The sequence below is a fragment of the Streptomyces diastatochromogenes genome (assembly GCF_002242805.1).
GTDB classification, from domain to species: Bacteria; Actinomycetota; Actinomycetes; order Streptomycetales; family Streptomycetaceae; genus Streptomyces; species Streptomyces diastatochromogenes.
The window spans coordinates 1-55,487 of record NZ_MCGQ01000017.1; the positions used below are offsets into that span (position 1 = coordinate 1).

A 55,487-nucleotide genomic window follows, 5' to 3' on the forward strand; every position below is an offset into this window, starting at 1 on the left:
CCTTTCCGGCGGTTCCGACTCTATCAGATCCTTTCGGCGTCCGATTCCCGGTCGGCGGGATTGTCTTCGCGACTGTTGGGCCGTTCCGACGAGTGAGACTTTAGCGGATTCCCGGCTCCCGAGCTAATCGGGGGCTGCGTCCTTTCGAACGCGGATTCCTCATTTCGCAAATACGCGCGCCAAAGCACACGACGACGGGTCGCCGATTGCTGGCAGGTACTTGCGGAATGGCTGTCCGGGGACCGACCGGAGTCGGCGCTCACGTCGGACAACTCGGAGAACCTTACGGATCGGGCCGGGGTGTGTCAACTCGCTGCGGGAGGGCCCCTGCGGGCGTACGCTGGCCGACGTGATGACGACGCGTACGTGTACCCAGCTTTGGTGGGCCGCCTGACGGCGGCCGCACTCACGTATGCACTCAACGGCCGCCGCTTCGGCGGCCGTTCTCGTATCTCCCTCCAGGACTCCGGGAGCCGGCCGACCGGAGCGGCGGTCTCGACCAGGAGATGGAGTAGAGATGACGCGGGTCTTCAGTGGGGTCAAGCCGACCGGGCATCTGACGCTGGGGAACTACCTGGGGGCCATGCGGCAGTGGGCCGCGGTGGACCAGCACCGGGCGGACTCGCTGTTCTGCATCGTCGATCTGCACGCGCTGACCGTGGACCACGATCCGGCGCGGGTACGCAGGCTCAGTCGTCAGGCGGCGACGTTGTTGCTGGCCTCCGGGCTCGACCCTGAGCTGTGCACCGTGTTCCTGCAGAGCCACGTCGACGAGCACACGCGGCTGTCGTACCTGCTGGAGTGCGTGGCGACGGACGGCGAGATGCGGCGGATGATCCAGTACAAGGAGAAGTCCGCGCAGGAGCGTGAGCGCGGTGGGAGTGTGCGGCTGTCGCTGCTGACGTATCCGGTGCTGATGGCGGCGGACATCCTGGCGTACGGGGCGGACGAGGTGCCGGTCGGGGACGACCAGACGCAGCACGTCGAGCTGACGCGGGATCTGGCGGTGCGGTTCAACCAGCGGTACGGGCACACGTTCGTGGTGCCGAAGGCCACTCCGCCGAAGGTGGCCGCACGGGTGATGAACCTGCAGGACCCGACGTCGAAGATGGGGAAGTCGGACGACTCTGGGCCGGGGATCGTCTATCTGCTGGACGAGCCGGACGTGGTGCGCAAGAAGGTCATGCGGGCCGTGACCGACAGCGGGCGGGTTGTGGAGTACGACCGGGAGGCCCGTCCGGGTGTCGCGAATCTGCTGGAGATTCTCGCAGCGTGCACGGGCGGGAACCCTGAGTCACTGGCGGCCGTTTACGACTCGTACGGTGCTTTGAAGAAGGACACCGCGGAGGCCGTGGTGGAGGTTCTCAGGCCCGTGCAGGCCAGGCACAGGGAGCTGTGCGCGGATCCTGCCTATGTGGAGGGGGTGCTGCGGGATGGTGCGGAGAAGGCTCGGGCGATGGCCCGGCCGATCGTCGATACCGCTTATCGGGCCATCGGGTTGCTGCCGCCCGTGTCGGAGCCCTCGCTGAGCGCCGCTCGCTAGCCGTGCGGCGGCGGGGTGACCCGCCGCCTTCGCGGTGTCGTGAGCGTCAGTCCTTCTTGCCGGAGGCGAGTTCGCGGCTGCGGTCGCGGGCGGCCTCGAGTGCGGCGATGAGTGCGGCGCGGACTCCGTGGTTCTCGAGTTCGCGGATGGCGTTGATCGTCGTACCGGCCGGGGAGGTGACGTTCTCGCGGAGCTTGACCGGGTGCTCGCCGCTGTCACGGAGCATCACGGCGGCGCCGATGGCGGACTGGACGATGAGGTCGTGGGCCTTGTCGCGGGGCAGGCCGAGCAGGATGCCGGCATCGGTCATGGCTTCGACCAGGTAGAAGAAGTACGCGGGGCCGGAGCCGGACAGGGCGGTGCAGGCGTCCTGCTGGGACTCGGGGACGCGGAGGGTCTTGCCGACGGCACCGAAGATCTCCTCGGCGTGGGCGAGGTGTTCGGCGGTGGCGTGGCTGCCGGCGGAGATGACGGACATGGCCTCGTCGACGAGGGCGGGGGTGTTCGTCATGACGCGGACGACCGGGGTGCCTGCGGCGAGGCGCTCCTCGAAGAAGGAGGTGGGGATTCCGGCGGCTCCGCTGATGATCAGGCGGTCGGCGGGGATGTGCGGGGCCAGTTCGTCCAGGAGGGTGCCCATGTCCTGCGGCTTGACCGTGAGGATCAGGGTGTCGGCGGTCTTCGCGGCCTCGGGGTTGGTGACCGGGGTGACTCCGTAGCGGGCGCGGAGTTCTTCGGCGCGTTCGGGACGGCGGGCCGTGACCAGGAGGTCGGCGGGGGCCCAGCCGGCCCGGATCATTCCGCTGAGCAGGGCTTCGCCGATCTTGCCGGTGCCGAGGACTGCGACTTTCTGGCTCATGCGGTTCAGTTTGGCACCGCTGAGGAGGGGTGCGGGCGAGTTGTCCGGTGGACGGACTCGCCGTGCCGGCCGGCTTGGGGGCTCACGCGGTACGGCGTCGTAGCGTCGCGGCTCCCAGGGCCAGTACCAGCACCGCGCAGCCCGCCACGATCAGGACGTCCCGTACGAAGGTCGCCGTCATGTCCGTGTGGTGGAGGACCTCGTTCATGCCGTCGACGGCGTAGGACATCGGGAGGACGTCGGAGATGGCCTCCAGGGCGGGGTGCATGTCGGAGCGGGGAGTGAAGAGGCCGCAGAGGAGGAGCTGGGGGAAGATCACCGCGGGCATGAACTGGACCGCCTGGAATTCCGAGGCCGCGAAGGCCGAGACGAAGAGGCCGAGGGCCGTGCCGAGCAGGGCGTCGAGGAGGGCGACCAGCAGGAGCAGCCAGGGTGATCCGGTGACGTCCAGGCCGAGGAGCCAGACGGCGAGTCCGGTGGCGAGGGCCGACTGGACGATGGCGAGGCCGCCGAAGGCGAGGGCGTAGCCGGCGATGAGGTCGGCCTTGCCGAGGGGCATGGCGAGGAGGCGTTCGAGGGTGCCCGAGGTCCGTTCGCGCAGGGTGGCGATGGAGGTGACCAGGAACATCGTGATCAGCGGGAAGATGCCGAGCAGGGAGGCGCCGATGTTGTCGAAGGTGCGCGGGCTGGCGTCGAAGACGTAGCGCAGCAGGATCAGCATCAGGCAGGGGATGAGGATCAGCAGCGCGATGGTCCGCGGGTCGTGGCGGAGCTGGCGCAGGACGCGGGCCGCGGTGGCGGTGGTGCGGGCGGCGTTCAGGGCGCCGGTGGGTACGGCGGGGGCGGCGGGCGCTGCCGGTGTGGTGGTCGTGCTCATCGGGTCGTCTCCTTGGTGCGGTCCACGGCGTCGGCTTCGTTGGCTTGGTCGACGAGGCGGAGGAAGGCGGCCTCGACGGTGTCGGTGCCGGTACGGGTGCGCAGGGCGGCCGGGGTGTCGTCGGCGAGGATCCGGCCCTCGCGCATGAGGAGCAGGCGGTGGCAGCGCTCGGCCTCGTCCATGACATGGGAGGAGACGAGGAGGGTGGCGCCGCGGGCGGCGAGGTCGTGGAAGAGGTTCCACAGGTCTCGGCGCAGGACGGGGTCGAGGCCGACCGTCGGCTCGTCGAGGACGAGGAGTTCGGGGGTGCCGAGGAGGGCGACGGCGAGGGAGACGCGGCCCCGCTGGCCGCCGGAGAGGTTGCCGGCGAGGGCGTCGGCGTGGCTGGTGAGGTCGACGTCGGTGAGGACGCGTGCGACGTCGTGGCGGCGTTCGGCGGAGGCGCGGCCGGGGTCGAGGATCGCGGCGAAGTAGTCGAGGTTCTGGCGGACGGTCAGGTCGTCGTAGACGGAGGGGGCCTGGGTGACGTAGCCGATGCGGCTGCGCAGGGTGGGGTGGCCGGCGGGGCGGCCGAGGACGTCGAGGGTGCCGGTGACCTTGGCCTGGGTGCCGACGACGGAGCGCATCAGGGTGGACTTGCCGCATCCGGACGGGCCGAGCAGGCCGGTGATCTGGCCGCGCGGGACGGTGAAGCGGAGGTGGTGGAGGACGGTGCGGGGGCCGCGTACGACGGTGAGGTCGTCGGCGTGGACGGCGTCCGGTGCCGTGGGGTGGGGTGGATCGGGCACGTAATTCATCATATGATGAATAATCTTCCCGGCGGCCGGTGCCGTCAAGGGGAGGGATCGGTGTGCCGCACACGAAAGCGGCGGCGGCCCGGGGAGGAACCGGGCCGCCGCCGCTGCGAGGGAGGTTGACGGGATGTCGGGTCAGGGCTTGGTCGCGACGAGCAGGAGCACGTCGTACGTCTCCTCGACGATGCCGTCCGGGAAGACCTTCAGCAGATGGCCGCGCTCTTCCTCCAGGAACGCGTTCCTGCGCTCCTCGGGAGTGACGAGGAAGGCCGAGTGGCTGCCGATGTTGGCGAGGTGGGTGTCGATCGGGACGCGGCGGCTCCAGCGGACCTCGCGGCGGGTGAAGCGGAGGCGGCCGCTGGGGTCGGCGGCCTGGTTGCCGTCGCCGGCCTTGCGCTTCTCCGCGGCGATGTCCACGCCCAGGAACCTGCCGGTGCGGTCGGCTGCCTCGGCGATCCACTCGATGTCGAGGGCGTCGGTGTTCCACCACAGCGCCAGCGCACCGCCCGGCCGCAGCACGCGCAGCGCCTCCGGCACCGAGTGCGCGGTGTCGGTCCAGTGCCAGGCCTGGGCATAGGTGAGGAAGTCGGCGTGGGCGTCGGCGACGGGGAGGGCGTTGCCGTTGCCGCGCACGATCGGGAGGTGCGGCAGTGCGCGGCGGAACTCGGCGGCCATGCCGGCACCGGGTTCGACCGCGAGGACGTCGGCGCCGCGGGCGTCCAGCAGGGCGGTCGCGATCCCCGTCCCGGCACCGACGTCCACGACCCGGGCCCCGGACAGCGGCCGGCCGGCCAGCTCCTCGACGGCGTCGAAGAGGGCGGGCGGGTAGGAGGGGCGGTTCGCGGCGTACTGGGCCGCGGCGGCGTTGAAGGAGTGGGCGCGCAGGGCGGGGGACGGAGTGGCCGGTTCCGGGGAGGCGGAGGTCGTGGTCATGCCGCCATGGTGAGGGGGTGGGGTGGGAGGGGACAGCGGGTTTTGCGGGCGGGAGCAGCGCGTTTCGGCCAGGCGCGGTGTTCTGCGCGGGCGCGCTGCTGTGCGCGGGCGCAGCCGCTTTACGCGGGCACGGTGCTCTGCGCGGGCACGGTGCTCTACGCAGGCATACCGCTTTCTTTCGGCTTACAGACTCACCGGCGTTACGGCTTACTGGCGCCGCTTCTTCTTCGACGGGTCGCCCGTGCGTCGGGAGGAGCGGCGTTCGTACTCCTCGCGGGCCTTCTCGTACTCCTCGCGGTGCAGTTTCTCGCCGGGGGCCTCGGTGAGGGAGCGGAAGAAGTAGGCGAGCAGGGAGCCGACGAAGCCGATGGCGAGCAGGCCGCGCAGCGAGGCCTGGCGCTGGGGGTCGTGGTGCTTGCCGAAGCCCTCCCAGGTGTTGCGGAAGGCGAGCGCGCTGCAGATCGCGAACATGGCGACGACCAGCACGGTCACGAAGGCGCCGGTGTCGGCGATCTGGATGCCCTCGTAGGCGAAGTTCAGAATCAGGCAGGAGACGGCGGCCGCGGCGAGGGAGCCGACGGCCACGCCGGCTCGGCGGGCCGCGTATCCGTTGTCGTGGTGCACCCAGGAGGTGCCGAAGAAGCGGAGGGGCTCGGGGCGGGGGCCGCCGCCCTGCGCCGCGGAGCCCGCCGGGGTGCCCGGGGTGCCGGTTTCGTCGCTCACGGGACGATTATGGCTCTGGGCGGGGGCGGGCTCTTCGCAGGGTCAGGCGCAGCGTGAGGCGACGTAGCCGTCGCTGCCCGTCTGCACGTAAGCGTCCGACACGAATTCGCCGTTGTTGATGTTGTCCCAGATGTTCGAGGTGCCGTACGGGCCTGTCACGGTTGTACCCGGCGTCTGGCAGAAGATCGGAACGCGGGTCCCCTCGATCAGAACCCGAATGATGTTGTAGTTGGTGCCGGGCCCGCTGCGGACGTTGATGCGCACGCCTGGGGCCACTGGGTAGGTCCGCACGGTGGGGGCTGCGGTGGCCACGGACGCCGCCCCCATGACCATGACAAGAGCTCCGGTGGCACCGGCGAGCAGGAGGGATCTGCGTCTGCGGGATGTCATGCGTTGCTTTGCCCTTCCGTTGGCGTCAGCTGCAGCGCGAGGCGACATAGCCGTCGCTGCCCGTCTGCACGAAGGCGTCAGAGACGTACTCGCCGTTGCTGATGTTGTCCCAGATGTTCGAGGTACCGTACGGACCCGTGACGGTGGTGCCCGGTGACTGGCAGTAGATGTGGACCTTGGCTCCCTCGGGCAGGACGCGGACAAGGTTGTAGTTGGTGCCCGGGCCGCTGCGGACGTTCAGGCGTACGCCCGGGGCGACCGAGTAGTAACGCAAGGACTCCGTGGCAACTGCGGCTGCCGCACCGCTGGTGTCGTCTTCTCCGACGCGCTCGACCGACATCGAGTGCCTCCCCCCGTTGTTCCCATGACTGTCACGGGACACGTTGATGCCCCTGAGACGAATTGCGAAACACCTGTGCGCAACTCGCACGCAGACGCTAGCAAGCCGCCTCTGTCTCGTACGAGTCATCGACTAGGCTCCGTGCGTCGCGCGCGCGGACGAACAGCACGGGGGTGGTCCATGACGCCACAGCGCAACACCGGAGCGGGCGCGGAAGCGGAACTTCCCGAGTACGCCGGTCACTACCACCTGGAGTCGTGTCTGGGGTCCGGTGGCATGGGTGTGGTGCATCTGGCCCGCAGCACCTCCGGGCTGAGGCTCGCGGTGAAGGTCGTGCACGCCGAGTTCGCCAGGGACCCCGAGTTCAGAGGTCGTTTCCGGCAGGAGGTGGCTGCCGCCCGGAGGGTGAGCGGGGCCTTTACCGCGCCTGTCGTGGACGCCGATCCGGAGGCCGAACGGCCCTGGATGGCCACACTGTTCATTCCCGGCCCGACTCTCTCCGAGCACGTCAAGCGGAACGGGCCGATGCCGACGGCGCAGTTGCGGCGGCTCATGGCCGGGCTCGCGGAGGCGCTGCGTGACATCCATCGGGTGGGGGTCGTACACCGGGATCTGAAGCCGAGCAACGTGTTGCTCGCCGAGGACGGGCCGAAGGTCATCGACTTCGGTATCTCGCGGCCCAAGGACAGTGAGCTGCGGACGGAGACCGGGAAGCTGATCGGGACCCCGCCGTTCATGGCGCCCGAGCAGTTCCGGCGGCCGCGGGAGGTGGGACCGGCCGCGGACATCTTCGCGCTGGGGTCGGTGATGGTGCATGCGGCGACCGGGCGGGGGCCGTTCGACTCCGACAGTCCGTATGTCGTCGCGTATCAGGTGGTGCACGACGAGCCGGATCTGACCGGGGTGCCGGAGAACCTCGCGCCGCTGGTCCTGCGGTGTCTCGCCAAGGAGCCCGAGGACCGGCCGACTCCCGATGAGTTGATGCGGGAGCTGCGGTCGGTGGCGGCCTCGTACGACACGCAGGCGTTCATACCTGCGCAGCGGACGAGTGAGGGCGACCGGGGGCAGCAGGCCGGTGCCGAGCGGGCTGTGGAACAGCCCGTGGCGCAATCCGGCAAACGTAGGCGCCGGGGGAAGCGGATGGCGGCTGTGGGTGCCGCGGCACTCGGCCTTGCCGTGCTCGGAGCCCTGAGCTCGGTGCGGCTGTTCGACGCCACCCGGGACACTCCGCAGGACGGGAGCCCGCGGACGGTGTCGACTGCCTCCGTCACCTGGGCGGCCGGACCGGTCGGGGCGGGCAAAGGCATGCCGCAATGCACTTATGGGGATGGGAAGTTGTTCTGTGCCCGGCCCGGTGTGGTGTTCGCCGTGTCCCCTGCCGACGGCGCACTGTTGTGGAGGCACTCCGTCGCCGCGCAGACCACAAGCGAACCACCCCTGGTCTCTGCCCATCTCGTGCAGCCTTATACGAGCGGCGGGTCACGCCTGGCGGCTCTCGCCCCCACCTCGGGCAAGGAGGTCTGGGAGCGACGCCTGCCCCCGGACACGACGATTCACTACGCAGGCGACATGGCTCTGCTCACACATGCAGACGGGACGGTCGCCGGTGTGGACGCGGCAACTGGCAATACGACGTGGCAGCGCAGGTTCCCTGGTCAGGGAACGCCGTCCTTTCTGTCGTTCTCGGGAGACTCGCTGGCCTACGCAGCACGTACGTCCGTCGACGGCTCGAGCACGCAGGTGACCGCGGTGGATCCGGGCACGGGCCGTGTGCAATGGGATGTCCGGCTCACCGGAGCACTGCGGCCGTTCGGTGCCCAGGGCGGCTCGGTGTTCTTCCTGTCCGTTGACAGCGTCTACGGAAACACCAAGGAGGTCGTCCGCTATACACCCGCCTCGAAGAAGACACGCCGAGTAACCTTGCCCGTCGCACTCGACGACGCTCAGGCAACCGTTCGGGGGCACTTCGCCTATCTCCTGGCCACAGGTGGTTCCCTGCTTGCCGTCGATCTGGACGCGCGCAAGCAGCTGTGGCGCCTGGAGACCTCGGTGATCCGTGGGTCGGCGCCTGTCGCCGACGGCAAGAGGGTGTACTTCAGCTCGGGCGACGGGCGCCTCCTCGCCGCCGATGCAGCCCAGGGGAGGCTCGTCGGGCAGACCAAAGCCCGCCTTGGCAGCCAATCGGGGGTCGTGGGGGCACCGCCCGCGCCGGTCATCGTCGGCAACCGAGTCTTTGCCACCGCCCCCGACGGCACCGTCTTCGCCCTGGACGGACGCGACCCGTCAGCCTGGTGACGTGGGACCTGGTGACGTGCGCCCCGGTGACTGGGACCTGATGACGTGCAAAAGGGGCCGCCCCGGGTGGAGGCGGCCCCTCTGGTTCGGGTGAGTTGTCAGCCCAGCTTGGTCACGTCGCGCACCGCGCCCCGGTCCGCGCTCGTCGCCATCGCCGCGTAGGCGCGGAGGGCGGCGGAGACCTTGCGGTCGCGGTTCTTCGGGGCGTAGACGCCGTTCAGGGCCTGCTCGCGGCGGGCCAGTTCGGCCTCGTCGACCAGCAGCTCGATCGTGCGGTTCGGGATGTCGATGCGGATGCGGTCGCCGTCCTGGACGAGGGCGATCGTGCCACCGGAGGCCGCCTCGGGGGACGCGTGGCCGATGGAGAGGCCGGACGTGCCGCCGGAGAAGCGGCCGTCGGTGATCAGGGCGCAGCTCTTGCCCAGGCCGCGGCCCTTCAGGTACGAGGTCGGGTAGAGCATCTCCTGCATGCCGGGGCCGCCCTTGGGGCCCTCGTAGCGGATGACGACGACGTCGCCCTCCTTGACCTCCTGGGTGAGGATCCGCTGGACGGCCTCCTCCTGGGACTCGCAGACCACGGCCGGGCCCTCGAAGGTCCAGATGGACTCGTCCACACCGGCGGTCTTCACGACGCAGCCGTCGACCGCCAGGTTGCCCTTCAGGACCGCCAGGCCGCCGTCCTTCGAGTACGCGTGCTCGGCCGAGCGGATGCAGCCGCCCTCGGCGTCGTCGTCCAGGGCCTCCCAGCGCTCGGACTGGGAGAAGGCCTCGGCGGAGCGGACGCAGCCGGGGGCCGCGTGCCACAGTTCCACGGCCTCGGGGGACGGGGAGCCGCCACGGACGTCCCAGGTCTTCAGCCAGTCGGACAGGGAGGGGCTGTGGACCGCGTGGACGTCCTCGTTCAGCAGGCCCGCGCGGTGCAGTTCGCCGAGGAGGGCGGGGATGCCGCCGGCCCGGTGCACGTCCTCCATGTAGTACGTGCGGTTCTTCGCGACGTTGGGCGCGACCTTGGCCAGGCACGGGACGCGGCGGGAGACGGCGTCGATCTGCTCCAGGCCGAACGGGACGCCCGCCTCCTCGGCGGCGGCCAGCAGGTGCAGGATCGTGTTCGTGGAGCCGCCCATCGCGATGTCCAGGGCCATGGCGTTCTCGAAGGCCGCGAAGGTCGCGATGTTGAGCGGGAGGACCGAGTCGTCGTCCTGCTCGTAGTAGCGGCGGGTGAGGTCCATGACCGTACGGGCCGCGTTCTCGTACAGGGCGCGGCGCGCGGTGTGGGTGGCCAGGACCGAGCCGTTGCCGGGGAGGGAGAGGCCGATGGCCTCGGTCAGACAGTTCATCGAGTTGGCGGTGAACATGCCGGAACAGCTGCCGCAGGTCGGGCAGGCGTTCTCCTCGATCCGGAGGATGTCCTCGTCGGAGATCTTGTCGTTGACGGCGTCGGAGATCGCGTCGACCAGGTCGAGGGTGCGGACCGTGCCGTCGACCAGGGTGGCGCGGCCGGACTCCATCGGGCCGCCGGAGACGAAGACCGTCGGGATGTTCAGGCGCAGGGCCGCCATCAGCATGCCCGGGGTGATCTTGTCGCAGTTGGAGATGCAGACCAGGGCGTCGGCGCAGTGGGCCTCGACCATGTACTCCACCGAGTCCGCGATCAGGTCGCGGGAAGGGAGGGAGTACAGCATGCCGCCGTGGCCCATCGCGATGCCGTCGTCGACGGCGATCGTGTTGAACTCGCGCGGGATGCCGCCCGCCTCCTTGATCGCCTCGCTGACGATCCGGCCGACCGGCTGCAGGTGGGTGTGGCCCGGCACGAACTCCGTGAAGGAGTTGGCGACGGCGATGATCGGCTTCCGGCCGATGTCCGCACCGGGTACACCGGAGGCGCGCATAAGGGCGCGGGCGCCCGCCATGTTGCGGCCGTGGGTGACTGTGCGGGACCTCAGCTCGGGCATCGTCGCTCGCTCCTTCAGAGACTGCGATCAGAGAGACTTGCGATCAGAGAGACCTCTGACTCCCTACGAGCGTACGCCGCCCCTCCAAGGGCTGGACAAGGTTGTCCGGAATGCGGGACGCGAGTTTCACGGATCGCCTGCTTCGGGGCTGCTCCGGCTTGAAGGCTGCGTCAGCTTCAGCGCTGCGCCGGCTTGAAGGCTGCGCCGGCTTCAGGGCTGCCGGCTTCAGGGTTGCGTGAGATGCCCCTGCACCACCGGTGCCACCCGCGCGATGATCTGCTCCAGGTCCGCCGAGGCCAGCGGCTCCAGCTTGATCACGTAGCGCATCATCGCCGCGCCCACCAGCTGGGCTGCCGCCAGCTCGGCCCGCAGCTCCGGGTCCGGCAGGTCCACCTGGGCGGCGATGCGACGCAGCAGCTGGGTGGCGACGAGGCGGCGGAAGACGGCGGCGGCGGTCTCGTTGTTCACGGCGGACCGGAGGATCGCGAGGAGGGGCGTACGGGTCGTGGGGTTCTCCCAGACGCCGAAGACGAAGCGGGTCAGCCGCTCCCCCACCCCCTCCAGCGGGCCCTCGGCCACCGCGTTCGGCGCGCTGAGCGCGGGTGCGAAGGCGACCTCGATGGCCGCCTCGAAGACCTGCTCCTTGGTGCCGAAGTAGTGGTGGACCAGCGCGGAGTCGACCCCGGCGGCCTTGGCGATACCGCGCACGGACGTCTTCTCGTACCCGCGTTCGGAGAACTCCTCGCGGGCCGCGGTGAGGATCCGGTCACGGGTGTCGGCCGACTCGGCACGCGGCGGCCGTCCCCTTCGGCGCGCGGTCGCCCCGGTCATCGCCGGGGCACCTTCACGGCGGCGGCCAGGTGCCGGCGGGTGAAGGCCAGGGCCTCGGCGAGATCGGCCTCGCGTTCGGCGCTGGACATGGCCCGCCGGGTGTTGACCTCGATGACGACGTGGCCGTCGTAGTTGGTGCGCGAGAGGCGCTCCAGCAGCTCGGCGCAGGGCTGGGTGCCGCGTCCGGGGACCAGGTGTTCGTCCTTGGCCGAGCCCCGGCCGTCGGCGAGGTGGACGTGGCCGAGGCGGTCGCCCATGCGGTCGATCATGTCCAGCGCTTCCGTGCGGGCCGTCGCCGTGTGGCTGAGATCGATCGTGAAGTGCCGGTAGTCGTCCTTGGTGACGTCCCATTCGGGCGCGTAGGCCAGCATCTCGCGGTCGCGGTAGCGCCACGGGTACATGTTCTCGACGGCGAACCGTACGTCCGTCTCGTTCGCCATCCGCCAGATCCCGGAGACGAAGTCACGGGCGTACTGCCGCTGCCAGCGGAAGGGCGGGTGTACGACGACGGTGGACGCGCCCAGCTTCTCGGCGGCCGCCCTGGCCCGCTGGAGCTTGACCCAGGGGTCTGTGGACCAGACCCTCTGGGTGATCAGCAGGCAGGGGGCGTGGACGGCCAGGATCGGGATGCCGTGGTAGTCGGACAGGCGGCGCAGGGCTTCGATGTCCTGGCTGACCGGGTCGGTCCAGACCATGACCTCGACGCCGTCGTACCCGAGGCGCGCGGCGATCTCGAAGGCCGTCGCCGTCGACTCCGGGTACACGGAGGCCGTCGACAGCGCGACGGGCACCGGCACGTCCCTTGGTTCAGCCACGCAGTCACCTTACGGGGTTGAGTGGTGAGGGAGTGGGGTGCCCATTCGCCGTTGTGACGTTCGCCATTTGCGCGTGCGGGTGCGTCGTGGTTGCTCGCGCCCACGCGGCGGAGCCGCGTGTCGATACGGCCCGCGCCCCTTGGGTGACTAGCCGTTCCCCATGTGATCGAGGCGCCGCAGGATCACGCCCTCCCTCAGCGCCCACGGGCAGACCTCCAGGCTCTCCACGCCGAACAGGTCCATCGCGCCCTCGGCCACCAGGGCGCCCGCCAGGAGCTGGTTCGCCCGGCCTTCCGAGACTCCGGGGAGTTCGGCGCGCTGTTGTGCGGACATGCCGGCCAGGCGGGGGACCCAGGCCTCCAGGGACTCGCGCTTGAGGTCGCGCTGGATGTAGAGGCCCTCTGCGCTGCGGGCGGCGCCGGCGATGCGGGCCAGCTGCTTGAAGGTCTTGGAGGTGGCGACCACGTGGTCGGGGGCGCCGAAGCGGCTGAATTCGCCGACGGTCCGGGCGATCTGTGCGCGGGCGTGGCGGCGCAGAGCGCGGACGTCCTCGGGGTCGGGCGGGTCGCCGGGCAGCCAGCCGGCGGTGAGGCGGCCGGCGCCGAGCGGGAGGGAGACGGCGGCGTCCGGCTCCTCGTCGATGCCGAAGGCGATCTCCAGGGAGCCGCCGCCGATGTCCAGGACCAGCAGCTTTCCGGCGGACCAGCCGAACCAGCGGCGGACGGCGAGGAAGGTGAGCCGGGCCTCCTCCGGGCCGGTGAGGACCTGGAGTCGTACGCCGGTCTCGTCCTCCACGCGCGCGAGGACGTCGTCGGCGTTGGTGGCCTCGCGGACGGCGGAGGTCGCGAACGGCAGCAGGTCCTCGACGCCCTTGTCCTCGGCGGCCTGGAGCGCGTCCCGTACGACGGCGATCAGCTTCTCGATGCCGTCATCGCCTATGGCACCGCTGTCGTCGAGCAGCTGGGCGAGCCGAAGTTCGGCCTTGTGCGAATGCGCGGGCAACGGGCGCGCGCCGGGGTGAGCGTCCACCACCAGCAGATGCACCGTGTTCGAACCCACGTCCAGGACACCGAGTCTCATGTACGGAACGCTACTGCCAGATCCACTGTCCTCGGTCCCCGAAGCGGCCTCGGGCCACTTACCCTGGACAGGTGCCAAAGACGAAAAAGGCTAACTCCGACAAGAGCACCAAGAACGCCAAGGGTGCCAAGTCGGGCAAGGCGGCCAAATCCTCCAAGGGATCGAAGGATCCTTCGCAGGTGAAGGCGTCGACGTCCAGGAAGGCCCCGAAGATGAGCGACGAGAAGGGGCTGGACTTCGCCCGCGCGTGGGTGGAGTTCCCGGACCCGGCGGACGACGAGCAGGTCTTCCGCTGCGATCTGACCTGGCTGACCTCGCGCTGGAACTGCATCTTCGGCAGCGGCTGCCAGGGCATCCAGGCCGGCCGCGCGGACGACGGGTGCTGCTCGCTGGGCGCCCACTTCTCCGACGAGGACGACGAGAAGCGGGTCGCCGAGCACGTGGCGCGGCTGACGCCGGAGATCTGGCAGCACCACGACGAGGGCCGGCGCGACGGCTGGGTCTCGGAGGACGACGAGGGCTCCCGCCAGACCCGCCCCTTCCAGGGCTCCTGCATCTTCCAGAACCGGCCCGGTTTCGCGGGCGGCGCGGGCTGCTCGCTGCACATCCTCGCCCTGCGCGAGGGCCGGGAGCCGCTGGAGACCAAGCCGGACGTGTGCTGGCAGCTGCCGATCCGGCGGACGTACGACTGGATCGACCGCCCCGACGACACGCGGGTCCTCCAGGTCTCCATCGGCGAGTACGACCGCCGGGGCTGGGGTCCGGGCGGCCATGACCTGCACTGGTGGTGCACGTCGGCGACCTCGGCGCACGGCGCGGGCGAGCCGGTGTACGTCTCCTACCGGGCCGAACTGACCGAACTGATGGGCAAGGCCGGCTACGACCGTCTGGTCGAGCTGTGCGAACAGCGACTGGCGTCGCAGCTGCCGCTGGTGGCACCGCATCCGGCGGATCCGGCGTAGGTCTGCTGAGGGCGTCTTACGGGGCGCGCCGGCTGCCGGGGGCGCGTGCGGGGGGCCAGGGGCCGCGCCGGGTGAGCGGTACGGCCGCGCCGCGCCGCCTGGGCCGTCCGGCCGCGCCACGCTGCCTGGGCCGTTCGGCCGCGATGCCGGCCAGCCCCAGCCGAGGCACGAGGACCTGGACATCGGCTCAGGCGAACCGCGCGGCCGCGCCGCGCTGGCTTCGGCGCCCGACCGCGATGCCTGCCCCTAGCTGTCCGACGGGCTCGGGGTTCCGTCGTCGCTCGGGGACGGGGACGGGCTCGGTGGGTCGGACGGGGTGGGGTCCGTGGGGCTGGGGCTCGGGTCGGTCGGGGTCGGGGTCTGGCTGGATGGCGGGTCCGTCGGGGGCGAGGACGAGGGGGTCGGGTCGGGGCTGGTGGGGGTCGGGGGCGGGGTCGAGGGGCGGCTCGGGGCGGTGCCGTAGCCGTCGATGGTGACCACGGCGCCGGCCGGGGAGACCGCCACCTGTGCGTGCCAGTGGCCGGAGGGCTCGCGCAGATGGTCGACGTACACCTTGATCGTCAACGTCTCGCCGGGGGCGAGGGTTCCCGACGACTGGCTGAGGTAGAGCCAGGCCGCCGAGGTGGCGGCGGACCAGCGGACCGGGGCGGAGCCGGAGGCGGTGAGGGTGATCAGCGTGGTGTCGCCGTCGTTGGCGGCGCTGACCGCGAGCTGTCCCGCGCCCTTCTCGTCTCCTCCGGAGACGCTGATGACCTCCACGGAGACGTCAGAAGCGCCGTCCTTGCCGGGGCCGCCGGGCTTCACGCTGGCGTTCCCCGCGTTCTCGTAGCCGCCGGTGGTGTCGCTGCCGAGCGCGTCCGGGCCCTGCGCCTCGCGCGCGGTGGCCGCGCGGCCGTCCTCGGCCGCCGGGGCGCCCCGGTAGGCGGCCCACAGGGCGAGCACGGGGGCCGCGACGACGGTGGCGACGACGGTCGTGGTGACGGCACGCGCGCGTAGGCGGTCCCGACGGGCCGCGCGGTCCTTGGGGTCCATCGGGAAGCCGCGCCGGTCGAAACGGGGTACGGCCGCGCCCCGCGCGCGTGGCTGGTGCGCGAGGGCGACGTGCAGGGCCGCGCGGGGCGCCTCCAGGACGGGCAGCTCGGCCGGGGTGACCGTGGCGCCAGGCCAGTGGCCGGGCACGGCGCGCTCGGCGGTACGGCGGCAGCGGGGGCAGTCGTCGACGTGCCGGACCAGCTCGCGGCGCAGGGCCGCGCTCAGGACCAGCTGACTGTCTCCGGTGAGGTGGGCCACGCTCGGACAGCCGCCGGTCTCGACCACGGCGAGCGCGGCGCGGGTGCGCTCGACCTCGCAGGCCGCGGTGGCGAGCAGCTCGCGCGCGGCGGTGGGCTCCATGCCGAGGACGGCGGCGACCTCGTGGGCGGCGAGATGGTGGCGGACGGCGAGTTCCAGGGCCTCGCGCTGCTCGGGGGTGGTGCCGGCCGCCTCCGGCCAGGCGAGCAGGGCGAGTTCGCGGCGGCGCTGCTCCTGGACGTCGGGGGCGACGGGCGGATCGGGTACCTGTTTCGTGGCCGCGGGACGGCCCGCCGCGTGGGTGGCCTGACGTTTCTGCTTGGCTTCGGCGAGCCCTCGCAGGCAGGCCCAGCGGGCCAGCGCGTACAGCCAGGCCCTGCGGTCGGCGGCGGCGTCCGGGACACGCTGCCCGCGCCGCTCGGCCAGCGCCAGGACGTCCCCGAGGGCGGCGGTGGCCGCGTCGTGGTCGCACAGCACCGACAGGCAGTAGGTGAACAGGCCGTCCAGGTACGGCTCGTAGCGCGCCGGCGGCCGCTGGGCGAGGGTGCGCGCGGCGGCTCGGTCGCGCGCCTCCCGGTGCGCCCGGTGTGCGCCGGTGGTGCGGGTCGTGGTCTGAGGACTGCTGCTCATCACCCGTGCGACCGTAGGCGGCGGCGGAGTGCCCCTTCTTGCACCTTGAGCACTTTTAATCCGTACGGGTGAAACGATCCCTCATAAGGGGACAGGAACCCTTTATTCCATGGCTCGAACCGGACGGGCGGTGGCCAATACCAGTCCACCCACATGCGCCCCGAGCGGGCGCTGTCAGTGCCGCGGGCTACGGTTTCCGCATGGCTGCCCGTACCAAGACCACCAAGGACCGACCGTCCTACCGCTGCACCGAGTGCGGCTGGCAGACGGCCAAGTGGCTCGGCCGCTGCCCCGAGTGCCAGGCCTGGGGGACGGTCGAGGAGTACGGCGCGCCCGCGGTCCGTACGACGGCACCGGGCCGGGTCACCAGCTCGGCGGTGCCCATCGGCCAGGTCGACGGCCGCCAGGCCACCGCCCGCACGACCGGCGTGCCGGAGCTGGACCGGGTGCTCGGCGGCGGTCTCGTGCCCGGCGCGGTCGTGCTGCTCGCGGGCGAACCCGGGGTCGGCAAGTCCACCCTGCTGCTGGACGTGGCCGCCAAGTCGGCGAGCGAGGAGCACAAGACCCTCTATGTGACCGGCGAGGAGTCCGCGAGCCAGGTCCGGCTGCGCGCCGACCGCATCAACGCTCTCGACGACCACCTGTATCTCGCCGCCGAGACCGATCTGGCCGCCGTCCTCGGCCACTTGGACGCGGTGAAGCCGTCCCTGCTGATCCTCGACTCGGTGCAGACGGTGGCCTCCCCGGAGATCGACGGCGCGCCCGGCGGCATGGCCCAGGTCCGCGAGGTGGCCGGCGCCCTGATCCGCGCCTCCAAGGAACGCGGCATGTCCACGCTGCTGGTGGGCCACGTCACCAAGGACGGCGCGATCGCCGGCCCCCGGCTGCTGGAGCACCTGGTGGACGTCGTCCTGCACTTCGAGGGCGACCGGCACGCGCGCCTGCGCCTGGTGCGGGGCGTGAAGAACCGCTACGGCGCCACCGACGAGGTCGGCTGCTTCGAACTGCACGACGAGGGCATCACGGGCCTCGCGGACCCCAGCGGACTCTTCCTGACCCGTCGTGACGAACCGGTCCCCGGCACCTGCCTGACGGTCACCCTGGAGGGCCGCCGCCCGCTGGTGGCGGAGGTGCAGGCGCTGACCGTGGACTCCCAGATCCCCTCCCCGCGCCGGACCACCTCGGGCCTGGAGACCTCCCGGGTGTCGATGATGCTCGCGGTGCTGGAGCAGCGCGGCCGGATCAGCGCGCTCGGCAAGCGGGACATCTACTCGGCGACGGTGGGCGGCGTGAAGCTGTCGGAGCCGGCCGCCGACCTCGCGATCGCCCTCGCCCTCGCCTCCGCCGCCAGCGACACCCCGCTGCCCAAGAACCTCGTCGCGATCGGCGAGGTCGGTCTGGCGGGCGAGGTCAGACGGGTCACGGGCGTGCAGCGCAGGCTCGCCGAGGCGCACCGGCTGGGCTTCACGCACGCGCTCGTGCCAGGCGATCCGGGCAAGGTCCCGCCCGGGATGAAGGTCCTGGAAGTCGCCGACATGGGAGACGCGCTCAGGGTTCTGCCGCGCTCCCGTCGCCGAGAGGCCCCACGGGAGGCGGAGGAGCGCCGGTAGACTTTGCCCAGGTCTCGCCCGTCCGTACGAACCGAGTGCGCAAGACGGCAGCGCCCCAGAACCTGCGACCGGAGGAGTGCAGTGGCAGCCAACGACCGGGCAGCAGCTCCCGGAAAGTCCGGTGGGAGTGCCGGTACCGATGGCCTGATGCGCGCCTCACTGAGCGCCGTGGCTCCGGGTACGCCCCTGCGTGACGGCCTGGAGCGGGTCCTGCGCGGCAACACCGGCGGGCTCATCGTCCTCGGCTCCGACAAGACCGTCGAGGCGATGTGCACGGGCGGCTTCGTCCTGGACGTGGAGTTCACCGCCACCCGCCTGCGGGAGCTGTGCAAGCTGGACGGCGGCATAGTGCTCTCCTCCGACCTGTCGAAGATCCTCAGGGCCGGCGTGCAGCTGGTCCCGGACCCGACGATCCCCACGGAGGAGACCGGCACGCGGCACCGCACGGCGGACCGCGTCTCGAAGCAGGTCGGCTTCCCCGTGGTCTCCGTCTCCCAGTCCATGCGGCTGATCGCCCTGTACGTCGACGGGCAGCGGCGCGTGCTGGAGGACTCGGCGGCGATCCTGTCCCGCGCGAACCAGGCGCTGGCCACCCTGGAGCGGTACAAGCTCCGTCTCGACGAGGTCGCGGGCACGCTGTCGGCGCTGGAGATCGAGGACCTGGTGACGGTCCGGGACGTGTCGGCGGTCGCCCAACGCCTGGAGATGGTCCGGCGCATCGCCACCGAAATCGCTGAATATGTGGTCGAACTGGGCACGGACGGTCGTCTTCTGGCACTTCAGCTGGAGGAGTTGATCGCGGGCGTCGAGCCCGACCGTGAGCTGGTCGTCCGGGACTACGTCCCCGAGCCCACGGCGAAGCGCTCCCGCACGGTCGAGGAGGCACTGTCCGAGCTGGACGCCCTCTCCCACGCGGAACTCCTGGAGATGGGCACGGTGGCGCGTGCGCTGGGCTACACCGGCTCCCCCGAGACCCTCGACTCCGCGGTGTCCCCGCGGGGCTTCCGGCTCCTGGCCAAGGTGCCGCGCCTGCCGGGCGCGATCATCGACCGCCTGGTGGAGCACTTCGGCGGCCTGCAGAAGCTGCTCGCCGCGAGCGTGGACGACCTTCAGGCGGTGGACGGGGTCGGCGAGGCGCGCGCCCGGAGCGTCCGCGAAGGCCTGTCGAGGCTGGCCGAGTCCTCGATCCTGGAGCGGTACGTCTGATCCGGGAGCGGCGGGTCCGTCGTGAGCTGCGGGTGGTACGTGGCTGGTCGTAAGTACTCACCGCACCGCACGCAGCCGCGTACGGTGCAGTTGCGGCCGACGGCACTGCAACCCCCTAGGGGCGCGGGGAACTGCGCGACCAGCCCCCACGCAGCCGCACCCGCACCCGCACGACGGACCCGACAGCCCCGCTAATCAGCAGACAGCACGAACGAAGCCTGAGCCTTCGCGAACCCCGACGCCTGCGCCTCCAGCAAGTACGTCCCCGTCTTCGCCACCCCCGCCGGAGGCGTCCCGCACTGCGGAGCGCTCGGCTTGCGGTCCCACGTCACGGCGTACGTGATGCTCTGCCCCGCGGGCACCCGGAACACCAGGCTCGCCGCACCCTTCGGGCAGTCGGCCGAGGACCAGTAGGCGTCACTGCTGTCCGCCGGCGTGATGGTCAACACCGCGCGCTTCGGTCCGAGGTCGACCTTGCAGTCACTGGACGAGGCGTTCTTCGCGGTGAGTTCGAACGTCGGCACCTGGTCGGGGGAGTACGAGTTGTGCCGGCTGCGCAGGCTCAACGTGACCGCCCCGGCGGTGCAGTTGGGCAGTGAGGAGGACGCCGGCAGCGTGTCGCCCGTACCGACATCGCCCCCGCCGGACCCCGAGCCCGAGCCGCCGCCCGAACCACCGCCCGAACCACCGTCGGACCCCGTCGAGCCGGAGTCGCCCTTGCCGTCCGACCCGGAACTCCCGCCGGCGTCGCCGCCGCCACTCGACTCGTCGCGGCCGCCCGGGTGTTGGGTGATCGCGGACTCGGACGAGGAGGGCCCGGGCGTGATCGTGGACACGGGATTCTTGCCGTTGGAGGCGTCGGTGTTCTTCTTGCCGCCCCCGCCGCCGGCCGTGACGATCCAGGTGATCAGCAGCGCCGACACGGCGACCACAGACACGATGACGACCCTCCGTCGCCAGTAGATGGAGGAGGGAAGCGGCCCGACCGGATTGCGCAGAGATCCCACGGCGCAAACTGTACGAGAGATCGGCGCGCTTGCTTGCGCCACCCGCCGCCCGGACCCCAACTTTTCCGGATCATCATCCCGGCAACTGTCGCAGGAGAAAGGGTCCTTCACCTACCGCGACCAGACGCAACGCTCCGCAACCGCCTGTTTTCGGCCCTGCCCGCCCGACCCGTGGCAGGATCGGAATGCCATGACTGAGAAGCTCCACGCCCCCGTGATCGCCTGGTTCGACACCCACGCCCGCGACCTCCCCTGGCGCCGCCCGGAGGCGGGCCCCTGGGGCGTGATGGTCAGCGAGTTCATGCTCCAGCAGACCCCCGTCAGCCGGGTCCTGCCCGTCTACGAGCAGTGGCTCGCCCGCTGGCCGCGCCCCGCCGACCTCGCCGAGGAGGCGCCCGGAGAGGCGGTGCGCGCCTGGGGCCGGCTCGGCTACCCGCGCCGCGCCCTGCGGCTGCACGGCGCCGCGGTCGCCATAGCGGAGCGGCACGGCGGGGACGTACCGACGGATCACACCCAGCTGCTGGCGCTGCCCGGCATCGGCGAGTACACGGCCGCCGCGGTGGCCTCCTTCGCGTACGGGCAGCGCCACCCGGTGCTGGACACGAATGTGCGCCGGGTCTTCGCGCGGGCGGTGAGCGGGGTGCAGTACCCGCCGAACGCCACCACGGCCGCCGAGCGCAAGCTGGCCCGTGAGTTGCTGCCCGAGGACGAGAGGACGGCCGCCCGCTGGGCCGCGGCGTCCATGGAGCTGGGCGCGCTGGTGTGCACGGCGAAGAACGAGGGCTGCCACCGCTGCCCGATCGCCGCGCAGTGCGCCTGGCGGCTGGCGGGCAAGCCGGAGCACGAGGGGCCGCCGCGCCGCGGACAGACGTACGCGGGCACGGACCGTCAGGTGCGCGGCAAGCTGCTCGCCGTACTGCGGGAGGCGCACGTGCCGGTGCCCCAGGCGGCGCTGGACCGGGTGTGGCACGAGCCGGTGCAGCGCGCCCGCGCGCTCGACGGGCTCGTCACGGACGGTCTGGTGGAGCCGCTGCCCGGCGGTCTCTACCGGCTGCCGCTGACCTGACACACAGCCAAGTCATGGCGTGCGGGCCTTCGTTATGGACCCTCCCACCCTACAAACCGCCTCATAAAGGGACGTAAGAGTCAGCCCCTTTACCCCGGACCTACTTCCGTTACACAACCGACGGACAGCCGATTGCTAGCCGCAGGCTGCTCCGCACAGCCCCGTGACAACAGCTCCGTAGTTTTTTCTCGTGCCCGGCAGACCACGGCACAGCGGGACAGCGGGACTTCTGGCGCGAGCCGGAGTACACGGGGATAACGGAGGCGGTTGATCATGGCGCAGGGCGAGGTGCTCGAGTTCGAGGAGTACGTCCGCACCCGGCAGGACGCGCTGCTGCGCAGCGCCCGCCGGTTGGTCCCGGACCCGGTGGATGCCCAGGACCTGCTGCAGACCGCGCTCGTGCGGACCTACGGCCGCTGGGAGGGCATCGCCGACAAGCGGCTCGCGGACGCCTATCTGCGCCGGGTCATGATCAACACGCGGACCGAGTGGTGGCGGGCGCGCAAGCTGGAGGAGGTTCCGACCGAGCAGCTGCCGGACGCCTCGGTCGACGACTCCACCGAGCAGCACGCCGATCGCGCCCTGCTGATGGACATCATGAAAGTGCTCGCTCCGAAACAGCGCAGCGTCGTGGTGCTGCGACACTGGGAGCAGATGTCCACTGAGGAGACGGCCGCGGCCCTCGGCATGTCGGCCGGTACGGTCAAGAGCACGCTGCACCGGGCGCTCGCCCGGCTCCGCGAGGAGCTGGAGGCCCGCGATCTGGACGCACGCGCGCTGGAGCGTGAGGAGCGGGAGCGTTGCGCGGCCTGACCGGGGCCGGGCCCAGCGAGGCCCGAGGCAGTACACAGGCGGTGATCACGGCTGCGGTCGTGCTCGCCGCCCTCGCCCTTTTCGTCGCCGCGTGCGGCACCGAGGGGACCGGCGCGCGGGACGAGGGCCCGGCGCACGCCTCCGCGGCGGCGGGCGCGGTCGCCTCTCCGGCGCCCAGCCCCACCGACCGGTACCGGCGCGTGGACGCCGTGGACCTGCTCAAGAAGGACCCGGCGGTCTCGGCGACCGTCAAGCGCGACCTGAAGCCGTGCGACGGCGACGACTATCCGGTCGACGCCTCCTACGGCGACCTGACCGGCGGCCCGGTGGACGACATCGTCGTCAACGTGCTCACGTGCGGCGACTGGATCGGCCTCGGCTCGTACGTGTACCGGGAAGAAGGCGGCACGTTCAAGAATGTCTTCAAGAACGAGGAGTCCCCGGTCGTCGCGGACATCGAACAGGGCGTCCTGACCCTGACCAAGCAGGTGTACAAGAAGGGCGACCCGGTCTCGAGCCCCTCCAGCGAGGACGTGATCCCCTACACCTGGAAGGCGGGACGGTTCGTCCAGGGGCGGGTCGTCCACAACGAATACGGCAGCGGAGTCGGCGGGGACGCCACGACCGCGCCGGAGGACAACTGACCGATCACATGACGGAGAACTGAGAGCACCGGGATGGCAGACCAGACCCACGTCCTGTTCGTCGAGGACGACGACGTCATCCGCGAGGCCACCCAGCTCGCCCTGGAGCGGGACGGCTTCGCGGTGACCGCCATGCCCGACGGGCTGTCGGGCCTGGAGGCGTTCCGGGCGAACCGGCCCGACATCGCGCTGCTGGACGTCATGGTCCCGGGTCTGGACGGCGTCAGCCTGTGCCGACGTATCCGGGACGAGTCGACCGTGCCGGTGATCATGCTCTCCGCGCGCGCGGACTCCATCGACGTCGTCCTCGGCTTGGAGGCCGGCGCGGACGACTATGTGACCAAGCCGTTCGACGGTGCCGTCCTGGTCGCCCGGATCCGCGCGGTGCTGCGCCGCTTCGGACACGCCGGCGGGGCCGCCCACCTGGAGGAGTCCCCGGCGCAGGTGAACGGCGGCCCGCTGACCTTCGGTGACCTGGAGATCGACACCGAGGGCATGGAGGTGCACCGGGCCGGGCAGCCGGTGGCGCTGACCCCGACCGAGATGCGGCTGCTGCTGGAGTTCTCCACCTCGCCGGGCACCGTGCTCTCCCGCGACAAGCTGCTGGAGCGGGTGTGGGACTACGGCTGGGGCGGGGACACCCGGGTCGTCGACGTCCATGTGCAGCGGCTGCGGCAGAAGATCGGCCAGGACCGGATCGAGACGGTCCGGGGCTTCGGCTACAAGTTGAAGGCTTGAGCGGGGCGGACATGCGGGGGATCATTCGGCGCTCGGTGGGGGGCATGGAGCGCGCGGGCCTGAAGACCGGGCTCAGATGGAAGCTCAGCGCGGCGATCGCCCTGGTCGCCGGGCTGGTGGCCGTCGCGCTCAGCCTGGTCGTGCACAACGCCGCCCGGGTCTCGATGCTGGACAACGCGCGTGACCTGGCCAACGAGCGGGTGCAGGTGGCCCAGGGCACCTACGAGCGGTACGGGCGGATGAACTTCCCCAACATCAAGTTCGACGACCCCGAGCTGCCGCCCCCGCTGCGGGAGAAGGTCGAGGACGGCCGCCGGGCCAGTTACGTCAGCGACCACCGCGGCGGCGTGCCGGACATCTGGGCGGCCGTACCGGTCAAGAACGGGCATGTGCTGTCCCTGCACACCCACTTCCCGGACCGCTCCACCGACGTGATGAAGGACCTCGACCAGGCTCTGGTCATCGGGTCCATCGCGGTGGTGCTCGGCGGCAGCGCGCTCGGCGTGCTGATCGGCGGGCAGTTGTCGCGGCGGCTGCGCAAGGCGGCGGCCGCGGCGGGCCAGGTCGCCAACGGCGAGACCGATGTCCGGGTGCGGGAGGCCATCGGCGGGGTCGTACGGGACGAGACCGACGATCTCGCGCGCGCGGTGGACGCGATGGCGGACGCGCTGCGGCAGCGCCTGGAGGCCGAGCGGCGGGTGACCGCCGACATCGCACACGAGCTGCGGACCCCGGTGACCGGCCTGCTCACCGCAGCCGAACTGCTGCCACCCGGCCGCCCCACCGAACTGGTCCTGGACCGTGCGAAGGCGATGCGCACGCTCGTCGAGGACGTCCTGGAGGTGGCCCGCCTGGACAGTGCCTCCGAGCGGGCCGAGCTGCAGGACATCATGCTGGGCGACTTCGTGGCCCGGCGCGTGGCCGCCAAGGACCCGGACGTCGTCGTACGGGTGGTGCACGAGTCGGAGGTCACCACCGACCCGCGCCGTCTGGAGCGCGTGCTCTTCAACCTGCTCGCCAACGCCGCCCGGCACGGCAAGCCGCCGATCGAGGTCACCGTCGAGGGCCGGGTCATCCGGGTCCGCGACCACGGCCCCGGCTTCCCCGAGGCGCTCCTGGCCGAGGGTCCGAGCCGCTTCCGCACCGGCAGCGCGGACCGCGCGGGCAAGGGCCACGGCCTGGGCCTGACCATCGCGGCCGGCCAGGCCCGGGTGCTGGGCGCCCGCCTGACCTTCCGCAACGTACGCCCCGTCGGCCTCCCCGACCACATCCCGTCGGAGGGTGCGGTGGCCGTCCTCTGGCTCCCGGAACACGCTCCCACGAACACGGGCAGCCATCCGATGCTGCCGATGTCCGGGGGCGCGGGCTGAGCAGGGAGCGGCGTTGGTGGAGGCGGGCCTTCGCGGGGTCGCCTCACGTGGTCGCGACCAGCAGTTCCTCCCCGCGTGACGGCCGCAGGCCGTCCGTTCTGTCGGCGAAGTAGCGCTCGCCGAGTTCCTCGGCCGTGACATGGCGGACCTCGCGGAAGCCGCTCTCGCGGGCCAGGGCCAGGATCTGCGGCGGTGTGAAGAAGCTCAGGAACGGGGTCCCGGCGGCGCGGGCACCGTTCACGGCGGCCTGGAGCTGCGGACGCTGGTCCGGCTCGACGTCCTCCAGGGGCCGCAGGAAGGTCGTGGCCAGCGTGGAGCCCGCGGCGAGCGTGGCGACGAGGCGGAACATGGACTCGACCGCGTCCCCGGTGAGATACATCGTGACGCCGGTGGCGGCCACCACCGCCGGCCGGCCGGGATCCAGGCCGGCCGTGACCAGCTGCCCCCACCAGTCCCCCTCGAAGTCGACCGGCACCAGCCGCAGCCACTCGGGGACGCCGTACCCCAGCTCGGCCAGCCGCTGTCTCTTCCAGGCCTGCGGCCCGGGCCGGTCGACCTCGAACACCCGGAGCGTGGCGGCGATCTCCGGCCGCCGCTGGGCGAAGGTGTCCAGTCCGGCCCCGAGGAGGACGTACTGGCCGACGCCCCGCGCGGCCTGGTCCACGACGAGGTCCTCCACGAAGCGGGCGCGGGCCACGATGGACGCGCGGGTGCGCCGCGTGGCCTCGACGTCCATGTCCGGGCGGCCGCGCCAGTCCTCGTCCGGGGCCGTCAGCCGCAGCCCGATCTCGTCGTCGATCACATGCGGCGGCGGATCGGCCTGGACGTGCAGGGCGCGCCACAGGGCGACCCGTACGGCCGTGTGGTCCGCCGCGGCCTCCTGCCCCTGCATGCCGTTCCCTCCCTGCCGGGTCAGCCGAAGTCCTTCGAGAAGTCGAGTTCCTCGCTGCGCTCGGTCAGCGAGAACCAGTTGCCGTTGTCGTCCCGGAAGATCGCCTCGATGCCGTACGGCCGCTCCTGCGGCTCCTGGAGGAACTCCACACCCCGCGCCTTGAACCGCTCGTAGTCACCGCGGCAGTCGTCCGTGCGGAACGCCCCGGCCCCCAGCACCCCCTTGGCCACCAGCTTCTTCAGCGCCTCGGCGGACTCCGGGTCGAGGCCGGGGCCGTCCAGGCTCATCAGGGCCAGCTCCACGCCGGGCTGGTCCTTGGCGCTCACGGTGATCCAGTGCATGTCCCCCATGGCGAGGTCACTGCGCACCTCGAAGTCCAGCTTCTCGGTGAAGAAGGCCTTTGTGCGCTGCTGGTCGAAGGTCCATACGGTGGTGATGCCCAGGCCCTTGATCATGGCTCCGCTCTCCTGTCGGCAGGCTGCTGTTCCTGCTCGTCACCGTAGGCAGGGGCGGGCCTGGTGCGCTTCTTCGAAGTTGCGGTGTTGAAGCCGCCGGCCCAGAGCATGGCGTAGCAGCCGGGTATGAGGGAGGCGCCGCGGCCCACGTGCTTCGTGCGGTACTCGCTCGGGGCGAGCCCGGTGCGGGCCTTGAAGCGGGCAGAGAAGGTGCCGAGGCTGCTGAAGCCGACCAGGGTGCAGATCTCGGTCACGGTGAGGTTGGCCCCGCGCAGCATCTCCTCGGCCCGCTCGATCCGGCGGTGGGTCAGATACTGCCCGGGCGTCTCGCCGTACGCGTCCTTGAAGGCGCGCAGGAAGTGATACCGCGAGTAGCCGGCATGTGCGGCAACCGCGTCCAGATCCAGCTCAGGGTCGGCCCAGTCACGGTCCATGGCGTCCTTGGCCAGGCGCAACCGGCGCATCTTGTCCATGGGCCGATGGTGACATGGGGCACTGACAGTGACCCCGGTGGCGGCAGTCCCGAGCAGACTGCCCGCACATGGCAAAGACCCCCGGGGCGGACACCGACCGGGGGCCTTTGGCTCAGGGACTGCTCAGACCGCTTCGATCACCGGCGCCGGAGCAGCGTCGGCACTGTCCGAAGACGGCTTCTGCGGGCCGCCCTTCAGCGGCACCTCCTTGACGAACAGCGAGGCGATCAGCACGACCACCGCGATCACCGCGCCCAGCAGGAACGCCGAGTGGGTACCGGCGGACACCGCGTGCTGGTAGGCCTCCCGCGCCGCCGCCGGCAGCTTCGCGAGGCTCGCCGCGTCCAGCTGGGCGGACTTCTCGGTGATGCCCTTGCCCAGCGCGCCGGCCCGCTCGGCCATGACGTCCTGGACCCGGTGGTTGAACAGGGCGCCCATGATGGCCACGCCGAAGGAGGAGCCGAGTGTACGGAAGAGGGTGGTGGACGAGGACGCCACGCCCATGTCCTTCATCTCCACGCTGTTCTGCGCGACCAGCATGGTGATCTGCATCAGGCAGCCCATGCCCGCGCCGAGCACGGCCATGTAGAGGCCGGAGGTCAGCCGGGTCGTCCCCGTGTCCATCAGCGACAGCAGGTACAGGCCGACGATCATCAGCACGCCGCCGACGATCGGGAAGACCTTGTAGCGGCCGCTGTTGGTGGTGACCCGCCCGGCGATCATCGAGGTCACCAGCATCGCGCCGAGCATCGGCAGGAGCAGCAGACCCGAGTTGGTCGCGGAGGCGCCCTGCACCGACTGCTGGTACAGCGGCAGGAAGAGCGTGGCGCCGAACATCACGAAGCCGGTGATGAAGCCGATGAGGGACATCAGGGTGAAGTTGCGGCTGCGGAAGATGTGCAGCGGCACGACCGGCTCGGCGGCCTTGGTCTGCCAGAACACGAACCCGATCAGCGAGGCGACGCCGATGCCGATCAGCTCCATGATCCGCGCGGAGGTCCAGGCGTACTCGGTGCCGCCCCAGGTGGTGACCAGCACGATGGAGGTGATGCCGACGGTCAGCAGGACGACGCCGAGGTAGTCGATACCGGCCTTGGACCGCTTCTTCGGCAGGTGCAGTACGGCGCTGACCAGCGCCAGCGCGACCGCGCCGAGGGGCAGGTTGATGTAGAAGGACCAGCGCCAGCCCCAGTTGTCGGTGATGGTGCCGCCGACCAGCGGGCCACCGATCATCGCGAGCGCCATGACGCCGGCCATCATGCCCTGGTACTTGCCGCGCTCCCGCGGCGGGATCAGGTCGCCGATGATCGCCATCACGCCGACCATCAGACCGCCGGCGCCGAGACCCTGCACCGCGCGGAAGCCGATGAGCTGCCCCATGTTCTGGGCCATGCCGCTGAGCGCGGAGCCGATCAGGAAGATCACGATCGAGGTCAGGAAGGTGGCCTTGCGGCCGTACATGTCGCCGAGCTTGCCCCAGATCGGGGTGGCCGCCGCGGTCGCGAGGGTGTACCCGGTCACGACCCACGAGAGGTGTTCCAGCCCGCCCAGTTCGCCGACGATCGTGGGCATCGCCGTACCCACGATCATGTTGTCGAGCATCGCGAGCATCATCGCGATCATGAGCGCGAGCAGGACCACCCGTACGCTCTTCGGCTGTTTCTCCGGTTTCCCGGGTGCCTCCTGGGCCGTCACGGCCGTCTGTGTGTCCGCCATCTCTCCCACTCCCCCTGACGACTACTTACTTGCCGCCCGGCTAGTTCACTACACTGGGGAAGGTAGACCTGTTACTAGCCGGGCGTCAAGTAAGTTTCCGCCGGGGCGCGAGGAGTACGAGGATGGGCGTCACCATGGACGGCACCAAGCAGCAGCGCCGCGGCAACACCCGCCAGCGCATCCAGGATGTCGCGCTCGAACTCTTCGCCGAGCAGGGCTACGAGAAGACCTCCCTGCGCGAGATCGCCGAGCATCTCGACGTCACGAAGGCGGCTCTCTACTACCACTTCAAGACGAAGGAAGAGATCATCGTCAGCCTCTTCGAGGACCTGACGCAACCGATCCAGGACCTGATCGAGTGGGGCCGTAGCCAGCCGCACACCCTGGAGACCAAGCACGAGATCCTGCGGCGCTACAGCCAGGCACTGGTCGGCGCGGAACCGCTCTTCCGGTTCATGCAGGAGAACCAGGCGACGGTACGGGAACTGCGCATCGGCGACGCCTTCAAGGACCGGATGCGCGACCTCAGGGACATCTTCATCGACCCCGACGCACCCCTCGTGGAGCAGGTCCGCTGCATCAGCGCGATGTTCACGCTGCACGCGGGGATGTTCGTGATGCAGGACGTGGAAGGCGACTCCGAGAAGAAGCATGAGGCCGTTCTCGAAGTCGCCATGGACCTCGTCACGCAGGCGCACCAGGGCGCCCGCAAGGAAGGCTAGGGCCGGATCAGACGGTCACGCCGTTGGCCCGCAGGAAGGCGACCGGGTCGATCGCGGAGCCGTAGTTCGGGGTCGTACGGATCTCGAAATGCAGGTGCGGGCCGGTGGAGTTGCCGGTGCTGCCCGAGAGCGCGATGTGCTGGGCGGTCTTGACGATCTGACCGATCTTGACGTCGACCCGGGACAGGTGCGCGTACTGCGAGTAGGTGCCGTTGCCGTGCTTGATGACGACGGCGTTGCCGTACGCGGGGCCGTCACCGGCGCCGTTGGGGCCGGCCTTGACGACGGTGCCGCCGTGCGCGGCGACGACCTCGGTGCCGGTCGGGACGGCGAAGTCCTGGCCGCTGTGCTTGGCGACCCAGTGGCTGCCGGCCTGGTCGAAGCCGGCGGAGAGCGTGTACGTCTTCACCGGGTCGACCCAGGCGGTCGCCGACGGAGCGGCGGCGCTCGCGATCCCGGTTCCCAGCGCGGCCGTGGCGCCCACTCCGGCGGCCAGGACGGCCACGCGGGTGCGGAGCGAGGACGTACGGGAAGAACGGGACGTGAAGCGCTGGATCATGGGGACCTCGTGGGCTCGGGGACAGAACCGCCACCCGGTGCTCAGACGTTCGCCGGGCGGGCCAGTCATTGGTAACCGTTCGCCCCATCTCCGCTCAATGCCCCCCATCTACGGCGCAAGCTAGTAGGCGAACGGAAAAACACCCACTTCTTGACAGAGCCCCACCTACCGGGCATCAGCCCCTACGACATCGGCTTTTCACGCAGGGCTCCGCATAGAAAATCCCTTTTTGCCTGAATGGTGAGTCCCACTATGTGGGCTAGTAAGGGACATTTCCCCTGTGCCGCTTATCACCGCCCGCATAAACCAGCGGCCCGAGAAATGTGATGCAGACCTCTAGGCACCTACCCGCCGGTAACCCTACGGTTCCCCTCGCGCCACCCTCACCACAGATCATGCCCCTGACAGTTCACCGTTCAGGCCGTGCAGCGTACGGACGTGAGAGGACCCCCACCGATGACCAGACGCCCCTGGGCGCGCCGGATATCCGCCACCGCCGTGTCCGTGGCCGCGCTCACCGCGCTGGCCGCCCCGGCCGAGGCCGCGGACGCGACCACGAGCAGCGCCTCCGCCACCGCAGCCAAGGTCGACTACGCCACCTGGCAGAAGGACTGCCAGTCGGTCATGGACCAGGCCCTGCCGTACCTGAAGGCCCGTATCGCCGCCGCCAAGCCCGGTGAGAAGCAGGCGATCGTCTTCGACATCGACAACACCACGCTGGAGACCGACTTCGGCTTCAGCTACCCGCAGCCGGCCAACAAGCCGGTGCTGGACGTCGCCGAGTACGCCCAGGAGCACGGCGTCTCGCTGTTCTTCGTCACGGCCCGCCCCGGCATCATCTACTGGCCGACCGAGTACAACCTCGAGCACGACGGCTACGACGTCTCCGGTCTCTATGTCCGCGGCCTGTTCGACCTCTTCAAGGACGTCGCCGCCTACAAGACCGCCCAGCGCGTCGACATCGAGAACAAGGGCTACACGATCATCGCGAACGTCGGCAACAGCGCCACCGACCTGTCGGGCGGCCACGCCGAGAAGACGTTCAAACTGCCGGACTACGACGGGCAGTTGTCGTAATCCACGCACGCGAAAGGGGCCGGTGCTCGAAAGCACCGGCCCCTTTTCACTCGACCGTGACGCTTACGCGTCCTTGCTCAGGTTCGGCCCGGCACCGCCGGCCGCCTGCTCGATCGGCGGGACGTCGGGCAGTGCCGACTTCTCCTCACCCCGGAAGGTGAAGGTGGCGGCATCGCCCTCGCCCTCGGTCTCCACGACCACGATGTGACCGGGGCGCAGCTCGCCGAAGAGGATCTTCTCCGACAGCGAGTCCTCGATCTCGCGCTGGATCGTGCGACGCAGCGGACGCGCGCCCAGCACCGGGTCGTAGCCCTTCTTGGACAGCAGCTCCTTGGCGGACTGGGAGAGCTCGATGCCCATGTCCCGGTCCTTCAGGCGCTCGTCCACCTTGCCGATCATCAGGTCGACGATCCGCAGGATGTCCTCCTGCGTCAGCTGCGGGAAGACGACCACGTCGTCGACGCGGTTGAGGAACTCGGGGCGGAAGTGCTGCTTCAGCTCGTCCGACACCTTGTTCTTCATGCGCTCGTAGTTGGACTTCGTGTCACCCGTGGCCGCGAAGCCCAGGTTGAAGCCCTTGGAGATGTCCCGGGTACCGAGGTTGGTCGTCATGATGATGACCGTGTTCTTGAAGTCCACGACCCGGCCCTGGGAGTCGGTCAGGCGACCGTCCTCCAGGATCTGCAGCAGCGAGTTGAAGATGTCCGGGTGGGCCTTCTCGACCTCGTCGAAGAGAACGACGGAGAACGGCTTGCGGCGGACCTTCTCGGTCAGCTGGCCACCCTCTTCGTAGCCCACGTAGCCGGGGGGCGAACCGAAGAGACGCGACACCGTGTGCTTCTCGCTGAACTCCGACATGTCGAGGGAGATCAGCGCGTCCTCGTCACCGAAGAGGAACTCGGCGAGCGCCTTGGACAGTTCGGTCTTACCGACACCGGACGGGCCGGCGAAGATGAACGAACCACCCGGACGCTTCGGGTCCTTCAGACCGGCACGCGTACGACGGATCGCCTTCGACAGCGCCTTGACGGCGTCGACCTGGCCGATGACCCGCTTGTGCAGCTCCTCCTCCATGCGGAGCAGGCGGCTGGACTCCTCCTCGGTCAGCTTGAAGACCGGGATGCCGGTGGCCGTGGCGAGGACCTCGGCGATCAGCTCGCCGTCGACCTCGGCGACGACGTCCATGTCGCCGGCCTTCCACTCCTTCTCCCGCTTGGCCTTGCCGGCCAGGAGCTGCTTCTCCTTGTCACGCAGGGAGGCGGCCTTCTCGAAGTCCTGCGAGTCGATCGCGGACTCCTTGTCCCGGCGGACGGCGGCGATCTTCTCGTCGAACTCGCGCAGGTCCGGCGGCGCGGTCATCCGGCGGATGCGCATCCGGGAACCGGCCTCGTCGATCAGGTCGATCGCCTTGTCCGGCAGGAAGCGGTCCGAGATGTACCGGTCGGCCAGGGTGGCGGCCTGGACCAGCGCCTCGTCCGTGATGGAGACGCGGTGGTGGGCCTCGTACCGGTCGCGCAGACCCTTGAGGATCTCGATCGTGTGCGGAAGGGACGGCTCGGCGACCTGGATGGGCTGGAAGCGGCGCTCCAGGGCCGCGTCCTTCTCCAGGTGCTTGCGGTACTCGTCCAGCGTGGTCGCACCGATGGTCTGCAGCTCACCGCGGGCCAGCATCGGCTTCAGGATGGAGGCCGCGTCGATGGCGCCCTCGGCGGCACCCGCACCGACCAGCGTGTGCAGCTCGTCGATGAACAGGATGATGTCGCCGCGGGTGCGGATCTCCTTGAGCACCTTCTTCAGGCGCTCCTCGAAGTCACCGCGGTAGCGGGAGCCGGCGACCAGGGCGCCGAGGTCCAGCGTGTAGAGGTGCTTGTCCTTGAGCGTCTCGGGCACCTCGCCCTTGACGATGGCCTGGGCGAGGCCCTCGACGACGGCGGTCTTGCCGACGCCGGGCTCACCGATCAGGACCGGGTTGTTCTTCGTACGGCGGGACAGCACCTGCATGACCCGCTCGATCTCCTTCTCGCGCCCGATGACCGGGTCGAGCTTGGACTCACGAGCGGCCTGGGTGAGGTTCCGGCCGAACTGGTCCAGGACGAGGGAGGTCGAGGGGGTGCCCTCGGCCGGCCCGCCGGCGGCGGCGGTCTCCTTGCCCTGGTAACCGGAGAGCAGCTGGATGACCTGCTGCCGCACCCGGTTGAGGTCTGCGCCCAGCTTGACCAGGACCTGGGCGGCGACGCCCTCGCCCTCGCGGATCAGGCCGAGCAGGATGTGCTCCGTGCCGATGTAGTTGTGGCCCAGCTGAAGGGCCTCGCGGAGCGACAGCTCCAGGACCTTCTTGGCACGGGGGGTGAAGGGGATGTGGCCGGACGGGGCCTGCTGGCCCTGACCGATGATCTCCTCCACCTGCTGGCGGACCGCCTCAAGCGAAATGCCGAGGCTCTCCAGGGCCTTAGCGGCGACACCTTCGCCCTCGTGGATGAGACCCAGGAGGATGTGCTCGGTGCCGATGTAGTTGTGGTTGAGCATCCGGGCTTCTTCCTGAGCCAGGACGACAACCCGCCGCGCGCGGTCGGTGAACCTCTCGAACATCGTTAATCGCTCCTCAGAGCGGTCAGGCAGTGGGGGGAACTTCCCCTCCCTGTCCTTCCGCAGCTTAGTCCCGCAAGCGGGGACCGCTCATTCCAACTGCCGACACCGTCCTTGGCCTCCTGACCCCGAACGCCGACATCTGCTCCAACCCGATGGTGCGAGACGATGTTCCCGCAGGCCAGGCAGTTACCCCACTCGCCACTACGCCGATGGCGAACGTGAGACGGCCCGTTCTGCGCGTCGCCCCCTCCCACTAGGCATGTCTTACCCGCAGGGGCTGACACTCCATGCCGCGCGCACCGGTTCCCTCCGCTATGGGCGAACAACCTTGCGCCTCCCCGGAGCCCCACGCGCCCCCCTCTTGGGCACTCTGCGCAGTCGTCAGAGCACCCAGCGTAACCTGTGGCCCGGTTCGGCTGTTGCACTTGGCATGGCTGGCTCGGTCTCCATGACCTCCACTCTGCCCCTTCCTCGCCGCCCGCTCGACCCGAAGCGCTCCGATCTTGCCGAAGACCCGGAAGTCCGGGCCCGGCACTGGTACGAGAACGATCTGGGCTGGCCGACAGTGCCCGGACGGCCGCTGCGGTTGGTCACGGGGCTGCGGTTCGACGTCCTGGACGTGCCGGCGGAGGCGGGCGCCGCGGCGCTCAGGCATCTCGCGCCGGACTCTCCGGTGGCCCTGTGGGGCGGCCGGATGCGGCTGCTGCTGGCCGTCGGCAGCGCGGAGGAAGTGCCCGAGCTGCTGGACTGGCTGGAATGGGGGGCGCTGGCGCTGGACCTGCGGGTCCTGGGCGCGGGCGGCCTGATGGAGGCGCCGGTACCGCCCGAGCGGGCCTGGAGAGGGAATCGGCCGCTTCTCGAGGAATCCTCCCCCGCCGTTTCCCTGCAGGGGGCCGCCGTATGGCTGCGGCCCCCCGGGCCGGGGGGTGAGGTCGAGGCCTCGCTGCCGGCGTTGCCGGCCATGGGGAGCCCGAAAGGCGCCCCCGATCTCGTACGACTGGTGGACACGGTGGCAGCGCAGTGCCACCGGGTCCGGCTGCGGCGCGCGAGCGCCCGGCCGCCCGCCTGCCGGCGAAATCAGCCGTTGGCCTTCTCGTAGGCCTCGCGAATGGACGCGGGAACACGGCCGCGGTCGTTGACCTCGTAGCCGTTGTCCTTCGCCCAGGCGCGGATCTGCGCGGTGTCCTGGCTGCCGCCGGAAGCCACACGCGCCTTTCCACGCCCACCCGAAGCACGGCCTCCGGTACGACGACCACCCTTCACATAGGGGTCGAGAAGGCCACGCAGCTTGTCCGCATTGGTGGTCGTGAGATCGATCTCGTACGTCTTGCCGTCCAGCGCGAACGTCACGGTCTCGTCCGCCTCGCCGCCGTCGAGGTCGTCGACAAGAAGGACCTGAACCTTCTGTGCCACCGGATTTCCTTTCATCGATAACGTGAGGACCAGGGGGTGTTGCGGCGTCCGCCGTTTCGCCGCCCCTGTTATATGCAGTACTGCAGTACGTCGGAAAGCAAACCGCTTTTGCCGGAAAAACACAAACCCCTGGGAGAGACCCAGGGGCCCGCCCCGGCCCGGAAACATGCGCGTTTCGGACATAGGGCACCGGGGCAATGACGATCACAGATGCAGAAGCATCCGGCTGTTGCCCAAGGTGTTCGGTTTCACTCGTTCGAGACCGAGGAACTCGGCGACGCCCTCGTCATAGGAACGCAACAGCTCCGCGTACACATCGGTGTCGACCGGTGTCTCACCGATCTCCACGAAGCCGTGCTTCCCGAAGAAGTCCACTTCGAAGGTCAGACAGAAAACGCGCCGAACACCGAGCCAGCGCGCTGTCTCCAGCAACTTCCCCAGCAACTGATGACCGACACCGGCGCCCTTGAGGCCGGGCTTCACCGCGAGAGTGCGGACTTCCGCGAGGTCTTCCCACATGACGTGCAGCGCCCCGCAGCCGACCACCTCGGCGTTGTCGTCACGTTCCGCCACCCAGAACTCCTGGATGTCCTCGTAAAGCGTGACCGTGGCTTTGTCGAGCAGGATGCGGCCGCGGACGTAGGCGTCGAGGAGGTGGCGCACGGCCGGGACATCGCTGGTCCGGGCCCGCCGGACGGTGATGGCTTTTGCGGTGACTTCGGGACGCTCTGCTGACATGAGCGGACGCTATCGCCCGGCGGTCTCCCCCGCCGCGCCGGGGTTCTCCTCTTGCGGGGCTTGGGGGGCTTCCTGGGTTTCCGGACCCTGCACGATGCGTACGGCGTCCCTGAGGGCCTGGCGCTGTTCCTCGCTCATCATCCCGAAGAAGGCGACAAGAGCCGCGGCCGGGTTGTCGCTCTGCGACCAGGCGTCGTTCATCAGCGCGGCGGCGTAGGCGGCTCGGGTGGAGACGGCCTCATATCGATAGGCGCGCCCTTCGGCCTCACGGCGCACCCAGCCCTTCTGATGGAGATTGTCCAAAACGGTCATCACCGTGGTGTACGCGATGGACCGTTCCTGCTGCAGGTCTTCCAGGACTTCTCGAACGGTCACCGGGCGGTTCCACTTCCACACCCGCGTCATGACCGCGTCTTCGAGTTCTCCCAATGGGCGAGGCACAGCTCAGAACAATAGTGGGAGATCCCGGCAATGGCGTGCCGGACGTGCGCTTAGGTGACAAATGTGAACAAAAAGGGCGCGCGACTCGGAAGGCACCGGGGTGCGAGGAGTCGTGCGCCCAGCGGCGTGCGGTTCAGGCGTCGCCGCCGGCGGAGGCCTTGCTTGCGCTCTCCGCGCGCGCGAGGGCGGCGTCCACGGCCGCGTCCTCCTTGGCCTTGGCGGCACCGCCCTGGGTCTTCACGATCACCCTGACCAGTCCGATGAAGAACACGGCCATGACGACCGGCGGCACGAGCGCGGAGACGTAGTCCATGGCTCCAGGGTAGCCAGCGGGGTCGGGGCGAAAGGGGCGGGGTGGGCGGAACGCCGCTCAGCCGGCGGCGAGCTGCCGCGACTCGGCCGGCTCCGCCGGGTCCGCGGACGGCGTCGGCGGCTTGCGGCGGGGGAAGACCTCGCCCGGCGTGGGGATGGGGCGCTTCGGGGTCGCCGGTTCCGGGGCCGGGCGCTCGGCAGGGCGCGAGGGAGGGGTCTGGCCGGGCTTCGGAGCGGGCTTCTGAGCGGGCTTCTCCGGGTCGTCGGCCTCTGCGGCCGGGGTCTCGCCCGCGCCGCCGGGGAGGGCCAGCAGGCGCGTCCTGGAGGGCGGTACGGCGGGGGCGGGGACCTTGCGGGCACCCTGGGCGAAGCGTGCCCGCACGTCCTGCTCGGCGAGCGCCTGGCAGCGGTCCAGAAGGGCAGCCGCGACGGGGTTCCCGCGCAGCGCGCGCAGCGCGGCCAGATCGTCCGGCGTCGGCCGGTGCCCGGCGCCCAGCGCCTCCTCGAGCAGCGTGAGGTAGCCGGCGGCCGTGCCCGGCAGGGCGGCGCGGTACCGGCCCAGGTCGGCCACCAGGAAGGCGCGCAGCCTGGCCCCCTCGCGCATCGCCTCGTCGAGGGACTCGGCGAGGCGGAAGCAGTCCTTGACGTCCTCGGCGGACGCTCGGCCAGGGTGAAGGGCGAGGGCGAGAGCGCGGCGGAGCACACGCAGCTCCTCCGCACCGAACGCCATGCCGCCGCGGGATCCGTATGGCGTGGGCATGCGGCGACGCTACCGCTAATCGGACAAAAGTGACGAATCGGGATGCTGTGTCGCCGCGTGTCGCCACCAGGGTTCGCCCGACCGGGGTCACGCGCGGGGTTGGGCAGCGAAGGCTGGGCGTGGGGGGCTACACGGGGCGCGGAGCGGGAACACCGGGTGGGCGCGGGGCGCGAGACCAGGCGGGCGTGGGCCGCGCGACTGGGCGGGCGTGGATCGGGAACACCCCGCGCGCGTGGGCCACGACACCGGGCGCGCGTGGGCCGCGAACACCGGGCGGGTGTGAGCCGGGAAGCACCACTCGCGCAGACCGCGAACGCCCGGCACGCGCGGACGGCGCACACCCGACACGTGCGGACGACGAATCGTCGCTCGCCCAGGCCGCGAATCACCGCGCGCGGGCCGCCAACAGCGGGCACACCTGGATGGCGAACACCAGGCGCGCGGGTCGGGAACACCCGGCACACGTGGATCTCGAAATCACCGCGCGCGTGGACCTCGAATCACCGCGCGCGTAGAGCGCGAAAAACCGGCGCCCTCCGCGGGCGCCGGTCCCCTCACATTCGCGAGACGTTCCGTTCGTACACCAGGCGCAGGCCGACCAGAGTCAGCCAGGGCTGGTGTTCGTCGATCACCGAGGACTCGCCCAGCACCATCGGCGCCAGGCCGCCCGTGGCGATCACCGTGACGTCGTCGGGGTCGTCGGCCAGCTCCAGGGCCATCCGGCTCACCACTCCGTCGACCTGCCCGGCGAAGCCGTACACGATGCCCGCCTGCATGGCCTCGACCGTGTTCTTGCCGATCACGCTGCGCGGCCGGGCCACCTCGATCTTCCGCAGCTGCGCACCCTTGACGCCGAGCGCTTCCACGGAGATCTCGATGCCGGGCGCGATGACGCCGCCGACGTACTCCCCGCGCGCGGAGACCGCGTCGAACGTCGTCGCCGTACCGAAGTCGACGACGATCGCCGGGCCGCCGTACAGCTCGACGGCCGCCACGGCGTTGATGATCCGGTCGGCGCCGACCTCCTTGGGGTTGTCGGTGAGGATCGGCACGCCCGTCTTCACGCCCGGCTCGACCAGGACGGCGGGCACGTCGCCGTAGTACCTCCGGGTGACCTCGCGCAGCTCGTGGAGCACCGACGGCACGGTCGCGCAGATCGCGATGCCGTCGATGCCGTCGCCCAGCTCCTCGCCGAGCAGCGGGTGCATGCCCATCAGGCCCTTGAGCAGCACCGCCAGCTCGTCGGCCGTGCGGCGCGGGTCCGTGGAGACACGCCAGTGCTCCACGATGTCCTCGCCGTCGAACAGGCCGAGGACGGTCTGGGTGTTGCCGACGTCGATCGTGAGCAGCATGACCGTTACTCCGCCTCGCGCAGGTCGAGGCCGATGTCGAGGATCGGCGAGGAGTGGGTGAGGGCGCCCACGGCCAGGAAGTCCACGCCGGTGTCGGCGTACATGCGCGCGGTGTCGAGCGTGAGCCGCCCGGAGGCCTCCAGCAGGGCCCGCCCGCCGACGATCCCGACGGCCTCGGCGCACTCGTCGGGCGTGAAGTTGTCCAGCAGGATCAGGTCGGCGCCCGCGTCCACGACCTCACGCAGTTGGTGCAGGGTGTCGACCTCGACCTCGATCGGCACCTCCGGGAAGGCCTCCCGTACGGCCTTGAAGGCCTGGGCGACGCCGCCGGCGGCCACCACGTGGTTGTCCTTCACCAGGGCGGCGTCGGAGAGCGACATCCGGTGGTTGACGCCCCCGCCGCAGCGCACCGCGAACTTCTCCAGCGAGCGCAGCCCCGGCGTGGTCTTGCGGGTGTCGCGCACGCGTGCCGAGGTGCCCTCCAACACGTCCGCCCACGCGCGCGTGGCGGTCGCGATGCCGGACAGGCGGCACATGAGGTTGAGGGCGCTGCGCTCGGCGGTGAGCAGGTCACGCGTGCGCGTGGTGACCGACAGCAGCTTCTGCCCCGCCTCGACGCGGTCGCCGTCCTCGACGTGCCGCTCGACCTCGAACTCGTCCGTGCAGACCACGGAGAGCACGGCCTCGGCGACCCTGAGGCCCGCCACCACGCCCGCCTCGCGCGCGGTGAAGTCGCCGGTGGCGACCGCGTCCTCGGGGATGGTCGCGACGGTCGTCACGTCCACGCCGCCGGCCAGGTCCTCCTGGATGGCGACGTTGGCGATGTCCTCGACCTCGATGGGGTCGAGTCCGGCAGCGGCCAGCAGCTCGGCGAGCGCGGGGTCGAGCCCGCTCTCCAGGTACTCCTCGTCACCCTCGGCGCCGCAGGCGCAGCCGTCACCGCAGCCGCCGGTCGAGGCGAGGGGAAGGTCGTCGGTGCTCACTTGTTCTGCTCCTGAGGGCGCTGGTGTTGCCGGGTCGGGGGGAAGTCTGCGGTGTCCGTGGTGCGTACGGCCAGCGACCGGTCGGGATTGAGCCGTACGACGATGTGGCGCCGCCAGTTCGTGTCGTCGCGCTCGGCGCGGTCCTCGCGCCAGTGGCAGCCGCGGGTCTCCTCGCGCAGCCGCGCGGCGGCGACCAGAACGCGGGCCACGCACAGGAGGTTGGTCGACTCCCAGGTGTCGACGCCCGGCTCGGCGGTCTTGCCGTTCTCCTCCAGGGCCTCGCGGGCCTCGGTGTGCAGCCGCTGGAGCTGGTCCGCGGCCTTCTCCAGCGAGTCCGCCGAGCGGAGCACGCCCGCGCCCTCGGTCATGATCCGCTGGACGGCGAACCGGGCCTCGGGGGCGAGCAGCGGGTACGCGGGCTTCTCCGGGTCCGGGACCGGTTCGGGCACGCGCGCGTGGAGGCCGTTTCCGGCGTGGACCGAGACGATGTCGGCGGCGATGCGCTCGGCGTAGACGAGGCCTTCGAGGAGGGAGTTGGAGGCGAGCCGGTTGGCGCCGTGCACGCCGGTGCAGGCGACCTCGCCGCACGCGTACAGGCCGGGGACGGTCGTCCGCCCCTGTGCGTCGGTGCGGACGCCTCCGGAGGCGTAGTGGGCGGCCGGGGCGATCGGGATGGGCTCGGTGACCGGGTCGATGCCGTTGGCGCGGCAGGCGGCCAGGATGGTCGGGAAGCGGTGCTCCCACATGTCGGCGCCGAAGTGCCGGGCGTCGAGGAACATGTGCTCGGCGTCCTGCTCCTGCATCCGCCGCATGATGCCCTTGGCGACGATGTCCCGGGGCGCCAGTTCGGCCAGCTCGTGCTGGCCGACCATGAAGCGCACGCCGTCCGCGTCGACCAGGTGGGCGCCCTCGCCACGTACCGCCTCGGAGACGAGCGGCTGCTGGCCCTCGGCGTCCGGGCCGAGGAAGAGCACGGTCGGGTGGAACTGGACGAACTCGAGGTCGCTGATCTCCGCGCCCGCGCGCAGCGCCAGCGCCACGCCGTCGCCGGTGGACACGGACGGGTTGGTGGTCGCGGAGAACACCTGGCCCATGCCGCCGGTGGCGAGTACGACCGCGGGGGCGTGCACGGCGCCCACGCCGTCGTGCTGGCCCTCGCCCATCACGTGCAGGGAGACGCCGGCGGTGCGGCCGTCGGCGTCCGTGAGCAGGTCCAGGACGAGCGCGTTCTCGATCATGCGCACCCCGCGCGCGCGTGCGGCCTCCACGAGCGCCCGGGAGACCTCCGCGCCGGTCGCGTCCCCGCCCGCGTGCACGATACGGCGCCGGTGGTGGCCGCCCTCGCGGGTGAGCTGGATGTCGCCCTCGTCGTCGGTGTCGAAGTGGGCGCCGGTGGAGATCAGCCGCCGTACCGCGTCGGGGCCCTCGGTGACGAGGATCCGTACGGCCTCCTCGTCGCACAGGCCCGCGCCCGCCACCAGGGTGTCCTCGAGGTGCTGCTCGGGGGTGTCGCCCTCGCCCAGGGCGGCGGCGATGCCGCCCTGCGCCCAGCGCGTGGAGCCGTCGTCCAGCCGGGCCTTGGTGACGACGACGGTCGTCAGGCCCGCGGCCTCGCAGCGCAGGGCGGCGGTCAGGCCGGCCACTCCCGAGCCGACGACGACCACGTCCGCGGAGATGGACCACCCGGGGGCGGGTGCGTGCAGTCGTATGCCTGTGCTGGTCACGAGGCGGCTCCGAGGGATCCGAAGGTGAGAGGGAGGTTGTCGATCAGCCGGGTCGTGCCGACCCGGGCGGCCACCGCGAGGACGGCCTCGCCGGTGAAGTCGTGGCCGATCTCGGTGAAGTCGGAAGGGTCCACCAGGGCGAGGTAGTCCAGCCGGAGCGGCGGGTCGAGGCGGGCGGCCTCGTCCAGGGCCTGGCGGGCGGCCGCGCGGACGGCCGCCGGGCCGCCGGGCGCGGCCGTGGCCACGGCGTGCGCGTCGGCCGCCGCGCGGGACTCTCCTATGGCGCTCAGCGCCTCGGCACGCGCGTGCGTGGAGGGCACTTCGCGGGCCCGCGCGCGCAGTGCCTCCTGCGCGGCGTGCCGGTCACGGCCGGCGAACAGCGCGCGGGACAGGGCGAGTGCGGTACGGCGCTCGTCGGGCGAGAGGTAGCGGTTGCGGCTGGACAGGGCGAGCCCGTCCTCCTCGCGCACGGTCGGTACGGCGACGACCTCGACGCCGAAGTTCAGGTCCCGCGCCATGCGCCGGATCAGGGCCAGCTGCTGGGCGTCCTTCTGCCCGAACAGGGCCACGTCGGGGCGGGTGAGGTGCAGCAGCTTGGCCACGACGGTGAGCACGCCGTCGAAGTGCCCGGGCCGCGAGGCGCCCTCCAGGCGTTCGCCCATCGGGCCGGCGGAGATGCGCACCTGGGGTTCGCCACCCGGGTACACCTCGTCCGCGGAAGGCGCGAACACGGCGTCGGCGCCCGCCTGCTCGGCGAGCTTCAGGTCGGCTTCGAGGGTGCGCGGATAGCGGTCCAGGTCCTCGCCGGCGCCGAACTGCAGCGGGTTGACGAAGACGGTGACGACGACCTCGCCGTCCCGGCCGGCGATCTCGCGGGCGGTGCGGATCAGCGTGGCGTGGCCCTCGTGCAGGGCGCCCATGGTCATCACGACGGCACGGCGGCCGTGGCGCACGCGCGCGTGCAGCTCTTCGGCGGTGCTCAGCAGGGCGGTGGTCATCAGGCGTTCCCCTCGGTGCTGTTCGTCCCGGTGGTGCCGTTCGTGCCGGTGGATCCGTCGGCCAGCACGCCGAGCAGGTCCTCGGCGAGTTCCGGCTTCAGCAGGCCGTGGGCGAGGGCCCGGTCGGCGGTCGCGCGGGCCATCGCGAGATAGCCCGCGACGGTCTGCGGGGCGTGTCTGCGCAACTCGGTGACGTGCGCGGCGACCGTGCCGGCGTCCCCGCGCGCGACGGGGCCGGTGAGGGCCGCGTCACCGGAGCGCAGGGCGTTGTCCAGGGCGGCGCCGAGGAGCGGGCCGAGCATCCGGTCGGGGGCCTCGACGCCCGCCGTGCGCAGCAGCTCCATGGACTGGGCGACCAGGGTCACCAGGTGGTTGGCGCCGAGGGCCAGGGCCGCGTGGTAGAGCGGGCGGTTCTCCTCGCTGATCCACTCGGGCTCGCCGCCCATCTCGATGACCAGTGCCTCGGCGGCCAGGCGCAGTTCCTCGGGCGCGGTGACGCCGAAGGAGCAGCCCGCCAGTCGCTGGACGTCCACCGGGGTGCCGGTGAAGGTCATCGCCGGGTGCAATGCCAGGGGCAGCGCGCCCGCGCGCAGGGCGGGGTCGAGGACCTTCGCGCCGTACCGCCCGGAGGTGTGCACGAGCAACTGTCCCGGCCGTACGGCGCCGGTCTCGGCGAGGCCGGCGACCAGGCCGGGCAGGGCGTCGTCGGGGACGGTGAGCAGGACCAGGTCGGCGCGCTGGAGGACCTCGGCGGGCGGTACCAGCGGCACGTCGGGGAGCATCGTCTCGGCGCGCCTGCGGGAGGCTTCGGAGACCCCGGAGACGGCCACCGGGCGGTGCCCGGCGAGCTGGAGGGACGCGGCCAGGGCGGGGCCCACGCGTCCGGCGCCGACGACGCCGACGGTGAGCCGCGCGGGGCGCTCCTTGAGGTCTGGCTGGTGGTCTGTACTCACGCGACGGCGGCCTTCCCGTTCCAGTCCGCTCTGGGTACCGGACGATTTCTCGTCATGTTAACGCTATCGGGTTGAACGGCGGCCGGTTGTCCACAGGCTGTGGGTTTCGCCACGCTCCGGCCGCGGGGAAATTCCGCTGCCGCGCGCGACCGTGCGGGGCATCATCCACGGCATGACTGATGCGACTGAGCAGGGCGAAGAGCGGACGGCGCAGGAGCAGTTGCGGGAACGCCGCGCGACCGCCTACCGGAAGGCCACGCGCGTCCTCGCGCGCGTGGGCCTGCGCGCCTCGATCCGCGAACGGCTCGCGCTGCTCCAGGAGGCGGCGTCCGAGGTGTACGACCTGGACGAACCGGTGGACGTGTACGGCGACCGGATCGTCGCGACGCTGGAGGAGCGGGTCGCCGCCCTGCTGGGCACGGAGGCCGCCGCGTTCTTCCCGACCGGCACGATGGCCCAGCAGGTGGCCCTGCGCTGCTGGGCGGCCCGGACCGGCAACGGCACGGTGGCCCTGCACGGGCTCGCCCACCCCGAGGTGCATGAACGCAACGCCTTCCGCGAGGTCAGCGGCCTGCGCACGGTGCGTGTGACCGAGGAGCCCCGACTGCCCACGGCCGCGGAGATACGTGACTTCGAGGAGCCCTTCGGGGCGTTGATGCTGGAGCTGCCGCTCAGGGACGCCGGTTTCGTGCTGCCCTCCTGGGAGGAGCTGACGGACGTCGTGGAGGCGGCGCGGGAGCGGGACGCGGTGGTGCACTTCGACGGCGCGCGCCTGTGGGAGTCGACCGTCCGCTTCGGGCGCCCCCTGTACGAGATCGCGGACCTGGCGGACAGCGTCTACGTGTCGTTCTACAAGTCCCTCGACGGCTTCGGCGGCGCCGCGCTGGCCGGCCCGAAGACGCTGGTCGAGGAGGCGAAGACGTGGCGGCACCGCTACGGCGGGATGATCTTCCAGCAGTTCCCGACCGCACTGGCGGCACTCGTCGGCCTGGAGCGGGAGCTGCCCCGCCTGCCGGAGTACGTGCGCCACGCGCGCGTGGTGGCCGCCGCGCTGCGCGAGGGGTTCGCCCGGGCCGGGGTGCCCTGGGTGCGCGTGCACCCCGAGGAGCCGCACACCCACCAGTTCCAGGTCTGGCTGCCGTACGACCCGGACGTACTGCTGGAGGCGGCCGTACGCCAGGCCGAGGAGACCGGGATCTACCTCTTCGTCGGGCCCTGGGATGCCAAGGGGCCGGGACTGTCCTCGATCGAGGTGACCGTGACCGCCGCCGGCCTGGAGTGGACGGCGGACGACGTGCGGGCGGCGGTCACGGACTTCGCGGCGCGCTTGCCGGAGCGGGCGTAGCTCGGGCGTAGCTACAGCGCGCGGAGGCGCAGCCAGCGCTCCAGGAGATGCCGCAGTCGCCCGCGGGCCGGGCGCTCGGCGAGGACCGCGCGAAGGCGCCGGTAGTCGCGCAGCTCGCGCATCAGGTCGCGGTCGTGACGGCCCGGCGCGGGCGGGTCGGGCTCGCCGTGCAGGCGGGCGCGGTAGGTGTCGAGGAGGTACTGCTGCGTGATGCTCATGGCGGATCGCCTTCTCGGGACGTGGCTGATCGGTGACTGATCGGGCTCCGCGGCTGCCCCGGTGTCCTCAAGGCTGCTCCTGCTCGGAGCGGATGTCCCGTGGATTGACGGCTGCCGTCAATCCACGGGGCGCTGTCAGTGGCCGGGTGCACCATGGAGGGCATGAGCGTGGCCATCGACATCGCCGGACTGCCGCCGGAGCGGGTATCCGTCGTGCCCTCCCCGCTGGCAGAGCTGGGGATGGCGCTGCACGCGCTCAGCGAGCCCGGCCACCACCCGCAGCTGCAGGGCTGGGTGACAGCCGTGTCGACCCGGCTGGACCCGGGCCTGGCCGACCGGCTGTGCGAGGCCGACTTCCTGTGGCGCACGACGTTCTCCGACGTCTTCGCCCCGTTCGCCGGGATCCCCGGCGGGCGCGCGCAACCGGGCGCCACCCTCGCCGAGGAACTGGACCAGCTGGACCTGCTGACGGACGAGCAGTTCGTCCACGCGGCCCTGGAGTTCACCTGCCAGCTGCGCTACGACATCGCCGAGCCCGGCCCGCTCGACGATCCGGTGCTGCGCCGGCGCTCCTTGGAGCTGGCCGCCGCGCGCGGTGCCGTCCAGGAGCGGTTCACCCTGCGGCTGCTGGACGACCCGCCGGCCGTCCGCGCCTGGTTCCGGCAGCTCATGCTCGACTGTGACGAGGCCTTCTTCGCCGACACCTGGGCCCGGCTCCAGCCCCAGCTCGCTGCGGACGCCCGGCACAAGACCGAACTGCTGCGCCACAAGGGCCTCGGCGAGGCCCTCGCCTCGCTCTCCGGTGCCGTCTCGCTGGACGAGGAGGCCGGGCTCATCACGGTCGACAAGCTCCTGGTGGGGCGGACGGCCATCGGCGACGGCGGCCTGGTCCTGGTGCCGACCAGCCTCGGCTGGCCGCATGTGATGGTCCTGCACCGGTACGGCTGGCAGCCCACGATCACCTATCCCGTCAGCGGCTCCCACCCGCAGGTGCCGTCCGTCGAGCAGCTCACGCGCCGCCTGGAGGCGCTGGCCCACCCGGTGCGGATGCGGCTGTGCCGCCATCTGGCCCGCTCCCAGCACACCACGAGCGAGCTGGCGGACGCGCACGGCATGTCCGCCCCCGAGATATCCCGGCACCTGGCAGTGCTGAAGAAGGCGGGCCTGATCACGAGCGGCCGCCGCGGCCGGTACGTCCAGCACCAGCTGGACCTGTCCGCGGTGGCCCGCCTGGGCAGCGACTTCATCGAGGGCGTCCTGCGCTAGGCGCTCCGCTGACTGTGCCGATATGCGGCTACCGCCGCGGGGCCGCGATGTGCCGTCGATCGCCTGCGGCACCGTCGTGGCTGGTCGCGCCCACGCGGCGGTAGCCGCATGTCAAGCACGGCCCCGCGCCCCTTCAGGGCGCTGCCGAACTGCGGCGGACTTCGCCGAGGGGGCGTCAGCCGTGGCCGCCGGCCCGCACCAGTCCGGTCTCGTACGCCAGCACCACCACCTGCACGCGGTCGCGCAGGCCGAGCTTGGTCAGGATGCGGCCCACATGGGTCTTCACCGTCGCCTCGGACAGCACCAGCCGGGCCGCGATCTCGCCGTTCGACAGGCCCTGCGCGACCAGCACCATGACCTCGCGCTCCCGGTCGGTGAGCCGCTCCAGCTCCTTGTGCTGGGGCTCCCGGCCGGCGGAGGGCAGCATCGGCGCGAACCGGTCCAGCAGGCGCCGGGTGGTGGAGGGCGCCACCACCGCGTCGCCGCTGTGCACGGAGCGGATGGCCGTCAGCAGCTCGCCGGGCGGCACGTCCTTGAGCATGAAGCCGGAGGCGCCCGCCTTCAGCCCGGAGAAGGCGTACTCGTCCAGGTCGAAGGTGGTCAGGATGAGCACCTTCGGCGGGTTCGGCTCCTGGCAGATGCGGCGGGTGGCCTCCACGCCGTCCAGCTTCGGCATGCGCACGTCCATCAGGACGACGTCGACGTCGGTGGACCGCACCACCTGAAGGGCCTCGACCCCGTCACCCGCCTCCGCGACGACCTCCATGTCCGGCTGGGCGGCGAGCACCATCCGGAACCCGGTGCGCAGCAGCACCTGGTCGTCGACGAGCATCACGCGGATCGTCATCGGGTCCTCTTCCATTGGCTCTGGGGGTTGCTCTGGGGGGCGTGACAGGTGTCAACAGGGGGCGTGCGGCGGCGTCAGTGCGCCGGTTTGAGCGGGAGCAGCACGCTGATGCGGAATCCTCCGCCCGGGCGCGGCCCGGCGTCCAGGGTGCCGCCGACCATGCCGACCCGCTCGCGCATGCCGATCAGGCCGTGCCCCTGGCCGTCGGCGCCGCCCTCTTCGTACAGCTCGTGCGGGGCGCCCTTACCGTCGTCCTCGACGAGCAGGCCGAGCCCGTCGTCGAAGTACACCAGCCGCACGCTCGCGCCCGCGTTGGGCCCGCCGTGCTTGCGGGTGTTGGTGAGCGCCTCCTGCACGATGCGGTACGCGGTCAGCTCCACCCCGCTGGGCAGCGGGCGCGGGGTGCCCTCGACCTTGAAGTCGACGGGCAGACCGGAACTGCGGCACTGCTCGATGAGGTCGTCGATCTGCTCGACGTCCGGCTGCGGGACGTACTCCCCGCTCTCCTGGTGCTCGCCGGTGCGCAGCACGCCCAGCAGGCGGCGCATCTCGGCGAGGGCCTGACGGCCGGTGGAGGAGATCGTCTCCAGGGCCTTCTTCGCCTGGTCGGGGGCGGCGTCCAGGACGTAGGCGGCGCCGTCGGCCTGGACCACCATCACCGACACGTTGTGCGCCACGACGTCGTGCAGCTCGCGCGCGATCCGGGCGCGCTCGGCGGCGACCGCCACCTTCGCCTGTGCCTCGCGCTCCTTCTCCAGCCGGGCGGCACGCTCCTCCAGCTGGGCGAAGTAGGCCCGGCGGGTGCGCATGGAGTCGCCGAGCACCCAGGCCAGGGCGAACGGCACGGTCTGGAACACCCCGATCGCCAGCTGGCCGAGCGCGCTGGACTCGTGGTCCGGCCAGCGGATCTGCGCCAGGGCGGCCGCGGTCAGACTGACGAAGAGCGCGAGCCGGGAGGCCCAGCGCGCGCCGACCGCGGCGACCGTGTAGGTGATCACCAGCATGGCGAAGTCGGCCGCGGTCGTCTCGATGTCCAGGACCAGCTGGGCCAGCCCGGTCACGAGAGCCAGCAGCAGCATCGGCTCCGGGTAGCGACGGCGCAGCGCCACGACGACGCACAGGACGGCGGACACCGCCCACCCGCCGCCCATCGGCATGTGGTGGCCGGGCACGCGGCTCTGACTCACCACGCTCACGCCGGAAAGCCCGAACAGGACGACGGCCCAGAAGCTGTCGACCCACGTCGGGTGCCTGCGGAGGAAGTCATAGAGGCGCTGCACGTAACCCAGAGTAGGGAAACGAGATGCGTGCAGGGGTCAACCGGAGGGCCGATCCGCACGGGGCACGCGTACTCCGCAAGGTGGATGCCGTGATCACCTGTGTGCCTAGTCTGTCCCGGTGACGGATGAGGCGACGGCGGAGAGCATCCGCGAGGGACGCGGCTGGCGGGAGGCGACCCAGGAGGCGCTCTACGGCCCGCACGGCTTCTACCGGCGGCCCGAGGGCCCGGCCGGTCACTTCCGTACGTCCGTGCACGCGTCCGCGCTGTTCGCGGGCGCCGTGGCCCGGCTGCTGTGCCGGGTCGACGAGGCGCTCGGACGGCCGCCGACGCTGGACTTCGTCGACATGGGCGCCGGACGCGGGGAGCTGGTGACCGGCGTGCTCGCCGCCCTACCGGCCGACGTGGCCGCCCGCGCGCGCGGGTACGCCGTCGAGATCGCGGGCCGTCCGGCGGGCCTGGACGAGCGGATCACCTGGCTGAGCGAGCCCCCGGACGCGATCACCGGGCTGCTGTTCGCCAACGAGTGGCTGGACAACGTGCCCGTGGACGTCGCCGAGGTGGACCCGGCAGGCGTGCCCCGGCTGGTGCTCGTCGCGGCGGACGGCACCGAGCGGCTCGGGGAGCCGGTGTCGGGCGCGGACGCGGACTGGCTGGCGCGATGGTGGCCGCTGCCGGGCGAGGAGGGGCTGCGCGCGGAGATCGGGCTGCCCAGGGACCTGGCGTGGGCGGCCGCGGTGGACCGGGTGGCGCGGGGGCTCGCGGTGGCCGTGGACTACGCGCACACCGCAGACGCGCGCCCCCCGTTCGGGACGCTCACCGGCTTCCGGGAGGGGCGCGAGACGACGCCCGTGCCGGACGGGTCGTGCGACATCACAGCGCACGTGGCACTGGACGCGTGCACGGCGGCGTGCACGTCGCTCCGCACAACGGCTCGCACGGCGCACACGCCCCTCGATACGGCGCGCACGCCCTCCGACACGGCGCGCGCACTCCCTGCCGCGCGCCTGCTCACGCAACGCGCCGCACTGCGCGCCCTGGACCTCACCGGCGCACGCCCCCCGCTCACGCTTGCCTCCACGGACCCCTCGGCCTACGTACGCGCCCTCGCAAGCGCCGGCGAGGCCGCCGAACTCACCGCCCCGGGCGGCCTCGGCGACTTCGGCTGGCTGCTTCAGCCAGTGGGAATCCCGGACCCACTCCCCTAGGGCCTGCGGCTCACTTGTCGATGTCCCCGACCACGAAGAACATCGACCCCAGGATCGCCACCATGTCCGCCACCAGCGTCCCCGGCAGCAGCTCGGTCAGCGCCTGGATGTTGTTGTAGGACGCGGAGCGCAGCTTCAGCCGGTACGGGGTCTTCTCGCCCTTGCTGACCAGGTAGTAGCCATTGATGCCGAGCGGGTTCTCGGTCCACGCGTAGGTGTGCCCCTCGGGCGCCTTCAGCACCTTGGGCAGCCGCTGGTTGATCGGCCCGGGAGGCAGCTCGGCGACCCGGTCCAGGCAGGCGTCGGCGAGGTCGAGCGCGTTGTGGGTCTGCTCCAGGAGCACCTCGAAGCGGGCGAGGCAGTCGCCCTCGCTCCGGGTGACGACCTTCAGCGTGTCCTGGAGGTCGCCGTAGGCCAAGTACGGCTCGTCGCGGCGCAGATCGAAGTCGACGCCCGAGGCGCGCGCGATGGGCCCGCTCACGCCATAGGCGTGCACGGTCTCCGGCGCGAGCTTCCCCACGTCCCGCGTCCGCCCCCGGAAGATCTCGTTGCCGAGCACCAGGTCGTCGAAGACGTCCATACGAGAGCGCACGGCGGCGACGGCGGCACGCGCGCGTGCCGTCCATCCGGCCGGCAGGTCCTCCTTGAGGCCGCCGACGCGGTTGAACATGTAGTGCATGCGCCCGCCGGAGACCTCCTCCATGACGTTCTGGAGCACCTCGCGCTCCCGGAACGCGTAGAAGACCGGCGTGATCCCGCCCAGCTCCAGCGGGTAGGACCCGAGGAACATCAGGTGGTTCAGCACCCGGTTCAGCTCGGCGAGCAGCGTGCGCGTCCACACCGCGCGCTCAGGCACCTCCATGCCGAGCATCCGCTCCACGGCGAGGACCACGCCCAGCTCGTTCGAGAACGCCGACAGCCAGTCGTGGCGGTTGGCGAGCATGATGATCTGCCGGTAGTCGCGCGCCTCGAAGAGCTTCTCCGCGCCCCGGTGCATGTAGCCGATCACCGGCTCCGCATGGACGATGCGCTCCCCGTCCAGCACGAGCTTGAGCCGCAGCACGCCGTGCGTGGACGGATGCTGGGGGCCGATGTTGAGCACCATGTCCGTGCTCTCGGCGGCGCCGCCGATGCCGACCGTGGTCTCCGTCGCAGTCATGGACCCAGTTTCCCCTACGTACGCTTGCTCCATGGAAACGGGGATCCCGGAGGAGACCGGGCTGGTGGGGGACGAGCCGGTGTGGCGGATGCTGCCGCCCGGCCTGCTGCGCATGCGCCGGCTGCTGCTGGCGGTGTGGGCGGGCGTGCTCGCCCTCGCGGCGGGGCTGCTGCCCGGCCTGCTCGCGGGATGGGTCTGGGCCGCCTTCGCGCTGCTCCCCCTGGCCCTGGCCGCGTGGGGCTGGCGGCTGCTGGGCCGCAACTGGCGCTCCTGGCGGTACGCCGAGCGCGCCGACGACCTGCTGATCAGCCGCGGCGTCCTGTGGCGCGAGGAGACCGTGGTGCCGTACGGGCGGATGCAGCTGGTGGAGGTCACCTCGGGCCCCGTGGAGCGCTGGTTCGGGCTGGCGAGCGTGCAGCTGCACACGGCGGCCGCTGCGACCGACGCGACCATCCCGGGTCTGGACCCGGCCGAGGCGGAGAGGCTGCGCGACCGGCTCACCGAGCTGGGCCAGGCCCGATCGGCGGGCCTGTGACCACATCGGACCTGGACGGCGTACCGGCGCGCCCGCCCGTCGCCGAACGACGACTGCACCCCGTCACGCCCTTCCGGCGGGCATGGGCGCCGGTCGCCGTACTCGCCGGCTGGGCCGGGCACGACCCGAACGGCGCGCAGGAGCAGCTGCAGCGGCTGACCTCCACGATGCTGCTCATCGGGCTCGCCGTGCTGGTCCCGGCGGCCGGCCTCTACGGCTTCCTGTCCTGGTGGTTCACGCACTTCGCGGTCACCGACAGCGAACTGCGCATCCGTACCGGGCTGCTGTTCCGGCGCACCGCGCACATCCGGCTGGAGCGCATCCAGGCGGTCGACGTCACGCGTCCGCTCCTCGCGCGCGTGGCGGGTGTCGCCAAGCTGCGGATAGACGTCGTCGGGGCCGACAAGAAGGACGAACTCGCCTTCCTGGGCGAGCAGGAGGCGCGCGCCCTGCGCGCGGAGCTGCTCGCGCGCGCAGCGGGTTTCGCACCCGAGACGGCGCACGAAGTGGGCGAGGCGCCGGCGCACGAGCTGCTGCACGTGCCCCCGCGCGAGCTGGCGCTCTCCCTCGTGCTGACGGGCGCCACCTGGGGCTCCCTGACCGCCGCGCTCGTCGTACCGCCCGTGCTGTGGCTCGCCACCCACAGCGTGTGGACGGTCCTCGCCACCGCCCTGCCGCTGCTCGGTGCGGCGGGCGCGAGCAGCGCGGGGCGGTTCGTCGCCGAGTACGACTGGACGGTGGGCGAGTCCCCGGACGGGCTGCGCATCGACCACGGGCTGCTCGACCGCACGCACGAGACGGTGCCGCCGGGGCGGGTGCAGACCGTGCGGATCGTGGAGCCGCTGCTGTGGCGACGGCGCGGCTGGGTACGGGTGGAGCTGGACGTGGCCGGGTCCGACAACTCCGTGCTGGTGCCGGTCGCCCCGCGCGCGGTGGCCGAGTCGGCCATAGCGCGCATACTGCCCGGCGTGACCGTACCGGCGTCGCTGTCCCGCCCGCCCCGGCGGGCCGGGTGGTGCGTGCCGGTGTGGTGGCGCGGGCACGGCCTCGCCGTCACCGAAGCGGTGTTCGCCGCCCGGCACGGCCTGCTGCGCCGCCGCCTGTCGCTGGTCCCGCACGCCAAGGTGCAGAGCGTACGGCTCACCCAGGGCCCCTGGGGGCGGCTGTGGCGGCTCGCCGACGTCCATGTGGACACCGGGGCCGACAAGACCGTCACGGCCCGTCTACGGGACGCCGAGGAGGCCGCGCGGCTGCTGCGCGCCCAGGCGGAGCGGTCCCGCACCGGCCGCAGGGACGCCCGCCCCGACCGCTGGATGACGTGAGCCCGGCCCACCCCTCGCGGGTGAACCGGGCTCGGTGCCTGGCGGGTGCCTGCCGGCGGCTCAGGAGGCCGCGGTGCGCAGCCCCTGGAGGTCGATCTGCTCCGTCTCGTCGTGCGCGGTCAGGTCGATGACCTGACCGGCACCGCGCGACTCCTCGTCGGCGGGCTTGAACTCGGCCTCCGCCTCGGCCTTGTGCAGCGCGAGGGCCTCCTGGCCGACGACGTCGGCGAGGTCCTCGTTCTGCACGGACTCCAGCGCGGCGGACGCCGTCTGCTTCTGGGTGCCGAAGAAGTCGAACCCGCCCTCGATCGCCGGTCGCCGCACGGGCGTGGCCGGTACGACGGCCACCGCGGTCGGCACGGTGAAGTGACCGGCGGGCTGCCGCCCCGCGGACTTGGCGGGCTGGTCCGGCGTCGAAGAGGTGGCGGCCGCGCGCGTGTGCCCACCGGCCGCCTCAAGCTTCCCCTGCGCCTCGCCCTCCTGTGCGGGCTGCTTCTGCGCGGTCTGATGGTGCGCGGTCTGCTGGTGCGCACCGCCACCCGAGGCCTCGACGGACCCGGCCTTCGAGGCCTCGACCTCCCGGGATCCGACCTTCGGGGACTCGGCCTCGCGGGCCGCGGACGTGACGGGCTCGGACCTGACCGGCTTGACCTTGGTGGACTCAGTCTTGGTGGATTCAGTCTTGGCGGACTCGACCTTGGCGGCATCGGCCTTGGCAGACTCGGACCTGACCGGCTCAACCTCGCCGGACTCGGCCTTGGAAGACTCAGCCTTAGCGGACTCAGCCTCGCCGGACTCAGCCTTGGCCGACTCAGCCTTGGCCGACTCAGCCTTGGCCGACTCAGTCTTGCCTGACGCCCCATCACGGTCGAGCCGGGACAGCGCCACCGCGGCCTGCAGGAACAGCTGGGCGCCCCCGACGGAGAACACCGGACCGGCCTTCGGCTTCTCCTCGGCAGCCTCGGCGGACCCGGCCGTCTCCGCGGCCTCCGGCTCGGCAACCTCGGCCGCCTCCGGCTCCGCGCTGCGCGCAGGCGGCAGCGCCGGCGCGCCGGACGGCTCGGCCGCCTCGATCTCCAGCAGCCGGCGCCCCTCCAGGGCGCTCGCGCGCTCGGTCTCCGCCGTGGCGTACCGGCGCAGCAGGGCCGCGTGCTCGTTGCGCAGCCCGGCCAGTTCCGCGCGCTTGGCGCGCAGCCGCTGTTCGAGCTTGGTGCGCAGCTCGCGCGACTCCTCCAGGTCGGTCTCCAGTTCGGCGACCCGCTCGTCGTAGCGCCATTCGTCGCTGACACGCGCGCGTGTGAGGTCGGCGACGTGCTTGCCCGCTTGGGAGTCCCAGCGGCGCATCACGACGGCGCCGACGACAGCGGTCGCCGCGGCGGCCGCGGCGAGCGTGCGCAACACCGTGACCTCGGAGAACACCCAGGGACCCAGCGCGCAGACGACGGAGACGCCGGCGATCGCCGACGGCGGCAACAGCCGGTGCAGAGGCGGTGAATGGCGGTGGCGTCCACGTGGCATGGCCAGAAACTTACCGCGCGTAGGCGAATCGTGGACCCCCGCCCCGTAAAAACACAGCCACACCGGAGGTTTCACCCGGCATCGGGCACCCGGCGGCTCAGCGGTCGCTGAGCCGCCCGCTGAGCCACTGCAGCGTCGGCGGGATCTCCCGGCGCCAGGTGTTGAAGTTGTGCCCGCCGCTGTCCAGGATGATCGACGAGATCCGGGTCAGGTTCGTGGCCTGCACACCCTCTATGAACTTGAGGGTGTCCTTGTAGTTGTGTTCGCCGATCCTGCTGCTGGTGACGAGCAGTGAGGTGTCGGGCGCCGGCTCGTGCTTGAGGAGCCACCACAGGTCGGCACGATTCTGCAGATTCCGGTCACCTTGGAAGAGGTCACCGGTCGTGGGGTCGATCGGCGCCTTGTAGTACGGCGAGAGACCGGCGGCGGCCGCGTAGACGCTGGGGTTGTGCATGGCGAGCTTCAGCGCGCAGTAGCCCCCGGTGGAGTCGCCGACGATGCCCCAGCTGCCGGGCCGCTTGCCCACCCGGTAGTGCGCGAGTACGGCCTCGGGCAGGTCCTTGGCGAAGAAGGTCTCGCTCTGCGGCCCGCCCGGGACGTCCACGCACTCGGTGTCGCGCGGCGGCGCCACGGTCGGCCGCAGCATGACCAGGATCATCGGCTGCATCCGCCCGTCCTTGGCCAGCTCCTGCGCCGTACGCGGGTAGTGCAGTTTGTCCACCAGCGCCTGGGCCGTACCGGGGTAGCCGGTCAGTACGACGGCCGCGGGGAACGTACGTGTGCGGTACTGCGGCTGGAAGTACTCGGGCGGCAGATAGACGTACGCCGGTGTGGCGATGTGGGTCTTACGGCCCACGATGTCCACTTTCTGGACCTGTCCCGCCGTCTGCGGTCGCGAGCCCTTCACGCCCTGGACCAGGGACGTGGAGAGCACCTGCAGCGGGCCGCCCGTACCGGAGTTGCCCGTGTGGTTGATCACGACACCCTGGTCGGTCTCCTGGCCGAACAGGTCCGCCCAGCTGGCGTAGAACCCGAAGGCCTGGTTGGCGGCGATCCCCAGGGAGGTGAAGAGGGCGAGCTGGGTGGCGAGGAGCAGGCCGACACGCCCGCTGACGGCACGCCAGCTCTGCCGGGCGAGCCGCGGCCACAGCCACACCGTTGCGACGAACAGCGCTGCGGCGAACATGACCGCAAGCGCCAGCACCTTGTTGCTCGTGAGACCCATGGGCTGTTCCTGCCTGCGCTTTCTGCCCTTGGCCCGCCCAGCATCGTTGCGAAGGCTTGCCCGGGGCTTTCCTTGGCCTTTGACCCGACTTTCCGGAGGGGAGTAAACCTCTCTCCCCGAGACACCGTCCTAGAGGGCGCAATGTCGCCGGATGCCCCGATCGGCACCGGGTTCAAGGTCTCTCGCAGAACTACGGGATGCGATGTCTGTCAGGATAGATGGGGAAATGTCGGGCGGGGTTCCGGGCCGATCAAGCCGGGCGCGGCGCATACTGCGCGGCCCGCGCCCCGAGGCCGTCCCCGCTCTGGTCGCCAGGGCGTGCGCCCTCGTGGGCGTGCTGGACATTGCCGCGGGCGTGTTCCCGCGCTTCCGTCACAGCCGGATGCACACCCTGGCCGAGGTACTGCCCGGCTCCTTCGGGCCCTTCGCCGCGGCGCTCTCGCTCAGCGCCGGCGTGCTGCTGCTTCTGCTCGCGCACGGGCTCAAACGGCGCAAGCGCCGAGCGTGGCGCGCCGCAGTCGCGCTGTTGCCGGCCGGCGCCGCCGCCGAGTTCGTGTACCGGCACTCGCTCATCGGGATGCTCATCTCGCTGGCGCTGCTCGTCCCGCTGCTGCGCCACCGCGACGAGTTCGCGGCCCTG

The 55,487-nt window shown here is 71.2% G+C and carries 54 protein-coding genes (1 of these 54 running past the window's edge); 19 read left to right on the forward strand and 35 right to left on the reverse strand.

The window, feature by feature from the left end; all coding sequences use genetic code 11:
* The first annotated feature begins 517 nt into the window (after positions 1-517).
* A complete protein-coding gene (gene trpS, locus BEK98_RS21595; RefSeq protein WP_094218277.1) occupies positions 518-1,543 on the forward strand; it encodes a tryptophan--tRNA ligase in 1,026 nt (341 codons plus the stop codon).
* A 46-nt stretch (positions 1,544-1,589) separates the two neighbouring features.
* Here trpS and proC read toward each other — a convergent pair whose 3' ends face one another.
* The 7 genes from proC to BEK98_RS21630 all read right to left on the reverse strand — a co-directional run bounded on the left by proC (position 1,590) and on the right by BEK98_RS21630 (position 6,459).
* Complete coding sequence (proC, locus tag BEK98_RS21600) at positions 1,590-2,402, reverse strand: pyrroline-5-carboxylate reductase (RefSeq protein ID WP_094218278.1); 813 nt, start codon at positions 2,400-2,402, stop codon at positions 1,590-1,592.
* Between the two features lie 82 nt (positions 2,403-2,484).
* A complete protein-coding gene (locus BEK98_RS21605; protein WP_094218279.1) occupies positions 2,485-3,279 on the reverse strand; it encodes an ABC transporter permease in 795 nt (264 codons plus the stop codon).
* Positions 3,276-4,079, reverse strand: a complete 804-nt coding sequence (locus BEK98_RS21610; RefSeq protein ID WP_094218280.1) for an ABC transporter ATP-binding protein — start codon at positions 4,077-4,079, stop codon at positions 3,276-3,278. Before BEK98_RS21610 ends, BEK98_RS21605 begins: the two co-directional genes overlap by 4 nt.
* 129 nt (positions 4,080-4,208) lie before the next feature.
* The gene (locus tag BEK98_RS21615; RefSeq protein ID WP_094218281.1) at positions 4,209-5,006 is read right to left on the reverse strand and encodes a class I SAM-dependent methyltransferase; all 798 of its coding nucleotides are present in this window, start codon (positions 5,004-5,006) and stop codon (positions 4,209-4,211) included.
* Positions 5,007-5,213: 207 nt separating this feature from the next.
* The gene (locus tag BEK98_RS21620; protein WP_094218282.1) at positions 5,214-5,729 is read right to left on the reverse strand and encodes a hypothetical protein; all 516 of its coding nucleotides are present in this window, start codon (positions 5,727-5,729) and stop codon (positions 5,214-5,216) included.
* Positions 5,730-5,771: 42 nt separating this feature from the next.
* On the reverse strand, positions 5,772-6,119 hold the full coding sequence (locus BEK98_RS21625; RefSeq protein ID WP_107428288.1) for an SH3 domain-containing protein: 348 nt from the start codon (positions 6,117-6,119) through the stop codon (positions 5,772-5,774).
* A gap of 25 nt (positions 6,120-6,144) precedes the next feature.
* Entirely contained in the window at positions 6,145-6,459 is a 315-nt protein-coding gene (locus BEK98_RS21630) for an SH3 domain-containing protein (protein WP_094218284.1), read from the reverse strand.
* Positions 6,460-6,639: 180 nt separating this feature from the next.
* Between BEK98_RS21630 and BEK98_RS21635 the strand changes: the two genes are divergently transcribed.
* A complete protein-coding gene (locus tag BEK98_RS21635; RefSeq protein WP_094218285.1) occupies positions 6,640-8,754 on the forward strand; it encodes a serine/threonine-protein kinase in 2,115 nt (704 codons plus the stop codon).
* Between the two features lie 98 nt (positions 8,755-8,852).
* On the opposite strand, the gene ilvD is transcribed toward BEK98_RS21635, so the two are convergent.
* The 4 genes from ilvD to BEK98_RS21655 all read right to left on the reverse strand — a co-directional run bounded on the left by ilvD (position 8,853) and on the right by BEK98_RS21655 (position 13,432).
* Positions 8,853-10,706, reverse strand: coding sequence for a dihydroxy-acid dehydratase (gene ilvD / locus BEK98_RS21640; RefSeq protein WP_094218286.1), 1,854 nt, complete (start codon positions 10,704-10,706; stop codon positions 8,853-8,855).
* Between the two features lie 225 nt (positions 10,707-10,931).
* Positions 10,932-11,537: a TetR/AcrR family transcriptional regulator gene (locus tag BEK98_RS21645; RefSeq protein ID WP_094218287.1), complete on the reverse strand. Its 606-nt coding sequence runs from the start codon at positions 11,535-11,537 to the stop codon at positions 10,932-10,934.
* Positions 11,534-12,352 carry a sugar phosphate isomerase/epimerase family protein gene (locus tag BEK98_RS21650; protein WP_094218288.1) on the reverse strand — a complete coding sequence of 273 codons (819 nt, stop codon included), beginning with the start codon at positions 12,350-12,352 and terminating at the stop codon, positions 11,534-11,536. The genes BEK98_RS21645 and BEK98_RS21650 overlap by 4 nt, the downstream gene beginning before the upstream one ends.
* Positions 12,353-12,499: 147 nt before the next feature.
* Positions 12,500-13,432 (reverse strand): Ppx/GppA family phosphatase, encoded by a 933-nt coding sequence (locus BEK98_RS21655; RefSeq protein WP_094218289.1) that lies wholly within the window; start codon positions 13,430-13,432, stop codon positions 12,500-12,502.
* 71 nt (positions 13,433-13,503) lie between these two features.
* Here BEK98_RS21655 and BEK98_RS21660 point away from each other — a divergent pair, with 71 nt between their 5' ends.
* Entirely contained in the window at positions 13,504-14,394 is an 891-nt protein-coding gene (locus BEK98_RS21660) for a DUF3109 family protein (protein ID WP_208643183.1), read from the forward strand.
* Between the two features lie 246 nt (positions 14,395-14,640).
* Here BEK98_RS21660 and BEK98_RS21665 read toward each other — a convergent pair whose 3' ends face one another.
* The gene (locus BEK98_RS21665; protein WP_425276618.1) at positions 14,641-16,314 is read right to left on the reverse strand and encodes a BACON domain-containing protein; all 1,674 of its coding nucleotides are present in this window, start codon (positions 16,312-16,314) and stop codon (positions 14,641-14,643) included.
* 200 nt (positions 16,315-16,514) lie between these two features.
* Here BEK98_RS21665 and radA point away from each other — a divergent pair, with 200 nt between their 5' ends.
* Together radA and disA are read left to right on the forward strand one after the other, a co-directional pair.
* Positions 16,515-17,924: a DNA repair protein RadA gene (radA, locus tag BEK98_RS21670; RefSeq protein ID WP_094218291.1), complete on the forward strand. Its 1,410-nt coding sequence runs from the start codon at positions 16,515-16,517 to the stop codon at positions 17,922-17,924.
* Between the two features lie 81 nt (positions 17,925-18,005).
* Positions 18,006-19,130, forward strand: a complete 1,125-nt coding sequence (disA, locus tag BEK98_RS21675; protein ID WP_094218292.1) for a DNA integrity scanning diadenylate cyclase DisA — start codon at positions 18,006-18,008, stop codon at positions 19,128-19,130.
* 191 nt (positions 19,131-19,321) lie between these two features.
* Here disA and BEK98_RS21680 read toward each other — a convergent pair whose 3' ends face one another.
* On the reverse strand, positions 19,322-20,137 hold the full coding sequence (locus BEK98_RS21680) for a hypothetical protein (RefSeq protein ID WP_208643184.1): 816 nt from the start codon (positions 20,135-20,137) through the stop codon (positions 19,322-19,324).
* A 190-nt stretch (positions 20,138-20,327) separates the two neighbouring features.
* Here BEK98_RS21680 and BEK98_RS21685 point away from each other — a divergent pair, with 190 nt between their 5' ends.
* The 5 genes from BEK98_RS21685 (at position 20,328) to cseC (ending at position 24,768) form a co-directional block, all read left to right on the forward strand.
* Complete coding sequence (locus BEK98_RS21685; RefSeq protein WP_094218294.1) at positions 20,328-21,203, forward strand: HhH-GPD family protein; 876 nt, start codon at positions 20,328-20,330, stop codon at positions 21,201-21,203.
* A 273-nt stretch (positions 21,204-21,476) separates the two neighbouring features.
* The gene (locus BEK98_RS21690) at positions 21,477-22,016 is read left to right on the forward strand and encodes a SigE family RNA polymerase sigma factor (RefSeq protein WP_067006350.1); all 540 of its coding nucleotides are present in this window, start codon (positions 21,477-21,479) and stop codon (positions 22,014-22,016) included.
* A complete protein-coding gene (locus BEK98_RS21695) occupies positions 22,004-22,660 on the forward strand; it encodes a hypothetical protein (RefSeq protein ID WP_208643185.1) in 657 nt (218 codons plus the stop codon). Before BEK98_RS21690 ends, BEK98_RS21695 begins: the two co-directional genes overlap by 13 nt.
* 33 nt (positions 22,661-22,693) lie before the next feature.
* A complete protein-coding gene (gene cseB / locus BEK98_RS21700) occupies positions 22,694-23,398 on the forward strand; it encodes a two-component system response regulator CseB (RefSeq protein ID WP_094218295.1) in 705 nt (234 codons plus the stop codon).
* 11 nt (positions 23,399-23,409) lie between these two features.
* On the forward strand, positions 23,410-24,768 hold the full coding sequence (cseC, locus tag BEK98_RS21705; RefSeq protein ID WP_094218296.1) for a two-component system sensor histidine kinase CseC: 1,359 nt from the start codon (positions 23,410-23,412) through the stop codon (positions 24,766-24,768).
* 43 nt (positions 24,769-24,811) lie between these two features.
* Here cseC and BEK98_RS21710 read toward each other — a convergent pair whose 3' ends face one another.
* The 4 genes from BEK98_RS21710 to BEK98_RS21725 form a co-directional block, all read right to left on the reverse strand.
* Positions 24,812-25,660 carry a class I SAM-dependent methyltransferase gene (locus BEK98_RS21710; protein WP_094218297.1) on the reverse strand — a complete coding sequence of 283 codons (849 nt, stop codon included), beginning with the start codon at positions 25,658-25,660 and terminating at the stop codon, positions 24,812-24,814.
* A gap of 20 nt (positions 25,661-25,680) precedes the next feature.
* Positions 25,681-26,115, reverse strand: coding sequence for a VOC family protein (locus BEK98_RS21715; protein ID WP_094218298.1), 435 nt, complete (start codon positions 26,113-26,115; stop codon positions 25,681-25,683).
* The gene (locus tag BEK98_RS21720) at positions 26,112-26,579 is read right to left on the reverse strand and encodes a helix-turn-helix transcriptional regulator (RefSeq protein WP_094218434.1); all 468 of its coding nucleotides are present in this window, start codon (positions 26,577-26,579) and stop codon (positions 26,112-26,114) included. The genes BEK98_RS21715 and BEK98_RS21720 overlap by 4 nt, the downstream gene beginning before the upstream one ends.
* Before the next feature lie 132 nt (positions 26,580-26,711).
* The gene (locus BEK98_RS21725; RefSeq protein ID WP_208643186.1) at positions 26,712-28,304 is read right to left on the reverse strand and encodes an MDR family MFS transporter; all 1,593 of its coding nucleotides are present in this window, start codon (positions 28,302-28,304) and stop codon (positions 26,712-26,714) included.
* A gap of 122 nt (positions 28,305-28,426) precedes the next feature.
* Between BEK98_RS21725 and BEK98_RS21730 the strand changes: the two genes are divergently transcribed.
* A complete protein-coding gene (locus BEK98_RS21730) occupies positions 28,427-29,026 on the forward strand; it encodes a TetR/AcrR family transcriptional regulator (protein WP_094218299.1) in 600 nt (199 codons plus the stop codon).
* Positions 29,027-29,033: 7 nt separating this feature from the next.
* Here BEK98_RS21730 and BEK98_RS21735 read toward each other — a convergent pair whose 3' ends face one another.
* The gene (locus BEK98_RS21735; RefSeq protein WP_094218300.1) at positions 29,034-29,585 is read right to left on the reverse strand and encodes a M23 family metallopeptidase; all 552 of its coding nucleotides are present in this window, start codon (positions 29,583-29,585) and stop codon (positions 29,034-29,036) included.
* A 456-nt stretch (positions 29,586-30,041) separates the two neighbouring features.
* Here BEK98_RS21735 and BEK98_RS21740 point away from each other — a divergent pair, with 456 nt between their 5' ends.
* Complete coding sequence (locus BEK98_RS21740) at positions 30,042-30,662, forward strand: HAD family acid phosphatase (RefSeq protein ID WP_094218301.1); 621 nt, start codon at positions 30,042-30,044, stop codon at positions 30,660-30,662.
* A 63-nt stretch (positions 30,663-30,725) separates the two neighbouring features.
* Here BEK98_RS21740 and BEK98_RS21745 read toward each other — a convergent pair whose 3' ends face one another.
* Positions 30,726-33,251 (reverse strand): ATP-dependent Clp protease ATP-binding subunit, encoded by a 2,526-nt coding sequence (locus tag BEK98_RS21745; RefSeq protein WP_094218302.1) that lies wholly within the window; start codon positions 33,249-33,251, stop codon positions 30,726-30,728.
* 448 nt (positions 33,252-33,699) lie between these two features.
* On the opposite strand from BEK98_RS21745, the gene BEK98_RS21755 reads away from it, so the two are divergent.
* Entirely contained in the window at positions 33,700-34,350 is a 651-nt protein-coding gene (locus tag BEK98_RS21755) for an SCO3374 family protein (RefSeq protein ID WP_244201924.1), read from the forward strand.
* On the opposite strand, the gene BEK98_RS21760 is transcribed toward BEK98_RS21755, so the two are convergent.
* The 10 genes from BEK98_RS21760 to BEK98_RS21805 all read right to left on the reverse strand — a co-directional run bounded on the left by BEK98_RS21760 (position 34,329) and on the right by BEK98_RS21805 (position 42,925).
* Positions 34,329-34,664 (reverse strand): histone-like nucleoid-structuring protein Lsr2, encoded by a 336-nt coding sequence (locus tag BEK98_RS21760; protein ID WP_094218305.1) that lies wholly within the window; start codon positions 34,662-34,664, stop codon positions 34,329-34,331. The genes BEK98_RS21755 and BEK98_RS21760 overlap by 22 nt on opposite strands.
* Positions 34,665-34,868: 204 nt before the next feature.
* Positions 34,869-35,402 carry an amino-acid N-acetyltransferase gene (locus tag BEK98_RS21765; RefSeq protein ID WP_094218306.1) on the reverse strand — a complete coding sequence of 178 codons (534 nt, stop codon included), beginning with the start codon at positions 35,400-35,402 and terminating at the stop codon, positions 34,869-34,871.
* Positions 35,403-35,411: 9 nt separating this feature from the next.
* Positions 35,412-35,831, reverse strand: coding sequence for a BlaI/MecI/CopY family transcriptional regulator (locus BEK98_RS21770; protein WP_094218307.1), 420 nt, complete (start codon positions 35,829-35,831; stop codon positions 35,412-35,414).
* A gap of 145 nt (positions 35,832-35,976) precedes the next feature.
* Positions 35,977-36,156 carry a hypothetical protein gene (locus BEK98_RS21775; protein WP_094218308.1) on the reverse strand — a complete coding sequence of 60 codons (180 nt, stop codon included), beginning with the start codon at positions 36,154-36,156 and terminating at the stop codon, positions 35,977-35,979.
* 57 nt (positions 36,157-36,213) lie between these two features.
* Positions 36,214-36,885, reverse strand: a complete 672-nt coding sequence (locus BEK98_RS21780) for a hypothetical protein (RefSeq protein ID WP_094218309.1) — start codon at positions 36,883-36,885, stop codon at positions 36,214-36,216.
* Positions 36,886-37,469: 584 nt separating this feature from the next.
* Positions 37,470-38,267, reverse strand: coding sequence for a type III pantothenate kinase (locus BEK98_RS21785; protein ID WP_094218310.1), 798 nt, complete (start codon positions 38,265-38,267; stop codon positions 37,470-37,472).
* A gap of 5 nt (positions 38,268-38,272) precedes the next feature.
* Positions 38,273-39,250: a carboxylating nicotinate-nucleotide diphosphorylase gene (gene nadC, locus BEK98_RS21790; protein ID WP_094218311.1), complete on the reverse strand. Its 978-nt coding sequence runs from the start codon at positions 39,248-39,250 to the stop codon at positions 38,273-38,275.
* Positions 39,247-40,974, reverse strand: a complete 1,728-nt coding sequence (locus BEK98_RS21795; RefSeq protein WP_094218312.1) for an L-aspartate oxidase — start codon at positions 40,972-40,974, stop codon at positions 39,247-39,249. Before BEK98_RS21795 ends, nadC begins: the two co-directional genes overlap by 4 nt.
* Positions 40,971-41,972: a pantoate--beta-alanine ligase gene (gene panC, locus BEK98_RS21800; RefSeq protein ID WP_094218313.1), complete on the reverse strand. Its 1,002-nt coding sequence runs from the start codon at positions 41,970-41,972 to the stop codon at positions 40,971-40,973. The genes BEK98_RS21795 and panC overlap by 4 nt, the downstream gene beginning before the upstream one ends.
* Positions 41,972-42,925 carry a Rossmann-like and DUF2520 domain-containing protein gene (locus tag BEK98_RS21805; RefSeq protein WP_094218314.1) on the reverse strand — a complete coding sequence of 318 codons (954 nt, stop codon included), beginning with the start codon at positions 42,923-42,925 and terminating at the stop codon, positions 41,972-41,974. The genes panC and BEK98_RS21805 overlap by 1 nt, the downstream gene beginning before the upstream one ends.
* Before the next feature lie 172 nt (positions 42,926-43,097).
* Between BEK98_RS21805 and BEK98_RS21810 the strand changes: the two genes are divergently transcribed.
* Positions 43,098-44,270: a threonine aldolase family protein gene (locus tag BEK98_RS21810; RefSeq protein ID WP_208643187.1), complete on the forward strand. Its 1,173-nt coding sequence runs from the start codon at positions 43,098-43,100 to the stop codon at positions 44,268-44,270.
* Positions 44,271-44,281: 11 nt separating this feature from the next.
* Here BEK98_RS21810 and BEK98_RS49085 read toward each other — a convergent pair whose 3' ends face one another.
* Positions 44,282-44,488, reverse strand: coding sequence for a hypothetical protein (locus BEK98_RS49085; protein WP_167444226.1), 207 nt, complete (start codon positions 44,486-44,488; stop codon positions 44,282-44,284).
* Positions 44,489-44,650: 162 nt separating this feature from the next.
* Between BEK98_RS49085 and BEK98_RS21820 the strand changes: the two genes are divergently transcribed.
* A complete protein-coding gene (locus tag BEK98_RS21820; protein WP_094218316.1) occupies positions 44,651-45,754 on the forward strand; it encodes a DUF5937 family protein in 1,104 nt (367 codons plus the stop codon).
* A gap of 175 nt (positions 45,755-45,929) precedes the next feature.
* Here the strand turns inward: BEK98_RS21820 and BEK98_RS21825 are convergent, their stop codons facing one another.
* Together BEK98_RS21825 and BEK98_RS21830 are read right to left on the reverse strand one after the other, a co-directional pair.
* Positions 45,930-46,601 (reverse strand): response regulator, encoded by a 672-nt coding sequence (locus BEK98_RS21825; RefSeq protein ID WP_094218317.1) that lies wholly within the window; start codon positions 46,599-46,601, stop codon positions 45,930-45,932.
* A 74-nt stretch (positions 46,602-46,675) separates the two neighbouring features.
* On the reverse strand, positions 46,676-47,881 hold the full coding sequence (locus BEK98_RS21830) for a sensor histidine kinase (protein WP_094218318.1): 1,206 nt from the start codon (positions 47,879-47,881) through the stop codon (positions 46,676-46,678).
* 118 nt (positions 47,882-47,999) lie between these two features.
* Between BEK98_RS21830 and BEK98_RS21835 the strand changes: the two genes are divergently transcribed.
* Entirely contained in the window at positions 48,000-49,088 is a 1,089-nt protein-coding gene (locus BEK98_RS21835) for an SAM-dependent methyltransferase (RefSeq protein WP_208643188.1), read from the forward strand.
* A 10-nt stretch (positions 49,089-49,098) separates the two neighbouring features.
* Here BEK98_RS21835 and BEK98_RS21840 read toward each other — a convergent pair whose 3' ends face one another.
* Entirely contained in the window at positions 49,099-50,247 is a 1,149-nt protein-coding gene (locus BEK98_RS21840; protein ID WP_094218319.1) for an NADH-quinone oxidoreductase subunit D, read from the reverse strand.
* Positions 50,248-50,278: 31 nt separating this feature from the next.
* Between BEK98_RS21840 and BEK98_RS21845 the strand changes: the two genes are divergently transcribed.
* Positions 50,279-50,782 (forward strand): PH domain-containing protein, encoded by a 504-nt coding sequence (locus BEK98_RS21845; RefSeq protein ID WP_094218320.1) that lies wholly within the window; start codon positions 50,279-50,281, stop codon positions 50,780-50,782.
* On the forward strand, positions 50,767-52,104 hold the full coding sequence (locus tag BEK98_RS21850) for a PH domain-containing protein (protein ID WP_094218437.1): 1,338 nt from the start codon (positions 50,767-50,769) through the stop codon (positions 52,102-52,104). Before BEK98_RS21845 ends, BEK98_RS21850 begins: the two co-directional genes overlap by 16 nt.
* Before the next feature lie 60 nt (positions 52,105-52,164).
* Here the strand turns inward: BEK98_RS21850 and BEK98_RS21855 are convergent, their stop codons facing one another.
* On the reverse strand, positions 52,165-53,622 hold the full coding sequence (locus BEK98_RS21855) for a hypothetical protein (protein ID WP_094218321.1): 1,458 nt from the start codon (positions 53,620-53,622) through the stop codon (positions 52,165-52,167).
* A gap of 97 nt (positions 53,623-53,719) precedes the next feature.
* Positions 53,720-54,847 (reverse strand): alpha/beta hydrolase, encoded by a 1,128-nt coding sequence (locus tag BEK98_RS21860; protein WP_094218322.1) that lies wholly within the window; start codon positions 54,845-54,847, stop codon positions 53,720-53,722.
* Positions 54,848-55,073: 226 nt separating this feature from the next.
* On the opposite strand from BEK98_RS21860, the gene BEK98_RS21865 reads away from it, so the two are divergent.
* Positions 55,074-55,487, forward strand: the 5' portion of a protein-coding gene (locus BEK98_RS21865; RefSeq protein WP_094218323.1) for a phosphatidylglycerol lysyltransferase domain-containing protein. 1,401 nt of this gene lie beyond the right edge of the window; 414 of the gene's 1,815 nt are visible here — the first part of the coding sequence; the start codon lies at positions 55,074-55,076; the stop codon falls past the right edge of the window.

What these genes read in the sequence shown, in the direction of transcription:
- trpS (WP_094218277.1), top strand. Translation starts at nt 518, where the DNA reads ATGACGCGGGTCTTCAGTGGGGTCAAGCCGACCGGGCATCTGACGCTG.
- proC (WP_094218278.1), bottom strand. Translation starts at nt 2,402, where the DNA reads ATGAGCCAGAAAGTCGCAGTCCTCGGCACCGGCAAGATCGGCGAAGCC.
- BEK98_RS21605 (WP_094218279.1), bottom strand. Translation starts at nt 3,279, where the DNA reads ATGAGCACGACCACCACACCGGCAGCGCCCGCCGCCCCCGCCGTACCC.
- BEK98_RS21610 (WP_094218280.1), bottom strand. Translation starts at nt 4,079, where the DNA reads ATGATGAATTACGTGCCCGATCCACCCCACCCCACGGCACCGGACGCC.
- BEK98_RS21615 (WP_094218281.1), bottom strand. Translation starts at nt 5,006, where the DNA reads ATGACCACGACCTCCGCCTCCCCGGAACCGGCCACTCCGTCCCCCGCC.
- BEK98_RS21625 (WP_107428288.1), bottom strand. Translation starts at nt 6,119, where the DNA reads ATGACATCCCGCAGACGCAGATCCCTCCTGCTCGCCGGTGCCACCGGA.
- BEK98_RS21630 (WP_094218284.1), bottom strand. Translation starts at nt 6,459, where the DNA reads ATGTCGGTCGAGCGCGTCGGAGAAGACGACACCAGCGGTGCGGCAGCC.
- BEK98_RS21635 (WP_094218285.1), top strand. Translation starts at nt 6,640, where the DNA reads ATGACGCCACAGCGCAACACCGGAGCGGGCGCGGAAGCGGAACTTCCC.
- ilvD (WP_094218286.1), bottom strand. Translation starts at nt 10,706, where the DNA reads ATGCCCGAGCTGAGGTCCCGCACAGTCACCCACGGCCGCAACATGGCG.
- BEK98_RS21645 (WP_094218287.1), bottom strand. Translation starts at nt 11,537, where the DNA reads ATGACCGGGGCGACCGCGCGCCGAAGGGGACGGCCGCCGCGTGCCGAG.
- BEK98_RS21655 (WP_094218289.1), bottom strand. Translation starts at nt 13,432, where the DNA reads ATGAGACTCGGTGTCCTGGACGTGGGTTCGAACACGGTGCATCTGCTG.
- BEK98_RS21665 (WP_425276618.1), bottom strand. Translation starts at nt 16,314, where the DNA reads ATGAGCAGCAGTCCTCAGACCACGACCCGCACCACCGGCGCACACCGG.
- radA (WP_094218291.1), top strand. Translation starts at nt 16,515, where the DNA reads ATGGCTGCCCGTACCAAGACCACCAAGGACCGACCGTCCTACCGCTGC.
- BEK98_RS21685 (WP_094218294.1), top strand. Translation starts at nt 20,328, where the DNA reads ATGACTGAGAAGCTCCACGCCCCCGTGATCGCCTGGTTCGACACCCAC.
- BEK98_RS21690 (WP_067006350.1), top strand. Translation starts at nt 21,477, where the DNA reads ATGGCGCAGGGCGAGGTGCTCGAGTTCGAGGAGTACGTCCGCACCCGG.
- cseB (WP_094218295.1), top strand. Translation starts at nt 22,694, where the DNA reads ATGGCAGACCAGACCCACGTCCTGTTCGTCGAGGACGACGACGTCATC.
- cseC (WP_094218296.1), top strand. Translation starts at nt 23,410, where the DNA reads ATGCGGGGGATCATTCGGCGCTCGGTGGGGGGCATGGAGCGCGCGGGC.
- BEK98_RS21710 (WP_094218297.1), bottom strand. Translation starts at nt 25,660, where the DNA reads ATGCAGGGGCAGGAGGCCGCGGCGGACCACACGGCCGTACGGGTCGCC.
- BEK98_RS21715 (WP_094218298.1), bottom strand. Translation starts at nt 26,115, where the DNA reads ATGATCAAGGGCCTGGGCATCACCACCGTATGGACCTTCGACCAGCAG.
- BEK98_RS21720 (WP_094218434.1), bottom strand. Translation starts at nt 26,579, where the DNA reads ATGCGCCGGTTGCGCCTGGCCAAGGACGCCATGGACCGTGACTGGGCC.
- BEK98_RS21725 (WP_208643186.1), bottom strand. Translation starts at nt 28,304, where the DNA reads ATGGCGGACACACAGACGGCCGTGACGGCCCAGGAGGCACCCGGGAAA.
- BEK98_RS21730 (WP_094218299.1), top strand. Translation starts at nt 28,427, where the DNA reads ATGGGCGTCACCATGGACGGCACCAAGCAGCAGCGCCGCGGCAACACC.
- BEK98_RS21735 (WP_094218300.1), bottom strand. Translation starts at nt 29,585, where the DNA reads ATGATCCAGCGCTTCACGTCCCGTTCTTCCCGTACGTCCTCGCTCCGC.
- BEK98_RS21740 (WP_094218301.1), top strand. Translation starts at nt 30,042, where the DNA reads ATGACCAGACGCCCCTGGGCGCGCCGGATATCCGCCACCGCCGTGTCC.
- BEK98_RS21745 (WP_094218302.1), bottom strand. Translation starts at nt 33,251, where the DNA reads ATGTTCGAGAGGTTCACCGACCGCGCGCGGCGGGTTGTCGTCCTGGCT.
- BEK98_RS21755 (WP_244201924.1), top strand. Translation starts at nt 33,700, where the DNA reads ATGACCTCCACTCTGCCCCTTCCTCGCCGCCCGCTCGACCCGAAGCGC.
- BEK98_RS21765 (WP_094218306.1), bottom strand. Translation starts at nt 35,402, where the DNA reads ATGTCAGCAGAGCGTCCCGAAGTCACCGCAAAAGCCATCACCGTCCGG.
- BEK98_RS21775 (WP_094218308.1), bottom strand. Translation starts at nt 36,156, where the DNA reads ATGGACTACGTCTCCGCGCTCGTGCCGCCGGTCGTCATGGCCGTGTTC.
- BEK98_RS21780 (WP_094218309.1), bottom strand. Translation starts at nt 36,885, where the DNA reads ATGGCGTTCGGTGCGGAGGAGCTGCGTGTGCTCCGCCGCGCTCTCGCC.
- BEK98_RS21785 (WP_094218310.1), bottom strand. Translation starts at nt 38,267, where the DNA reads ATGCTGCTCACGATCGACGTCGGCAACACCCAGACCGTCCTCGGCCTG.
- panC (WP_094218313.1), bottom strand. Translation starts at nt 41,972, where the DNA reads ATGACCACCGCCCTGCTGAGCACCGCCGAAGAGCTGCACGCGCGCGTG.
- BEK98_RS21810 (WP_208643187.1), top strand. Translation starts at nt 43,098, where the DNA reads ATGACTGATGCGACTGAGCAGGGCGAAGAGCGGACGGCGCAGGAGCAG.
- BEK98_RS49085 (WP_167444226.1), bottom strand. Translation starts at nt 44,488, where the DNA reads ATGAGCATCACGCAGCAGTACCTCCTCGACACCTACCGCGCCCGCCTG.
- BEK98_RS21820 (WP_094218316.1), top strand. Translation starts at nt 44,651, where the DNA reads ATGAGCGTGGCCATCGACATCGCCGGACTGCCGCCGGAGCGGGTATCC.
- BEK98_RS21825 (WP_094218317.1), bottom strand. Translation starts at nt 46,601, where the DNA reads ATGACGATCCGCGTGATGCTCGTCGACGACCAGGTGCTGCTGCGCACC.
- BEK98_RS21840 (WP_094218319.1), bottom strand. Translation starts at nt 50,247, where the DNA reads ATGACTGCGACGGAGACCACGGTCGGCATCGGCGGCGCCGCCGAGAGC.
- BEK98_RS21845 (WP_094218320.1), top strand. Translation starts at nt 50,279, where the DNA reads ATGGAAACGGGGATCCCGGAGGAGACCGGGCTGGTGGGGGACGAGCCG.
- BEK98_RS21855 (WP_094218321.1), bottom strand. Translation starts at nt 53,622, where the DNA reads ATGCCACGTGGACGCCACCGCCATTCACCGCCTCTGCACCGGCTGTTG.
- BEK98_RS21860 (WP_094218322.1), bottom strand. Translation starts at nt 54,847, where the DNA reads ATGGGTCTCACGAGCAACAAGGTGCTGGCGCTTGCGGTCATGTTCGCC.